At 59.7% G+C, this 56,640-nt stretch carries 55 protein-coding genes and 2 pseudogenes (1 of these 57 only partly in view); 27 read left to right on the forward strand and 30 right to left on the reverse strand.

Features of this window, described 5'->3' with window-relative positions; translation table 11 throughout:
- Window positions 1-63 precede the first annotated feature (63 nt).
- From NKH42_RS11845 to NKH42_RS11855, 3 genes are all read right to left on the reverse strand, one after another.
- Window positions 64-318 carry a DUF4917 family protein gene (locus tag NKH42_RS11845; RefSeq protein ID WP_352974188.1) on the reverse strand — a complete coding sequence of 85 codons (255 nt, stop codon included), beginning with the start codon at window positions 316-318 and terminating at the stop codon, window positions 64-66.
- Window positions 319-968: 650 nt separating this feature from the next.
- On the reverse strand, window positions 969-2,384 hold the full coding sequence (locus tag NKH42_RS11850) for a mannose-1-phosphate guanylyltransferase/mannose-6-phosphate isomerase (protein ID WP_352790442.1): 1,416 nt from the start codon (window positions 2,382-2,384) through the stop codon (window positions 969-971).
- A 242-nt stretch (window positions 2,385-2,626) separates the two neighbouring features.
- Entirely contained in the window at window positions 2,627-3,616 is a 990-nt protein-coding gene (locus tag NKH42_RS11855; protein ID WP_352691383.1) for a nodulation protein NodZ, read from the reverse strand.
- A 797-nt stretch (window positions 3,617-4,413) separates the two neighbouring features.
- Here NKH42_RS11855 and NKH42_RS11860 point away from each other — a divergent pair.
- The 3 genes and pseudogenes from NKH42_RS11860 to gmd all read left to right on the forward strand — a co-directional run bounded on the left by NKH42_RS11860 (window position 4,414) and on the right by gmd (window position 6,797).
- Complete coding sequence (locus NKH42_RS11860; protein ID WP_352974088.1) at window positions 4,414-5,001, forward strand: transposase; 588 nt, start codon at window positions 4,414-4,416, stop codon at window positions 4,999-5,001.
- Window positions 5,002-5,269: 268 nt separating this feature from the next.
- A pseudogene (locus NKH42_RS11865) lies at window positions 5,270-5,586 on the forward strand (nodulation factor ABC transporter ATP-binding protein NodI); the annotation flags it as partial.
- Window positions 5,587-5,726: 140 nt separating this feature from the next.
- On the forward strand, window positions 5,727-6,797 hold the full coding sequence (gmd, locus tag NKH42_RS11870; RefSeq protein ID WP_352691380.1) for a GDP-mannose 4,6-dehydratase: 1,071 nt from the start codon (window positions 5,727-5,729) through the stop codon (window positions 6,795-6,797).
- 142 nt (window positions 6,798-6,939) lie between these two features.
- Here the strand turns inward: gmd and NKH42_RS11875 are convergent.
- A pseudogene (locus NKH42_RS11875) lies at window positions 6,940-7,141 on the reverse strand (integrase core domain-containing protein); the annotation flags it as partial.
- Between the two features lie 915 nt (window positions 7,142-8,056).
- On the opposite strand from NKH42_RS11875, the gene NKH42_RS11880 reads away from it, so the two are divergent.
- The 4 genes from NKH42_RS11880 (at window position 8,057) to NKH42_RS11895 (ending at window position 10,972) form a co-directional block, all read left to right on the forward strand.
- On the forward strand, window positions 8,057-8,329 hold the full coding sequence (locus tag NKH42_RS11880; protein ID WP_352974090.1) for a hypothetical protein: 273 nt from the start codon (window positions 8,057-8,059) through the stop codon (window positions 8,327-8,329).
- 96 nt (window positions 8,330-8,425) lie between these two features.
- Window positions 8,426-9,151 carry a thermonuclease family protein gene (locus NKH42_RS11885; RefSeq protein WP_352974091.1) on the forward strand — a complete coding sequence of 242 codons (726 nt, stop codon included), beginning with the start codon at window positions 8,426-8,428 and terminating at the stop codon, window positions 9,149-9,151.
- A 388-nt stretch (window positions 9,152-9,539) separates the two neighbouring features.
- Window positions 9,540-10,133, forward strand: a complete 594-nt coding sequence (locus NKH42_RS11890) for a hypothetical protein (protein WP_352974094.1) — start codon at window positions 9,540-9,542, stop codon at window positions 10,131-10,133.
- Between the two features lie 8 nt (window positions 10,134-10,141).
- Window positions 10,142-10,972 carry a hypothetical protein gene (locus NKH42_RS11895; RefSeq protein WP_352974095.1) on the forward strand — a complete coding sequence of 277 codons (831 nt, stop codon included), beginning with the start codon at window positions 10,142-10,144 and terminating at the stop codon, window positions 10,970-10,972.
- A gap of 858 nt (window positions 10,973-11,830) precedes the next feature.
- Here NKH42_RS11895 and NKH42_RS11900 read toward each other — a convergent pair.
- Window positions 11,831-12,421, reverse strand: a complete 591-nt coding sequence (locus NKH42_RS11900; RefSeq protein WP_352974096.1) for a hypothetical protein — start codon at window positions 12,419-12,421, stop codon at window positions 11,831-11,833.
- Between the two features lie 592 nt (window positions 12,422-13,013).
- Here NKH42_RS11900 and NKH42_RS11905 point away from each other — a divergent pair.
- The 3 genes from NKH42_RS11905 (at window position 13,014) to NKH42_RS11915 (ending at window position 16,599) form a co-directional block, all read left to right on the forward strand.
- Window positions 13,014-14,135, forward strand: a complete 1,122-nt coding sequence (locus NKH42_RS11905) for a dsDNA nuclease domain-containing protein (protein ID WP_352691372.1) — start codon at window positions 13,014-13,016, stop codon at window positions 14,133-14,135.
- Window positions 14,132-14,692: a hypothetical protein gene (locus NKH42_RS11910; protein WP_352691371.1), complete on the forward strand. Its 561-nt coding sequence runs from the start codon at window positions 14,132-14,134 to the stop codon at window positions 14,690-14,692. The genes NKH42_RS11905 and NKH42_RS11910 overlap by 4 nt, the downstream gene beginning before the upstream one ends.
- An 80-nt stretch (window positions 14,693-14,772) precedes the next feature.
- Window positions 14,773-16,599, forward strand: coding sequence for a hypothetical protein (locus NKH42_RS11915; protein ID WP_352974098.1), 1,827 nt, complete (start codon window positions 14,773-14,775; stop codon window positions 16,597-16,599).
- 413 nt (window positions 16,600-17,012) lie between these two features.
- Here NKH42_RS11915 and NKH42_RS11920 read toward each other — a convergent pair whose 3' ends face one another.
- The 13 genes from NKH42_RS11920 to NKH42_RS11985 form a co-directional block, all read right to left on the reverse strand.
- Entirely contained in the window at window positions 17,013-17,285 is a 273-nt protein-coding gene (locus tag NKH42_RS11920) for a DUF2274 domain-containing protein (RefSeq protein WP_352691368.1), read from the reverse strand.
- Between the two features lie 11 nt (window positions 17,286-17,296).
- A complete protein-coding gene (locus NKH42_RS11925) occupies window positions 17,297-18,514 on the reverse strand; it encodes a TraB/TrbI/VirB10 family type IV secretion system protein (protein ID WP_352974189.1) in 1,218 nt (405 codons plus the stop codon).
- 10 nt (window positions 18,515-18,524) lie between these two features.
- Entirely contained in the window at window positions 18,525-19,553 is a 1,029-nt protein-coding gene (trbG, locus tag NKH42_RS11930; RefSeq protein ID WP_352974099.1) for a P-type conjugative transfer protein TrbG, read from the reverse strand.
- Entirely contained in the window at window positions 19,543-20,274 is a 732-nt protein-coding gene (gene trbF / locus NKH42_RS11935; RefSeq protein ID WP_352691362.1) for a conjugal transfer protein TrbF, read from the reverse strand. The genes trbG and trbF overlap by 11 nt, the downstream gene beginning before the upstream one ends.
- Window positions 20,275-21,597: a P-type conjugative transfer protein TrbL gene (gene trbL, locus NKH42_RS11940; protein ID WP_352691360.1), complete on the reverse strand. Its 1,323-nt coding sequence runs from the start codon at window positions 21,595-21,597 to the stop codon at window positions 20,275-20,277.
- A gap of 36 nt (window positions 21,598-21,633) precedes the next feature.
- Window positions 21,634-22,359 (reverse strand): P-type conjugative transfer protein TrbJ, encoded by a 726-nt coding sequence (gene trbJ, locus NKH42_RS11945; RefSeq protein WP_352691358.1) that lies wholly within the window; start codon window positions 22,357-22,359, stop codon window positions 21,634-21,636.
- Window positions 22,356-24,806, reverse strand: a complete 2,451-nt coding sequence (trbE, locus tag NKH42_RS11950; protein WP_352974100.1) for a conjugal transfer protein TrbE — start codon at window positions 24,804-24,806, stop codon at window positions 22,356-22,358. The genes trbJ and trbE overlap by 4 nt, the downstream gene beginning before the upstream one ends.
- The gene (locus NKH42_RS11955) at window positions 24,800-25,072 is read right to left on the reverse strand and encodes a VirB3 family type IV secretion system protein (protein WP_352571685.1); all 273 of its coding nucleotides are present in this window, start codon (window positions 25,070-25,072) and stop codon (window positions 24,800-24,802) included. The genes trbE and NKH42_RS11955 overlap by 7 nt, the downstream gene beginning before the upstream one ends.
- Window positions 25,072-25,380 (reverse strand): TrbC/VirB2 family type IV secretion system protein, encoded by a 309-nt coding sequence (locus NKH42_RS11960; RefSeq protein ID WP_352974101.1) that lies wholly within the window; start codon window positions 25,378-25,380, stop codon window positions 25,072-25,074. Before NKH42_RS11960 ends, NKH42_RS11955 begins: the two co-directional genes overlap by 1 nt.
- Window positions 25,381-25,391: 11 nt before the next feature.
- Window positions 25,392-26,360: a P-type conjugative transfer ATPase TrbB gene (gene trbB, locus NKH42_RS11965; RefSeq protein WP_352637535.1), complete on the reverse strand. Its 969-nt coding sequence runs from the start codon at window positions 26,358-26,360 to the stop codon at window positions 25,392-25,394.
- Complete coding sequence (locus tag NKH42_RS11970; RefSeq protein WP_352541492.1) at window positions 26,357-26,770, reverse strand: CopG family transcriptional regulator; 414 nt, start codon at window positions 26,768-26,770, stop codon at window positions 26,357-26,359. Before NKH42_RS11970 ends, trbB begins: the two co-directional genes overlap by 4 nt.
- Before the next feature lie 120 nt (window positions 26,771-26,890).
- Window positions 26,891-28,918 carry a conjugal transfer protein TraG gene (locus NKH42_RS11975; protein WP_352974102.1) on the reverse strand — a complete coding sequence of 676 codons (2,028 nt, stop codon included), beginning with the start codon at window positions 28,916-28,918 and terminating at the stop codon, window positions 26,891-26,893.
- A gap of 973 nt (window positions 28,919-29,891) precedes the next feature.
- Window positions 29,892-30,125 carry a hypothetical protein gene (locus NKH42_RS11985; protein WP_352637533.1) on the reverse strand — a complete coding sequence of 78 codons (234 nt, stop codon included), beginning with the start codon at window positions 30,123-30,125 and terminating at the stop codon, window positions 29,892-29,894.
- A gap of 273 nt (window positions 30,126-30,398) precedes the next feature.
- Between NKH42_RS11985 and NKH42_RS11990 the strand changes: the two genes are divergently transcribed.
- Window positions 30,399-30,617, forward strand: a complete 219-nt coding sequence (locus NKH42_RS11990) for a KTSC domain-containing protein (protein ID WP_023722567.1) — start codon at window positions 30,399-30,401, stop codon at window positions 30,615-30,617.
- A gap of 491 nt (window positions 30,618-31,108) precedes the next feature.
- On the opposite strand, the gene NKH42_RS11995 is transcribed toward NKH42_RS11990, so the two are convergent.
- Window positions 31,109-31,411, reverse strand: coding sequence for a hypothetical protein (locus NKH42_RS11995; RefSeq protein ID WP_352974103.1), 303 nt, complete (start codon window positions 31,409-31,411; stop codon window positions 31,109-31,111).
- Window positions 31,412-31,587: 176 nt separating this feature from the next.
- Between NKH42_RS11995 and NKH42_RS12000 the strand changes: the two genes are divergently transcribed.
- Window positions 31,588-31,953 carry a hypothetical protein gene (locus NKH42_RS12000; protein ID WP_352637594.1) on the forward strand — a complete coding sequence of 122 codons (366 nt, stop codon included), beginning with the start codon at window positions 31,588-31,590 and terminating at the stop codon, window positions 31,951-31,953.
- Window positions 31,954-32,619: 666 nt separating this feature from the next.
- Here NKH42_RS12000 and NKH42_RS12005 read toward each other — a convergent pair.
- Entirely contained in the window at window positions 32,620-33,477 is an 858-nt protein-coding gene (locus NKH42_RS12005) for an alpha/beta fold hydrolase (RefSeq protein WP_352974105.1), read from the reverse strand.
- Window positions 33,478-33,730: 253 nt separating this feature from the next.
- Here NKH42_RS12005 and NKH42_RS12010 point away from each other — a divergent pair, with 253 nt between their 5' ends.
- The 6 genes from NKH42_RS12010 (at window position 33,731) to NKH42_RS12035 (ending at window position 38,018) form a co-directional block, all read left to right on the forward strand.
- The gene (locus NKH42_RS12010) at window positions 33,731-34,780 is read left to right on the forward strand and encodes a YihY/virulence factor BrkB family protein (RefSeq protein ID WP_352467848.1); all 1,050 of its coding nucleotides are present in this window, start codon (window positions 33,731-33,733) and stop codon (window positions 34,778-34,780) included.
- Window positions 34,781-35,090: 310 nt separating this feature from the next.
- On the forward strand, window positions 35,091-35,390 hold the full coding sequence (locus NKH42_RS12015; RefSeq protein WP_352637597.1) for a transposase: 300 nt from the start codon (window positions 35,091-35,093) through the stop codon (window positions 35,388-35,390).
- Between the two features lie 237 nt (window positions 35,391-35,627).
- Complete coding sequence (locus NKH42_RS12020) at window positions 35,628-35,975, forward strand: hypothetical protein (RefSeq protein ID WP_352467850.1); 348 nt, start codon at window positions 35,628-35,630, stop codon at window positions 35,973-35,975.
- 4 nt (window positions 35,976-35,979) lie between these two features.
- Window positions 35,980-36,375, forward strand: coding sequence for a phage holin family protein (locus NKH42_RS12025; RefSeq protein WP_352457931.1), 396 nt, complete (start codon window positions 35,980-35,982; stop codon window positions 36,373-36,375).
- A 246-nt stretch (window positions 36,376-36,621) separates the two neighbouring features.
- On the forward strand, window positions 36,622-37,257 hold the full coding sequence (locus NKH42_RS12030; RefSeq protein WP_352974107.1) for a hypothetical protein: 636 nt from the start codon (window positions 36,622-36,624) through the stop codon (window positions 37,255-37,257).
- A complete protein-coding gene (locus tag NKH42_RS12035; protein ID WP_352467852.1) occupies window positions 37,254-38,018 on the forward strand; it encodes a hypothetical protein in 765 nt (254 codons plus the stop codon). Before NKH42_RS12030 ends, NKH42_RS12035 begins: the two co-directional genes overlap by 4 nt.
- A 737-nt stretch (window positions 38,019-38,755) precedes the next feature.
- Here the strand turns inward: NKH42_RS12035 and NKH42_RS12040 are convergent.
- Complete coding sequence (locus NKH42_RS12040; protein WP_352612666.1) at window positions 38,756-39,265, reverse strand: ferritin-like domain-containing protein; 510 nt, start codon at window positions 39,263-39,265, stop codon at window positions 38,756-38,758.
- A 143-nt stretch (window positions 39,266-39,408) separates the two neighbouring features.
- Between NKH42_RS12040 and NKH42_RS12045 the strand changes: the two genes are divergently transcribed.
- From NKH42_RS12045 to NKH42_RS12070, 6 genes are all read left to right on the forward strand, one after another.
- Window positions 39,409-39,600, forward strand: a complete 192-nt coding sequence (locus NKH42_RS12045) for a hypothetical protein (protein WP_023680339.1) — start codon at window positions 39,409-39,411, stop codon at window positions 39,598-39,600.
- A 320-nt stretch (window positions 39,601-39,920) separates the two neighbouring features.
- A complete protein-coding gene (locus NKH42_RS12050; RefSeq protein ID WP_023680319.1) occupies window positions 39,921-40,274 on the forward strand; it encodes a hypothetical protein in 354 nt (117 codons plus the stop codon).
- 998 nt (window positions 40,275-41,272) lie between these two features.
- A complete protein-coding gene (locus NKH42_RS12055) occupies window positions 41,273-41,656 on the forward strand; it encodes a hypothetical protein (RefSeq protein WP_352473695.1) in 384 nt (127 codons plus the stop codon).
- A gap of 395 nt (window positions 41,657-42,051) precedes the next feature.
- Window positions 42,052-42,417, forward strand: coding sequence for a hypothetical protein (locus tag NKH42_RS12060; protein ID WP_023677855.1), 366 nt, complete (start codon window positions 42,052-42,054; stop codon window positions 42,415-42,417).
- 1,091 nt (window positions 42,418-43,508) lie between these two features.
- Entirely contained in the window at window positions 43,509-44,033 is a 525-nt protein-coding gene (locus NKH42_RS12065) for a YciE/YciF ferroxidase family protein (RefSeq protein WP_352566851.1), read from the forward strand.
- A 206-nt stretch (window positions 44,034-44,239) separates the two neighbouring features.
- On the forward strand, window positions 44,240-45,406 hold the full coding sequence (locus NKH42_RS12070; protein ID WP_023677857.1) for a glycoside hydrolase family 1 protein: 1,167 nt from the start codon (window positions 44,240-44,242) through the stop codon (window positions 45,404-45,406).
- Window positions 45,407-45,545: 139 nt separating this feature from the next.
- Here NKH42_RS12070 and glf read toward each other — a convergent pair whose 3' ends face one another.
- Together glf and NKH42_RS12080 are read right to left on the reverse strand one after the other, a co-directional pair.
- The gene (glf, locus tag NKH42_RS12075) at window positions 45,546-46,688 is read right to left on the reverse strand and encodes a UDP-galactopyranose mutase (RefSeq protein WP_352637637.1); all 1,143 of its coding nucleotides are present in this window, start codon (window positions 46,686-46,688) and stop codon (window positions 45,546-45,548) included.
- Window positions 46,689-46,690: 2 nt separating this feature from the next.
- Window positions 46,691-47,863, reverse strand: coding sequence for a glycosyltransferase family protein (locus NKH42_RS12080; RefSeq protein WP_352467856.1), 1,173 nt, complete (start codon window positions 47,861-47,863; stop codon window positions 46,691-46,693).
- Window positions 47,864-48,262: 399 nt separating this feature from the next.
- On the opposite strand from NKH42_RS12080, the gene NKH42_RS12085 reads away from it, so the two are divergent.
- The gene (locus NKH42_RS12085; RefSeq protein ID WP_352637606.1) at window positions 48,263-49,186 is read left to right on the forward strand and encodes a glycoside hydrolase family protein; all 924 of its coding nucleotides are present in this window, start codon (window positions 48,263-48,265) and stop codon (window positions 49,184-49,186) included.
- 233 nt (window positions 49,187-49,419) lie between these two features.
- Here the strand turns inward: NKH42_RS12085 and NKH42_RS12090 are convergent, their stop codons facing one another.
- The 5 genes from NKH42_RS12090 to NKH42_RS12110 form a co-directional block, all read right to left on the reverse strand.
- A complete protein-coding gene (locus NKH42_RS12090; protein ID WP_352974108.1) occupies window positions 49,420-50,346 on the reverse strand; it encodes an ArsR/SmtB family transcription factor in 927 nt (308 codons plus the stop codon).
- 502 nt (window positions 50,347-50,848) lie between these two features.
- Window positions 50,849-51,097 (reverse strand): alpha/beta fold hydrolase, encoded by a 249-nt coding sequence (locus tag NKH42_RS12095; protein WP_352637609.1) that lies wholly within the window; start codon window positions 51,095-51,097, stop codon window positions 50,849-50,851.
- A gap of 426 nt (window positions 51,098-51,523) precedes the next feature.
- Window positions 51,524-51,991, reverse strand: a complete 468-nt coding sequence (locus NKH42_RS12100) for a TPR end-of-group domain-containing protein (protein ID WP_352637610.1) — start codon at window positions 51,989-51,991, stop codon at window positions 51,524-51,526.
- 15 nt (window positions 51,992-52,006) lie between these two features.
- Window positions 52,007-52,459 (reverse strand): YidB family protein, encoded by a 453-nt coding sequence (locus tag NKH42_RS12105; RefSeq protein WP_352503351.1) that lies wholly within the window; start codon window positions 52,457-52,459, stop codon window positions 52,007-52,009.
- 356 nt (window positions 52,460-52,815) lie between these two features.
- The gene (locus tag NKH42_RS12110) at window positions 52,816-53,685 is read right to left on the reverse strand and encodes an MBL fold metallo-hydrolase (protein ID WP_352492316.1); all 870 of its coding nucleotides are present in this window, start codon (window positions 53,683-53,685) and stop codon (window positions 52,816-52,818) included.
- Window positions 53,686-54,069: 384 nt separating this feature from the next.
- Between NKH42_RS12110 and NKH42_RS12115 the strand changes: the two genes are divergently transcribed.
- Window positions 54,070-54,255 (forward strand): hypothetical protein, encoded by a 186-nt coding sequence (locus tag NKH42_RS12115; protein ID WP_352974110.1) that lies wholly within the window; start codon window positions 54,070-54,072, stop codon window positions 54,253-54,255.
- Between the two features lie 603 nt (window positions 54,256-54,858).
- On the opposite strand, the gene NKH42_RS12120 is transcribed toward NKH42_RS12115, so the two are convergent.
- Window positions 54,859-55,173, reverse strand: coding sequence for an alpha/beta fold hydrolase (locus NKH42_RS12120; protein WP_352467863.1), 315 nt, complete (start codon window positions 55,171-55,173; stop codon window positions 54,859-54,861).
- 373 nt (window positions 55,174-55,546) lie between these two features.
- Between NKH42_RS12120 and NKH42_RS12125 the strand changes: the two genes are divergently transcribed.
- The gene (locus tag NKH42_RS12125; RefSeq protein WP_352974112.1) at window positions 55,547-56,185 is read left to right on the forward strand and encodes a hypothetical protein; all 639 of its coding nucleotides are present in this window, start codon (window positions 55,547-55,549) and stop codon (window positions 56,183-56,185) included.
- Window positions 56,186-56,206: 21 nt separating this feature from the next.
- On the opposite strand, the gene NKH42_RS12130 is transcribed toward NKH42_RS12125, so the two are convergent.
- Window positions 56,207-56,640 carry the 3' end of a DNA polymerase/3'-5' exonuclease PolX gene (locus NKH42_RS12130; protein ID WP_352974113.1) on the reverse strand. Its footprint extends 1,228 nt past the window's final position, so only the last 434 of its 1,662 coding nucleotides appear in the window; its start codon lies beyond the right edge, outside the window — the gene reads right to left on this strand; the stop codon is at window positions 56,207-56,209.

Here is a 56,640-nt window from a genome sequence, read left to right on the forward strand (position 1 = left end):
AGAGAAGCGGCTACGTTTCATGTCCTGGTCCTCTCGATGGGCCAGAACGAACTTCAAACCGGATTAGATCAGAGGGGCAAGGTCACGCTGCACCGCTAGCTCGTTCGCGTGGTTCATGATCCGCTGGTTATCCGCGGATGCTGGTTCACCATAGATGCCAACACAGAGCTTGCGAAACTTGCCACGCGCTATGCGGTTAAGGATGTGGTCGTCATTCGTAGCGAGCGAATGGCCGAAAATGAAGAAGCAATGGCTGGCGGTCTTCACATTCGCGGTGAACTGCTTGAAGCCTTGGTACAGGTAGGCATTGTGACGGATCTTCGCCTTCTTCTGGGCGCTGGTGGGCTGATGAAGGGCGGCTTAGGGTCATGATTTCCGGTTCATCGCGCTGCAATGACCCATGAGTCACAGACGCTGCATTTCGCGCTAGACCGCAGCTGCGGTATTCTCGATCATACGCTCAGCCATCCTATTCGCACCTCGTTGCCGCCGTTCGCCGCACCTATCGATCGGAGGCCTTCCAGCCTCGCGATAGCCGCCCTATGTGGCTGCACACGACGAACAGGAGCAAGATTGGACACATAGAAGCCAGCACAAGATCGCCCTCCCCCTGTCCTTGCTCGTTTTCAACGAAAACAATCAAACTGAGTGCTGCGGGAATGCGAGCTCGATTTGGCCCACTTCAGAGCGAAGTCGGCCATAAGCCATTGATATAATTTTGGTGGGCCCTGAGGGTGCTTGGAAAGTCAGAAATATCAAAGGCTATTCGACAGTGGGACTGTGTTGCGTTACTATGCTCTCCGGTCTTTTCCGGTTGATTTGTCCCACCCCTGATGCCGATTGCGGTCATTCGCCGCTGCCTTGGTCAATTCCCGATTCCACAAGCATCCGGTCCTGAGTGGGCAGACGGGCTTCCTAGTGGTAATTAGTCAGCGACACGTTGACCGTTCTCGTCACGCGGGTGAAATCTACGTTCGACCATATACGTCGTCGAAGCGAACGATATCATCCTCGCCGAGATAATCGCCGCTCTGCACTTCAATGATCACCAGGTCAATTCTGCCTGGGTTCTCCAGCCGATGCTTATGGCCGCAGGGGATGTAGGCTGATTCGTTTGTCGCCAGGAACAGCTCCTGCTCGCCATTGACGATTTTCGCGGAGCCGCTGACCACGACCCAGTGCTCCGAACGATGATAGTGCATCTGCAGGCTCAGCCGCCGACCGGGCTTCACCTCGATGCGTTTGATCTTGAAGCGCTCGCCTTCCTCGAGAACCGTGTAGGTACCCCACGGCCGGTGTACCGTGCTGTGGACCAGGTGAGCTTCATGTCCTGAAGCCTTGAGGCCCTCGAACAGCTTCTTGACGTCCTGAACGCGGTCGCGGGATGCGACGAGCAAAGCGTCCGGGGAATCGACGATCACCAGATCGCTGACACCGACCGTGCCGATGACGCGCTTGTCGGAGCTCACATAGCTGCCGGTCGTGTCGACCATATGCACATCGCCGCGTATCCTGTTCCCGCTTTGGTCGGGGGCGATCAAATCGGCCATTGCGTTCCAGGATCCGATGTCGTTCCAATCCATGTCGCAGGCAACCACGGCAAGTTTGTTCGTCTTCTCCATGACAGCGTGGTCGAGCGAGATTCGCGGGGCGGAGCCGAAATGCTCAGGCGCGAGTTCGATTTTGGCAAAGCCTTCGCCTTGACTGAAGCGGCCGTTCTCGTAGCTGTCGGAGACGGCCTGGATCACCGCGGGGCAATGCGATGCCATCTCGTCGAGCATGGTTTGTGCGCTAAAGCAGAAAATGCCGGCGTTCCAGAAGAAGCGCTTGGACGCGACATAGGCTTTGGCTGTGTCCAGATCCGGTTTTTCAACGAAACGGACGACTTTCTCACCATCCGCTTCGATATAGCCGAATGCCGTGTCCGGTCTGGTTGGGGTGATGCCCAATGTGGCGATCCGCCCGAGCTTCGCATGTTCGATGGCCCGGCACATGACGTCTAAAAATGCAGGCAGGTTGCCAACCATGTGATCGGCTGGGAAGACGCATAGAATCGCGTCAGGGCCTTGCGTTGCCTTGGCATGGATGGCGGCTGCCGCAACGGCTGCGGCCGTATCCCGGCCTTCAGGCTCGAGCAGAAAGGTGCGTGGCAGGACCACGGAATCTAGTTCGTCGAACTCGTCCTTGGTAAGGAAGAGGTGTTCCCCAGATGTCACGGCGACGAGTTCCACTACGCCCTTTATCGAACCGACGCGCAGCACAGTGTGCTGAAAGAGAGAATGTCCATCTGCTACTTTAAGGAAAGGTTTGGGGTGCGATTGCCTCGAAGCGGGCCATAGCCGCGATCCGGCTCCACCGCTGATGATGACGGGAACCACTTTCATTAAACAACCTCGATTTCGTCTCTGGAGTGATTGCCCGCGCCCTTTCGAGCGTTAGCGTCACGATCGCCGTCGCTCTGGCTTGGTCTGCGGCCTCCGAGTAACAGCGAAGTTCTGGCGCGTTGCCGAACGGCCTCAGATGACGACGCTATCGGTATCGTACGACGCTTCCATGGCTGCGATGAGAAATGGACATTCAACTATGCCTGTTGGTTGCATCCGCCGAATTGTGCAGGTGGCGGGTCTTAACTGAGACCAGAGATTCTTTGGCTGTCCTCTATCAAAATCAAACGACTTGGCTCCTTCAGATCGAACTCAATTACGCGTGGTGCGAAAAGGCGTGCATATCGTGTAAAGGCGCTCGTCGGAGGAAACCGAATTACAGTATCGCAGCGCCCGAGAAGATACATCTCAACGAGGGCGGAAATTCCGCCGTCAATCCCAAGTGCTGCAGTGTGTAAGGGGCCATCTTGATCGGATCGGAAATGCTTGGGGACGGTGAGAAGATCGGGAAACCTGGCCGACAGGTGATCCAGGATCTGCGCGCTGTCCGTGCACAAGAACAGCCGCACAGGCTTGGGGTGCGGTAACGCTTTAGCCTTATCAACCGCACTGCACACTTGTCGAACGGCGAACTCCGGATCGGCCCAGTAGGGCGCATGCTCCATGATGTCTTCACCGTTACCATGTCGAACATGAACCCCGATGATGCTGTGCCCCTCAAAACATTCTTGGTAAATGGCATCTATGCGTGTTTGAATTTCAGACCGAGGCTTGACACTCTGGAAGACCTGCCGCTCGGCATCCTCATCGCAGCGCCACATCAAGCAAGCGTCACACACTACTGTGTTCGCTTCGACATCCTGTTCGGCCTGAAAGAGCTCGCCCAACTCGTCGCGCTCTTGGAAAATCTGCTCATCTGGGCGGTAAAGGCAGTCGATCGCTGGCCTATTCCACCACTCCGGGAAGAATGGACCCGGGAAGGAAAAGTCGTTGATCCGGTCGTCGCAAATAGCCGGTACGCCAGCGATGTCATTGATCGGTTGGAAGAAAACCGGAAAGGCGTTTGTGAAGGGTTGGTCGAGATAGCAGGACCCGCGCCAGTCGACGGCTAGCGTTCGTCCCGACCGCTGAGCGTAGCGCCAAGCGGCCGCCAGCGACCACAGACAATCACCGAACCCCGTACGCCTCTGAGAGACGACGAACCTGCGCTTTACCAATCCACTGACCTGCATTTTCGGAAATCTCGTTTCAGAGACGAGGTTGCATCTGGCTTGGGATCTCTTAATCGATACTAGTCGACCGTTACGCCGGGCGATTTGGTAGAGGCTGCGCGTGGGGCAGAAGAGCTCCCTCAGCACTGCCTATCCTTATCTCTGTGACGCTCGCAAATCTTAACGCCGGGTACACTCGCATCCGGTTTAAATTCAGCGTTCTCTAATACGCCAGGCGACATGTGTAAAATTGATTGCGTGAATGTGGCCCATCCATGTGATGGATACTAAGGCGTTCCTTGACCATCAGCCTCTACTGACGTGGGGCCGCGCTTTGCTAAGCGAAACAGCCGGTCGAGGCAGTCCACAAACTCCCTTTTTCAAGTCCAATTCTTAACTGCCTCAACGTAACATGCCATTTGCGGGGCGTTTCCTGAAGGACGGATGTGCAGAACCCGCCAGCCGTCGAATGTCAGGCACAGGCCATCCACGTCATTTATGGCCATCACGCTTCCGGTCCCAGCGAAAGATGCGCCGGCGCCCTCTGACGCTTTCAAGTGCGCCAACATGGCGCAACTCGTGTCGACCGGATAGCTTTCGATCCGGCCGGACTGAGCGACTGGCACGCGATGCTGTGCGACGACGGCCGAGAGAGGAATTTTGGCGTCTGCAGCTATGTGGAGGATCGTTCCGACGGTTCTGCGGGTTCTCGGTGTCGGAGCCGACACCTGTGCGAACCCGCTTTCGTCCGTTTTCAAGGCCGTTGAGGTTCATGACCCTGTTGTTCGCCGAGATCACCCGCCAGCTCAGCGATCCAGGTGAAGACCGGCACGCCTGTCGATGCGGCGATCATCGCCTCGGCCGGCGAAGACGATGAAGAGGGCGATTGGGTCAAGCACAAGGGCCGACCAGCGTTTCAATGCTTCAAAGCCCATGTCGGTGCCTACGCCGATACGGCCCTTGTCGAGGAGATCGCCGTCACGGCGCCTACACCGAGGACGACAAGGCCGTTCCTGATGCTCTGCCCGACAATCCCGGCGAAGTGTTTGCCGACAGCGCCTACTGAGGCAATCATCTCGGCGACGCGGTGGGCGCCAAGGGTGGAAGGCCGCGCATCGTCGCAACCGGTACGTGGGGGCGCGACGAGGCCGAAAGCTCGACGCCTGGACCAACCGATCCACAGAATTTGTAGTCGGATCGAGAAGATCTTCGGTACCTGGAAACGAAGCTACGACCTTCGCCCGATGCGATGGCGAGGGCTGGCAAAGGCAGCCGTTCAAATTCGCCGCACTGCGATTGCCTATAGCGCGAAACACAGTTTGATGGTCGCCTCGTCCCGCCCATCGTTGAAGCCCAGCCACCGTTTTCGGGCTCGCCTCCCGAAATTCATACAGGTCAATACGTAATGCCCTACCCGCGCTTTTCGCCGCCGTCTCAGATGTGCGGTTCGCCCGAAGCCCCCGACTGACACGAACTTTGTCTTCGCGCGGAGCGAAAACTCGCACCCACGACTTTGTGCCGCCGATGGTGCCGCGCTGACCTGTCAAACAATCCATATTATGGATGCGCCTCATCCAAACAATCGATTTCACTGATCAAAACAATTTCCATTAGAAGACGCCGCAGGCAAAGATTACTTGGTCAGCGCAAAGAGGGATGGTGGAGTTCTAGTGTGGCTTGGACCCACATGCTCGCCATTTTATCTGGGAACGGCTGTGTGCCCTATTGGCGCAGGGCAAGACGATTCTACTGGCCACCCACTTCGTGGAAGAAGCGGAGCGGCTATGCAACCGAATGTGCGTGCTTGAGAACGGACGTAGAATCCCAGAAGGGCGTCCTCACTCGCTGATTGATGAGCAAATCGGGTGCGACGTGATTGAAATCTATGTCGCTCACCCCGTGAGCTGAGTGCGGCACTCAGGCCGCATGTGCGACTTAGGCAGGTTAGCGGCGAGACTCTGTTTTGCTACGCCTCGAAGCAGGAGCAGGTGTGCTCGCTGGCTGACACTGTCAATGACGAGCTCCGCGCCGCATCTGTCGAAATCCTACCATAGGGTATGAGGCGGGCCGCAGTTTGCTGGCGGTGTGTCGAGCCAGATTCGAAACTTAACTACAATAGAGCAGGAAGAAAATGGGCGAGAACAGGAAAGTTGCTCTGGTTACGGGCATAACGGGACAGGATGGCGCCTATCTTACCCGTCTTCTGCTGGAAAAAGGCTACATCGTTCATGGGATTAAGCGACGTTCCTCTTCCTTCAACACGGGTCGCATCGAAGACATCTACCAAGACCCGCACGATTCCGATCCGCGCCTAATTTTGCATTACGGTGACCTCACTGATGCGACTAATCTCATCCGAGTAGTTCAGGAATCCCAGCCAGACGAGATTTACAACTTGGCCGCTCAGAGCCATGTCCAGGTGTCGTTCGAAACGCCGGAATACACAGCAAACGCCGACGGTATCGGAACATTGCGACTTCTTGAGGCGATCCGCCTCCTCGGTCTGAAGGACAAGACCCGCTTCTATCAGGCCTCGACTTCAGAGCTCTACGGCCTCGTGCAATCCGTACCGCAGAACGAAACAACGCCCTTTTATCCGCGCAGCCCTTACGCCGCCGCCAAGCTCTACGCCTACTGGATCGTGGTCAACTATCGCGAGGCCTATGGTATCCATGCTTCCAACGGCATTCTCTTCAATCATGAAAGCCCACTGCGCGGCGAAACTTTTGTGACGCGCAAGATCACCCGCGCCGCCGCTGCTATCTACCTCGGCAAGCAGGACAAGCTTTATCTCGGCAATCTCGATGCTCAACGCGATTGGGGCCATGCGCATGAGTACGTGCGTGGTATGTGGATGATGATGCAGCAGGATCAACCGGATGATTACGTGCTGGCGACGGGCAAGACGACCCCTGTCCGCCAATTCGTCGAATGGGTTTTCGAAGATGTCGGCGTCGAGCTCGAATGGCGTGGTGAGGGAGTCGACGAAAAGGGCTATGATGTCGAGACCGGCAGATGCCTAGTCCAGGTAGACCCACGCTACTTCCGCCCCACGGAAGTCGATCTTCTCCTGGGCGACGCCACCAAGGCGAAGGAGAAGCTCGGCTGGGTGCATGAAACATCCGTGCGCGAGCTTGCCGCGGAAATGGTGCGGGAAGACCTCAAGGTCATGCAGACATCGGTAATCATGAAGGAAGCATAATGTACGATATGAAGGGCAAAGCCGTGTGGGTCGCGGGCCACAAGCGTATGGTGGGCAGCGCTGTTGTAGGCCGCCTCGCGTCTGATGACTGCAAAGTTATGGCCGCCCTGACGTTTCCCCCAAATTTTATCCAGTCGTGCGCGGAGCGTTTCACGTTGCGCAGCGCGAGCGACCGTCGCGGGTTGAAGGTCGATGCAAATTCGTTGGGTGTCTGCCATCCGATCTGCGAGTGTGGACGCGCGCCGTTGTAATCGGCGCGCCATTGAGTCTCGCGCGGGGCTGGGCCAGGGACGTGAACCGCGTCTCGTTGAGGAGTTCATCGCGAAGGGGCCGTTGAAGCTCTCGCGTTAGGGTCATAGCCAACCTGTGACTGTGAACTCGCGGAAGCGATTTACGGCAAGCGCACACAGCAGCTCGTCCACGGCGTTCGTACATGAAGTTTGGAAAGTTATAATACGGGTACACACCTCCATGGCGGAACATTATCTCCAATATCTCAGCGATTACCGGAAGGTATCTGCCTTCACCTACCTCGGCCTAGTGCAGAATCTTGGCCGGATGAACTCGGCACTCTTGCTGCACACCAACGGTCCGTCCCGCGCGAAGTGCGATCATACCGCCGCAGCTTACCTTCAAATCCGGCACTGGCGAGGATCTAGATCCAAGCCGACGGCGCCGGGGATCAAATAAAAAGCCGCCGACCGAAGCCAGCGGGCTTGATTGGGATGGCCAGCGCGGACGGTCAAGGCTGCGCCGCCGACCATGGCGGAGGGACCACCTTGGTCAACGGCACGGCCCGATGACGGCGTGCCGATGTACCACAACATGCGGGGAGATAGAGCCTTCCGGCGTCGCGGAAAAAAGCCCGCCGGTTTTGAGCCAGCGGGCAAGTTCTGGAGTGGCTGAGATCAACCCAGCATCAGTCAACGACCGGCGGAAGGGTTGGTTGCAGTGGATGCCAGCTAGCCGCAGCATGCTGTGAATCGTAACAATGTGAAAAACTCTGGACTTCTAGGTCGGACTCGCCCCAATATTTGTTTGGGGGAATTCACATGAAAATTGGAGCACTCATCGCAAGTGCAGCCCTGTGCGTCAGCGGCTGCTCTACGAGCACTGTCGTGTCGGACAGCGATCTCACGGCAATGAATACCGTTGCGCTATGTCACGTTCTCGCCAGCAGCACGGACGAACAGTATCGTAGTCGGGTAGCGGCCCTTCTAGTGCGCAGGGGCGCAACAGCAGAGAAGTGCACCAGGCTTGTGCAAACCGACAATGCTGTCGCGACAGGCATAGCGATCGCGGCTGTCGGCGGCGCAGCTGTGGGTGTCGCTGCCAACAACGGCTATGGAGGCGGAACATATTACCGGCCACCGCCACCACAAACCTATGGCGTCGCGTGGGACCAATTCTATGGCCAGAATTACAGCATTATCTGGCGCTGCCGCGACCGGTCCACCGGGCGGTTTCGTGACGATTACCATTGCGCCGGCCTGCCCATGGTCGACAGCGCATGGCCGGGCTGGTCGGCGTAGCGGATGAGCAGGCCATACCGCAAATATCGATCCAATCGGTGGCAGAGACCCACCGGTGCCAAGCTGTGGCGGCGCCAACTTGCGAGCGTGCCGGCAATGCTCAGTCTTACGGCAGCGGCGGCAGTGGCCGCCTTCCTGGCGCCGTCGGGCGCGCAACGTAGCGACGATGCATCAAAGGCCAGCCCACGAAGGGCGGCGCCCTCCTCGCTTACCGGTGTCGCTTCCGTCATTGACGGCGATACGATCGAAATCCACGGCCAGCGCGTCCGCTTCAACGGCATCGACGCGCCAGAGAGCCGGCAGCCGTGCCGCGATGCGAATGGCGCCGAGTATCCTTGCGGCCGGCGATCGGCCGAAGCGCTGGACACTTTCCTGGCCGCGTCGAGGCCGCTCGAATGCACATTCGTGACATGGGACCGCTACCACCGCTTTGTCGGCGATTGTCGGCGCGCTGACGGCGCGGGCGTAGCCGCCTGGATGGTCGAGCACGGCCAGGCGCTGGATTGGCCTCGCTATAGCCAGGGCGCCTATGCGGGGCAGCAGGCGCAAGCCCAAGCCTCAAAGATCGGCCTGTGGGCCGGGACGTTTCAGGCACCCTGGGAATGGCGCGCTGCGCACGCCGACGGCGCGGCGCCGTCGAGCCGCCCACTGGGCATCATCAGCCGTAAGCTGGTCGCGCAGAGCGGCTATTCTTGCGAGCCGCGGAGAACGTGCAAGCAGATCGGTTCCTGCGACGAAGCCAACTGGTACCTGCAAAACTGCTCATGGGGCGGAAAACTCGATCGCGACAAGGATGGGATCCCATGCGAAACACTCTGCTAGCTGAAATGCGCGCTACGGCCTGTTCGGCTTTCCGCTTACACCGATCTAACGAAGACCATGCATGGGCGGCGCGGTCTGCTAACCCCATTTTTTGACGAGGTATTCTATATCTGAAGGGCAGAAAAAGTTGTTGTGACAATAGAGAGAAGACGGCTTAACTAAGACTTTCAAAACCGTTAAGTGTATGCTGCCAGGCGATCAAGGCGTGATGTCGCCCTGTCGGGGGGGCGAGTAAAATGCAGACTGTGATGAGTCAAAGCTGGCAAGCTATGGCCAGTGGACCTACCGTGGTGCCTGGGCCCTAGAGATTGCGGCCGCAGCGATTGGTCTTACGACAGGTGTAGCATTAGGCGTACAAGCGTTTTCTGCAAGCGAGTCTGTCACTGCAATGGATTTGACGCTCGCCAGTGCACCCTTTCTCATGGTGGCAATCGCGGAGCTCACCAAGATACCGATAGCTACACTGCTTTTCAGCGCGTCTTGGCTCTGGAAGCCCATAATCTTGGTCTTCCTCCTGGTTCTTGCAGGCATCACTTTCGAAACTGTCTTTATGGGGATGGAGAGGGCAGGCGCATTGCGTCAGCTGCGTTATGAGGAGCTCGTAAACAAGATTGATGCCCTTGAGCAGGAAGCGACAAAGCTCGCCTCTGCTGACGAACTTGGTCGAAGAGCCGATCAGGTCGATCAAGCCCGTTCCGAAATTGAGCAGCTGACCTCTCTTGCGGAAAAATCGCGTGCGACCTTTCAGTCGCAAATTGCCGAGGCCAATGCGGAATTGGAGGGAACGAAAGCCCTTACTCCAGAGGCCTCGCGTGTTCGCGATCAAGTGGAGGAGAAAAACGCGGTTCGATCGGCGCTGATTCAACAGCGTGATCGCGAAGTTAAAGACGCTGTCGATCAGTTTGAGCGCCAACGCGACAGCTTTGTTGAACGTATCAAGATGGCGCGCGATTCAGCGACAGCGACTCGGCACGCAGGCTAGAATCGGAAGTGGCTAAACTTGCCAACCCCCGCACGAAAATTATCACCAAGTTCGACACTCAGATTGAGCCGCTCGATCAAGAGATTGCTGCGCTGCGCGAAAATTTCGATCGTTTGCGGGCAAATAGCCCTCCTATGACTACTGACCAGAGGCAGAAGCTTGTCGATAGGCGTTCGTCTCTGGAGCAAACGCGCGATAGTGATGCCGCGGCTTGGCAGCGTCGATTGGATGAAGCGGGCAAACGGCTCGCAGATGCCCAGGCGGCAGAAGCCAACAAGGCAAACACCTCGGCGCAAAACCAGGTCAGACAGGACCAGATTGCCAAAGCCCTCAGCGCCTTGGCCAAGGAGCGGATCCCCATGGCGCGGACAGATCAGGTCCGCCGTATTGCCTCACGGTGGTACGGCAGCAAACCTGAACTGGTGACTGAGGCACAGGCCGGAATAATCTCTGTGATTTGGTTCGGCTCGCTCGCGCTCATCGCCGCGCTCGCGGGACCAATTACGGCAATGGTCGCTCTAGCGCTCCAGCGCATTGCCGCCCGAGAAGAGGACAATTCAGACCGCAAGACTTCCAGGCTGCTCCGTAGAATGCTTCTGAGTTGGCGGTGGCGCCGAATTCGAACGATTAAGGTACCAGTCGAAGTTATGGTCGAGAAAGAGGTTGAGAAGCGGGTTGAGGTGCCTGTGGAAAAGGTGGTCAAAGAGATCCTCTATGTTCCGCTCTTCACCGATGATCCCGAAGTCCTTCGCAAGGCCCTCGACCAGGATTTGCCGCCTGAGGTCTCAGACCTCGTGACGGTATCAATGAAGGGTCGCAAAAGTGCTCGTCCGGCATAATACCACCCTGCTTGAGCAAGCCGTCGATCTCGCCGTCAAAAGGTCAGCGATTCCAACCTTGCAGGCTCAAGCCGCGGCCCAAGAGAAGACAGCCCGAGCGACCGCCTTTCGCCGAATGGCGACTGGCGGAGCCATTGCAGTGGCGGCGGTCGGGATTGGGCTAGGCATCAATCTTGGTCTATGGGACAAAACCTTGCCGGAGCCGGCGGCTTTGCCGACCATAGAGCAGCCAAGCGATCTCACCTCCCCAAAAGATGAGCCGCCTATTCCTGTTCCAACTCCAAAGCCAACTCAGGAGCAGGCGCCCAGGCTGACGTCCCTACCAAGCCTGACGTGGTGACCGTCGACTTCAACAAGTTCGCCACCAAGAACGTCGAGTTCCAAGGCACCACTTGGGAGTTAATCACAGGTCACCACTTCAAGGATGAGAACGACCAAACCTGGGACCGAGCGTGGTGTTACTCTCGGCGGAGTGTGAACGGCGTAGACGTAAATGTATCATTGGCAGCTCGTTCTGCCCCGACAGCGCCACCAGCCGGGCCTGGCGCTGCTGCTCAGACGCTTCAGTTGGTCGGCCCGCGAATGCCGCCGCCAATATCCGGCACTGATCCGCTTCACTCCAACGACGCCGCCGCTCCGGCCGGTCAATAACGTCATATGGCTCATGCTGTGCTGCTAACTTCGCTCGTAAGGACGACCTTAAGAGCGCAGCCTCGCCACCGTGCCGTCCTCTCGCAAGGCGGCCTTCGCCGGAGGGTATCGACTTTCCGGCTCGCCAAGATTCTGAAGGGGCCATACCAGATCGAGAGCGTACAAATGCGGTGGGCACTCCGTAAAGGAGGCTCCCGCACACAAACTCTAATCTCGCGTTTCGTTTCTAACCAATGCGAATAGACCACTCTCGACATTCTGTAATCCCTCCAGAAGCCTACCTGCCTCAGCCTTGGTAGTGGATGTAGCTTGATCTTCTGGCATCTCATATTCCATAAATTTGTTGTGCGATGCCGTAGTCTTGCAATGACGCAGCTTTTCCCGCAACGCTTCGGTTAATACGGGAGCGTGCTTGGTTAGGTAATTTTCAAGTTGCTCCTCGATTGTAGAGAAGCGGCTAGCGACATCGGCGCAAGCATCGTCCCAATCCATATCGGGATGAGAGTATCTGGGCGTTATTCGGCGATAAAGTGTACCGAACTCGGCTACAGCTTCAAGCTCGCGGTCGAAAAGAATTTCTGCTTTCCGAAGCTTGAGTTTGTGCAGTTCACTTTCTTTTGCTAGCTCATTTTTGAGGCGCTCTAGCTCTGCATTGAGCGTGGCTTTATGGCCCTCTATTGTACGATCTGTGATGAATTGAGATATAAATGCGCAGATAGCAACAAGTACAACCCCGCCGCCACCCAAAAGCGCAACCACGCTACTGCCAAAACTGACCACAACTTCTGAAGTAGGCAATCTTCATCCCCCCGGTTAATTATCCAACAGCATATAGATGTCTGCTTCAACAAACGATAGGCAGAAAGCCGACCTTCCGCAAACCACCCCGACTAGGCCGTTGGCATCTGCCCGGCCTGCTGAAGCCGAGAAATGATTTCCCACGGTTGATGAGGGGCCGACAACAGAGTGGCTGCTTTTGCCGTCAGAACATCGATTGCTGCCGTTAAGCCGGCGCGTATAAGGTTTGGGAATGGGGCCCCAAGCGAACGCGGAATGTTCGCTTGGGGGCGGTCCCCCAAGGGCGGCGGCCGAGTAGAAGGTCCTGACCTCTTGCTGTTAGTCCATACCTCGGCTCTTGGAATGAAGCCCAGATTGATCTAAGTGGATCCGGATCTGGTTCATCCGGCACTTTCGATTGAGGCAGCCTAGCACGATAAAACGCGCCTAGTCGCCAGCGCACTTGTGAGAGGTCCAAGTCTGCGATTAAAGTCCATGCAAACGATGCAGTGGGAGGGGACTGTGCACAATTATAATTTCCGGCTGACGTGTCTTGCTTGAGACTGTGGCGACAGCGCGGCAACCAAATACTTGGCCGTCGATCGACAACGCTATGCCCAAGGAGCAGGGCGGCCCCGTCGCAAGACAGGGTTTCTCTTATCAGGATGAGATCGCAGTCGGGTTTTTACTCGATATGATCGAAGATGCGGGCCTAACCAAAATCCACTTCGAGACCCACGATGATCTGATCCTCGTTCGCGCTTTGGGCACAACCCAAGGCAAGCCGACGGCCGAGTTCGTTCAGGTTAAAGCCGGCGAACCCGATAAGCTCTGGTCGGTCGCTGACATCTGCCAGCGCAAGAAGAAGGACGCCGTGGGCACGTCGATCTTCGAGACGTCACTCGGGCGCGATCAACACGATGAGGTCGCCTCGTTCCGTATGATAACCCTTCGTCCCGTCATTTCCGACTTGGCCCCGCTCGCCTACGCTTTCGGCGCGGATGGCCGGAGACCCGGTTGCGACGCTCTGACGGCGCTGGAGTCGGCCCTGAATGCCCGCTTCCCCGGATTGAGGTCGCCGAAGAATAACGACTGCAGGTATTGGCTGGAGAACTGTCTCTGGGACGTGCGTCACGATCTGAAGACAGTTCAAAAGGCCAACACCATTCGGCTTTTCTGTCTCGCGGAAACGGCGGGCCAGCCGCTGCTGCTGGAGCAGATAAATGTGCTCCTCACCGAGATGCGCGCTTGGGTCAAGGCGGCTGGCGACGCCAAATGGATCCCCGACAAGGCCCGGAAGATAGTCACGCGCGCGGAAGCCGTTGGTTGGTGGCAGCAACGGCTCGCTAAACTGGCGCAAGGCGCACGTCCTTCCGGTGGTGCGCTCGCCGAGAAGATGAAGGCGGCCGACCTTCCGGAATCGCTCATCGCCATGGCCGTGGACCTTCGCCTCGGCTATGCCGCGAAGGTCCGAACTGCGACCTACATGGAGCCGGAAACTGCAGAAGTACTGCAAGAACAGGTCAAATCCGCGGTTCAATCGCTCAGCGCCGACCTCGCCGCAGGCATCCTCGATCTGAAAGGACCCCAGTTCCATGCCCGTTGCTTGGTGGAGATGAATGCCCTCAACGCCGCGCGCCCGAGCGGGGCCAAAGATCAGGCCGCGTTCCTCAAGGGCTGCCTTTATGACATCGCGGATCGATGCTTGTTGCGTTTCGACAGGGTTGTCTTGTGAAGTCGCTCGCCCGTCTCGGAAGGCAACCGGCGAGCCTACCGCTCGCGGCCGATGATATCCTTGAGTTTCATGCCGCGAGGCTGCTGCTCCTGATGCACGTCTGTGGCACATCCGGCCGGATCGACGGCCTGACGAAAATGGCCAAGCTGGACTTTTTCACCCGGTATCCCGACTTTTTTGAAGCAGCGCGCGCCGCGGTCGACAAGGCGGTCAAGGCGCCAACCGGCGAGGCCGACGCCGTGGAATCCTCGATGGTGCGGCACCACTACGGACCTTGGGATAAACGGTACTATCAGGTGCTCGGCGTACTCGAGGCCAAGCAGTTGATCATCGTGACCAAGCAAAAGCAGTCCTACCAGATCGCTCTGTCGCCCCTGGGCAAGGAGCGGGCCAAGGCGCTTGCCGCTAGGCCGTCTTTCCAAGATCTCATCACCCGCCAACGCGAGGTGAAAAAGGTGTTCGGCTCGAAGTCCGGCACCTTCCTCAAGGATCTCATCTACCGCCTGTTCGACAAAGAAGTCGGCAAGCGCACCCTCGGTCAGGTTATCACCCCATGAGTGGCCCTCGTCTATCCGTCACATCCGTCGATCGACGCCTAGCGACCGGCAATGTCGAAACCTTGGAGTTCGAAACTGGCGTGAACGTCTTCGTTGGACCGCCCAACACAGGCAAGACCAAATGGCTCCAGACGCTCGACTTTCTGCTCGGCGATCCCGGCGCCAATCCCTACGAGAGCGCTGAAGCGGAGGGCTTGGCCGAGAAGTACGCTGCGGCCGGGGCCGTCCTTCAGATCGGAGAAGACGCCTTCCGCATAGAGCGCCGCTGGACCGAGCCAGGGGCCAAGGGAAAAGTCTTCGTAGACGGTGAAGGCATGCCCGCTCGTGAGTTCCAGCATTGGCTCATGGAGAAGCTGGCGATCCCCGTAGTGAACTTTCCCAAAGGCAATCCGATGTCCGGCCAGACTTGGCCCGAACTCGGCTTCAGAAGTCTGCTTCGCCACATCCATCGGCAACAGCGGTTCTGGGGCAGTCTCGTCGATCTCCAGCCTGACGCGGAGTTCCACGCCAGCCTGCTGTCTTTTTTAGGCCTAGCCGACCGCGTATACAGCGAGGACTACGGCGCGCTAGTGAAGCTACGCCTCGAAGCCATGAGCCTTCGGGCGAAACGCGAACAGTACGGCCAGACCCTGAATGATCTGGCGGCCGATCTCCTCGATGACGACGATGTTAGCCTTGGCGTAAGCGACACAACTATCTTCGCCGCCCAGCAGCGGCTACGCGACACCGTCCAAAAGCTTCAAGACAAGCGCATGCATGTCCTCGCCGAGGCTAGCGCACGGACCATCCCCCTTGCTCAGCGGTCTCGGGTCGAGTCTCTCAGTTACGCGCGGGCGGAAGCGCTGGAGGCTTTGACCGCTGTCAGCCGTAAGCGCCAGGCTGCTGAGGAACGCCTCAAGGACGTCTTGACATACCGGAAGGATCTCGCTGACGAGATCGACCGGATGGCTCGCGCGGCGGATGCCGGCGACATCCTTTCCGATCTGCGCGTTACCCATTGTCCAGCCTGCGACCAGGCGCTTAAGGCCGCTCATGATCCGGAAAACTGCTTCGTCTGCCACCAGCGTCTCCCCGACGCCCCCGAGATCGAGGGGCTCGGTGTCGTGCGTCTTCGGTTTGAACAGGACCGGTTAAAAGGAGAGCTGAAGGAGGCCGATGATCTCCTTGATGTCTTGCGTCGCGATGTCAAAAAGCAGGCGTCGGAGGCGTGGTCGGCGGAGCAAGCCTTGCGCGCGATAGAGGTCGAGCTCGGCCCGGCGCGTCAGGCCGTTGCCGCGCTCGCCCAGGCCGACGTCAGCGCGATCGATGTCGCCCTAGGTCAGGCCGCTGAGCGTGCCAAGCAGATGGATCGCGTGACGGCGGCGCTCGAACTGGGCAAGTCGCTGACCGCCCAGGTCGAAGCGCTTGAAGACCAGATTAGGCCGCTTGCGGACCGGGTCGACGAGTCCTTCAGGGCGATCGACTTCGACGCGGCGTCACAATGGCTTGAGGACGGAATGAACGCCTATCTCGAAGCCCTCAATCGCGAGCGGCCCCACACATGGAAGCACAGTCCGGTCGAGATCGATCTGACACGGTCTAGCGTCACCTTCCGGATCGGGCGTAAGAAGTGGCAGGGTGCCCTGGGCGGGACCGACACCCTCTATTTCCTGATGGCCTACAACTACGGCCTTTTGTCTCTCAGCCCTCGCCCAGAGACCCACTACCCGGGACTGGCTATCATCGACGTTCCCGGCGAGTTTTCCGGCGAGTCTGTCGGAGACAAAGAGAACTTTATTGTTCAGCCATTTATCGATCTTCTGAACGGCGAGGCATTAGAGGGGGCTCAGCTGATCATCACCGGCTCCGCCTTTACTGGCCTGACCGGCGTACACGTTCAAACCCAGACCCACGTTCACATCGCGTGATCCCGCCCGCGAACGCATCCAATATCCGAAAGGCCGACACCAGTGCCTGCGGGTATCCGCAGGCTCGCCGGATCCAACGTCCGCTCCACGGTAATTATCGAACGTCTGCAGTTGGCGCATCGACGACTGTCAGGGGATCGCCAGCAAGGTCTGCTATTAAGAAGCTGCGAAGTGTGCCCCTAGGCCGAGACGAGGGCGCGCAGCCGCCTTCGAATTCGCATCAGGCCTGACCGTCCGCTTTCAGCGAAGGCAAAGTTTGCTTGAACGACCGAGACTGGGCGCAGAGCCGGCATTGGTTCGGGGCAGATCAGCTCGTCTATTGTGGCCTATGTTTCGGCTTGCCGCCGGCAAATTGCTTCAATGCATTTGCCCGCCTAGAAAGGTGCCCCCTCGGATTCACTGGTCGCTGTCACTTAGTCGGACCCTGAAATTGCCTGCCGCCGCGATTTCTCTGACTTGTCGACGACAGGGAGCCCTTCCTTTCTGGCCTTGGCAAACGCTCGATCGCTCTCCAGGAACTCCGCCAGCATGAACGGGATCAGTTCCGCTACCGATTCGGACTCGCCATAGGTCTGACGATAAAGGGCCGCATAGTCCTTCAGTGCTTGGTTCAGGTCTGCACTTACGCTTATGGTGATCTTCGAAGGTGTCCGATCCGGAAGTTTGCCGAGTTTCAGATTGGTCATGATGACTCCAGTCAATTCGGGTACGGCCGTAGCACAAGATCCTTGTGCACGATGACGCGCAGTGGCCAACCAGGGCGGACGGTGATCGTGGGCTGAATATTGAGGTTCTTCTCGGTGATGCGCTGGCCAGCTTGACTAACGTTCTGCTGAGCGGATTCGCGGATTGCTTTGACCAGGTCGCTTTCGTCTTGCCCGAGGCTCAGCTCCGTGCCGACCCCCAGCAACGTGGCCAGCGCAACGCCTTTCATCAGCTGCCAGGTGTGGAAATCCACCTTGTCCTCAAGCCCGGCATAGCCGGCGGTGTCCGTCGCCGGCAGATTGTCGATTTCGATCGAAGAGCCGTCGGGCAGCAGTATCCGTTGCCAGACCAGCAGCGCGCGCCTTTGTCCAAAGGCAACAACGCTGTCATAGGTGCCAATCAGGCGAGAGCCTTGCGGAATGAGCAAGGTGCTGCCGGTGACTGTGTCGTGCACATTCTCGGTGACCTGTGCGACGACGAGGCCGGGCAAGTCGGAATTGATGCCAGTGATCAGGCTCGCTGCGATGACGCTGCCGGCCATCAGCTGATACGGCGAAGCCGGCGTCTGCAGTGCATGCAGATTGTAGATTCCACTTGTGTTCCGCTGGCTGACAAAATCGAGCTTGCGCTGTTGATTGTTTTGGTCGCCCTCGGCCGGTGCTACGGAAGCTGAAGCGCGTGCGGCATCGGATTGTGGAGCCGTTGCCTCAAAGGGTGGACGCCCGCCCTGCCCGTTGCCGGCGGCATCCGCTTGCCGGGGTCGATTTTCGATCCGGAAGAAGACTTGCGATTCGCGCGCCTCGATCGCCTGCTGTGCAAGGCGCTGCTCCTCCGCCGAAACCTCCTGGCCCGGCGCGATGCCCAGCTGGCGTTGGTGCTCAAGGATGGGGCGGCCGAGGTCGCCGGGCAGCGGTGGTCCAAGCACCGGAGGCTTGGGCTTGATCCCGGAATAGTCCTTAGGCAGCCTTTCAATTGCCTCCGCGGTTGGCTTCCGCTCAGTGTTGTAAAGCTCTTCAGCCTGCTCTTTGATGCGCAGTGCCGGTCCCTGCAGCGCCATCATGGTGACGCCTAGAACGGTGCCGGAACCAACAGCTGCAATGGCGACAATAATGCCGCGCTTGAAGCGCACAGCGCGGCGGGGCGAGGCCCGCAGCTGGAGCTGTTCTGGATCGAGTTTCGGTGGAGCATCGGAGCGGGAAGTATCCGTCATGGGCCGTCCCTCACCTGCTGGAACGCGAAAAGAGCAATATCCGCCGCGGCGCTTGCCTGCCGTCGGTCCTCGTGATGCGCACCACCTGCTGCTGCTTGGCGCCGAGGCGCAGTTCGGCCGCGGCGAAGAGGCGATCGACGATGTAATAGTTGCCCCGTATGCGGTAGTTGACGAGCTGGTTGTCCCCGTCAGCACCGACGATGAAGAGCGGCGGGGCCTCGTCCTGATCGATGCGGCGCGGGAACTCGATGTAGACCTTGCTGCCATCATCGAACGCGCGCGTGGGCCTCCAGGGCGGCATGTCGCCGGTAATCGAATAGCGGAAGCGAATATTTTCGAGAGCCACATTCGACGCCACTGGCATAGCAGCCTCGGCCTGCGCATTGCGCCGGCGTAGCGCGATGATCTGGTCCTCGCTGTAGGTCCAGGAGATTGCCGCCATGGCGGTCTTATCCGTGCTTTGAAGCTGCAGGTGATAGCTTCGCCGGTCCGTGGTGATCACCAGATTGGTGGCAAGTCCTGGCGCGAAGGGCTTCACCAGCACATGGGTGCGCTGGTCATCGCCGGAGCCACTGACGGTGTCGCCAATTACCCAGCGCACTGTATCGCCGGCCGACACGGATTGGAGTTTCTCCCCTGATTGCAGAGCGATATCGCTGACGCGCTCCGGTGCGGCATAGAGCTGGTAGAGCGCGCCTTCGGCAAAGGGGTAAACCTGCACCGCATTCACATAGCCATATTTGGTGGGTTGCTGCGTCGCCGCCTTGTTGGCATCGGCGACACGTTCTTCAGGCGAGCGCTTGTCTTCAGCAGCCTTGCCCGGCTCGGGCTGCAACTGGCCGGGCAGCGGCAGCGGTTTCGGCACTTCCACGACCTTGACGGGCTTCTCCGGCGCCTTCTCGATTGCCGCCGGTTGGAACTTGGCAGCATCATAGGAAATCTGAGGTGGCGGCACCGGCTTCGAGGCACAGGCGGAGATGACCGCAGCCGACGTCGACAGGACCAGCGCAGCGCGGAGCGACGAGAGTCTATTTATCATTGGCGGACTCCTTTGGGGGAACGGAAGTCTGCGCGGCACTGTCGAGCTCGCGCGACCAGTCGATGGCATTGATGAAGACGCCGAGCGGGTTTTTGCGCAGCTGATCGGTATTGTTCGGCGGCCGGATCACAATGGTGAGGATCCCGGTCCAACGCGTTGTGCTGGCGAGGCTGCCGCGCTCAAAGACCTGCTCGGTCCATTTGACTTGAAAGGAGCTGTCGGACGCTCGAACCACGCTCGTCACCTGCACCGAGACGCTGCGCGTGCCGATCTTGCCGAACGGATCATTGGCCTTAGCGTACTCGTTGAGAAAGAGGGCTGCACGGTCGGTGGCAAAGTCGTAGGCCGAGAGCCAATTCTGCCGCACCAGCACCGCATCGGTGGAGACGGAGCGGACATTCTGGATGAAATGGCCGAGATGCCAGGCAATCTGGGCATCGTCGGGCTCGTAGGTTTGGATTGCCGGCGCGACAGCCCGTGTTTCACCGAAGCGGTCGACCTCGACAACATAAGGCACGACGCGGCCCTGCATCGACTGCCAGAAGAGTCCACCAGAGAGCCCGATGGCCAGAGCGAGGCAGCCAAAGGCCATCAGGCGCCAGTTCCTTGCCTGCACGCGCGCAGTGCCGATGCGCTCGTCCCAAAGTTGGGCCGCCTTCTGGTATGGTGTGACGGGGTGGGGCGTCTTCCCGTAACGCTGAACAGGTCGCTTGAAGAGCATCTAATCTTCCTTATCGTTGAGAGAGGGGTTGGCCCCGCTTCCACCCCGATCGCCATCGCGGACGGCCTGCGTGGCGGCGTGGCGATGGGCGCGCGCGGTCTGTTCGGAACGCAAGCGCCTCGCCCACGCCGGCGCGGCATTGGCACCTGACGCGGCAGGGTTTCCGGTCATTGATGCGGTCGGCGTGCCGCCCGTCGAGGTCCAGGCGGCATCGCGGCCGGCATCGGCGTTGCGCCGGAATGGTTCTGTTGCAGATCGCATTCCCCGCATCGCGGCGCCGCCAGCTGCACCGGCAACGCCCTTCAGTCCAGCAGCTACGCCGGAGAGGCCGGACTCGGGCGATGTTGCACGCCCCATCTGCCAAGCTGTGGAAGCAGCCGATCCCATGGCCGTTCCGGCTCGAACGGCGGCGAGACCGCCGCCGGTTGCCATGCGCGCGCCGGCAAGCGTCGCACCTCCGGCAACGAGCGTTGATCCGGCGGCCGCCGCGGTGGTTCCGAGTGCGGCGCCGGCGCCCAGCTGCGGCGCGCCGGAAACAAGACCCGAGGCGATCCCTGGCCCGAAAATGCCGAGCCCAAGCAGCGCCAACGCGCCCAGTACCTGTGACATGGCCGCGGCCAAGTCCGGCTCCTTGCCTTGCAGCGCGGAAGCGAACTCGCCGAAGAGCGTAGAGCCGATGCCGACGATGACAGCAAGCACCATCACCTTAATGCCCGACGAGATCACATTACCGAGCACGCGCTCGGCCAGAAACGCCGAGCGGTTCCAGAGCGCGAAGGGCACCAGAACAAAACCGGCCAATGTGGTGAGTTTGAACTCCAGGATGGTGATGAAGAGCTGAATTGAAAGAATGAAGAAGGCGATGAGGACCAGAAACCAGGCGAGAAGCAGCACGAAGATGGTCAGCGCGTTGCCAAAGATCTCGGGGAAGCCGACTAGCTGGCTCGCTTGATTGAGCAGCGGCCAGGCGCCCTCGAAGCCGGCCGCGGCAATGCGGCCTGGCCGCAGGAGACTGTCGGCGGACAGATTGCCGGCCGATGCGTTGATGCCGAGCCCGGCAAAGGAATGGTAGATGATGTCGGCGAGGTTCTTAAAATTGTTCAGGATGAAGGCGAAGGCGCCGACATAGAGCACTTTTCGGACAAGCCGGCCAAGAACATTGGGCTCGCCGCCGAACGCCCAGACCAGGCCTGCCAGCGTGATGTCGATGCCGATCAGGATGGTGGTGAGAAAGGCGACGTCGCCCGAAAGCAGACCGAACCCGCTATCAATATAGCGGGTAAAAGTCTCCATGAAGCGATCAATGACGCCGAGGTCATTCATGTCGCCGCCTTCCTCGTTGTCTTGAAGAACTGCTGATCAGTTGCCGGGATAGGCCGTACCGGTGCCCAGGAAACGCTTCGTCGTCTCGCGGGCGGCTTCCTCGGACTGCGCCTTGCGGGCAGCATCTTCGGCTTCAGCCCGGAACTGGGTCGCGAGCAGCGTCTGGATCTGGATCTGCTGCTTGGTCGAAAGCGCGATCAGCTGATTGGTGGCCTGGCTTGCCTCAAGGGCACCTGCCGCGCCCTGACTGCGGTTGACGAGATCGGTAAGCAGGTCGCCGTCGGCCCGCACGTTCTCCACGATCTGCGACTGCGCGCTCATGGTTTGGCGGAACGCCTGCATGGCGTTTTGCCAGCGCTCGCGCGCGGCGCTCGCCACATCGCTGACCTTGATTGTGGCGTCGTAGCTTTCCGGATATTGCACACGCCACTGGTTCTGAAGCTTGTCGAGATCGAAGCTCAGGCCGCTGGCCTGGGTCATCAGGCCGTCGATCCGTTGGAGCGAACCTGTGAGCTGGCCGACGGAAGAAAAATCCAAGCGCTGAAGATTCCGCGCCATGTTCTGCAGCATCGTCGCCTGGTTCTGAAGCGACTGGATCTGGTTGTTTATCTGCTCCAGGGAACGTGCCGCTGTCAGCACGTTCTGCGTATAATTTGACGGATCGAACACGATCAGGGCGTGGGCCGGCTGGACGTAGTCGGCCATCGGTTTTGCGATTAGGGAAACGGTGATCAGGCTGGTGAGAAGGCGGCGCCGCATCATGACGATTGCTCCTTGTCTGGTTGAGGGAATTGCTGGAGAAGCTCGGCAGCCCAATCGAGGCCGCGCGCACTCAAGAACCGGAAGGCAAAGCTGTCCTGCCCGTGCTCTGACAGGACGTTGTCGATCAAAGCTTGCGTGGCCGGATCAGAGGCGCCGCAGAGCGCAAGAGCGATCGGGCCGAGCCCGAGCTCGAAGAGGCGGTTGCCGCGGCGCGACTGCACATAATACTGGCGCTTCGGTGTGGCACGGGCGACCAATTCGATCTGCCGCTCGTTCAGACCAAATCGCTCATAAGCCACCCGCGCCTGCGGTTCCACGGCACGGTCATTGGGGAGAAAAATGCGCTGTGGGCAGCTCTCGATGATCGCCGGCGCGATGGAAGAGCCCGCGATGTCGGCAAGCGACTGCGTGGCAAAGATCACCGACACGTTCTTCTTTCGCAGCACCTTCAGCCATTCACGGATGCGGGCGGCAAAGAGAGGGTTGTCGAGATAGACCCAGGCCTCGTCGAGCATCAGCAGCGTCGGCCGTCCGTCGAACCGCTCCTCGAGACGATGGAACAGATAGGTGAGCACCGGGAGCACAGCGCCTTGGCTGTGCATCAGCTCTTCGGTCTCGAAACACTGCACATCCGACAAAGCCAGCCGATCTTCATCGGCATCGAGCAGCCGGCCGAAGGGACCGTCGAGCGTGTAGGGCATCAACGCGGCCTTGAGCCCATTGGACTGAAGCAGAACCGACAGGCCCGTCAGCGTGCGTTCCTGCACCGGCGCAGTGGCAAGGCTGATGAGTGCCGACCAGATCGCCTCCTTTACCTCCGGCGTAACGCTGACATTCTCATGGGCAACGAGGCCGGCGATCCATTCCGCCGCCCAGCTGCGAGTAGCCTGGTCGCCGATATTGCTCAGTGGCTGGAAGGCAAGCGCACCATCCGCGCCCAGCGCGTGGTGTTCTCCGCCCATGGCCAGTGTTGCCGCACGAGCCGAATTGCCCTTGTCGAAGACATAGACCTGCGCCCCGGCATAGCGTCGAAACTGCAGAGCGACTAGCGCGAGCAGAACCGACTTGCCGGCACCGGTCGGCCCAACGACCAGCATGTGGCCGACATCGCCGACGTGGGTGGAAAGCCGAAACGGTGTCGACCCGTTGGTCTCTGCGAAGAGAAGCGGCGGGGATTCGGTCCCAGTCACGTTGGCGAGATGCTCGTTATCCACCGGACCGGCCCACGCCGACGACAGCGGCATGACATGGGCAAGATTCAGCGTGTGAACGAGCGGCTGGCGAACGTTAGCGTAGACATGACCGGGCAATGAGCCGAGCCACGCCTCGACCGCATTGATGCTTTCACGGATTGTGGTGAAGCCGAGCCCATTGACTATGCGCTCAACCGCTCGGAGCTTTTCCGCGGCGGCCTGCCGGTCCTGGTCCCATACCGTCACCGTTGTGGTGAGATAGCCGAAGCCGACATGATCGCCGCCCAACACCTGAAGTGCTTCGTCGGCATCGAGGGCCTTGTTGTCGGCGTCACTATCGACGAGAGGGACGGGTTCGTTGGTCACGACCTCGCGCAGGATGGCGGCGACCGATTTGCGCTTGGCAAACCACTGACGGCGCAACCGTGACATCGTCTTGGTGGCTTCCGTCTTGTCGAGCGGGATGAAGCGCGTCATCCAGCGATAGGCGAAATCCTGATGGTTGAGCGCGTCGAGGATCCCTGGCCGGGTGACGTTCGGGAAACCAAGGATGGTGAGGGTGCACAGATGCTGCTCACCCAGCATCGGCTCCAGGCCGCCGGTAAGCGGCGCGTCAACCAGAACACCGTCGAGATACATTGGCGTTTCCGGCATGGCGACCGGATGGCGGTAGGTCGAGATTGTGCCGTGCAGATAGGTTAGCGTCTCGGCATCATCGAGGGCGCGCACTTCCGGCATGAAGCCGGACAGCAAATCCAGGACGCGGTCGGTCTCGCCGCGAAACCACGCCAGCTCCTGGCGCCAGTCTCTAGCCCCTCCCGAGTGATGCGAGTCGACCAGTGCGCTTTCCGCCCGCGCCTGGCCATCTGGCGCCGGCATGAAGACCAAGGTCAGATGATAGCGACTCTCGAAGTGCGCGACCTTGCCCTCGAAGGCCGCGCGCCGTTCCTCATCGACCAGCCATGAGGCAGCATCGGGAAAAGCCGAGCTCGGATAGCCCAGCGCTTCCAGGCGCTCGGCCTCGAAAAACAACCCCCATCCGGAGCCCAACCTTCGTAGCGCATTGTTGGCTCGTGCGCAGATGCCAACCAACTCGGCTTCGGTCGCGCTTTCGAGGTCGGGGCCACGGAACCGGAAGGTTCGCTGGAAGCTACTGTCTTTATTGAGCACGATGCCGGGCGCGACCAAAGCGGCCCAGGGCAGATGGTCGGCAAGCCGATCGGCTTTGCCGCGATACTCCGAAAGGTTCAGCATGCAAGCCACCCCTTCAGGCGAAGATGACGGACAAGCACGCTGGCGAAGTCCGGATCGCGGCGAGCGGCAAAGACCGCGAGGGTGTGGCCGGCGATCCAGAGCGCCAGTCCGGCGATCCACTGCTGCAGGCCAAGGCCTATTGCCGCGGCCACCGTGCCGTTGAGGATCGCGACCGCTCGCGGCGCGCCGCCCAGCAGGATCGGCTCAGTCAATGCCCTGTGAACGGGGACTTCGAAACCCTCGACATGCTGCTCTCCGGTGGCCATCAGACGAGTGCCCCGCCGCCGAAGGAGAAGAAGGAGAGAAAGAAGCTCGATGCCGCGAAGGCGATCGACAGGCCGAAGACAATCTGGATCAGCCGGCGAAAACCGCCTGCCGTGTCACCGAAAGCAAGGGTCAGGCCGGTGGTGACGATGATGATCACCGCGACGATCTTGGCGACCGGTCCCTGCACCGACTCAAGGATCTGCTGCAGCGGCTGTTCCCAAGGCATGCCGGAGCCCGCTGCGTGGGCCGGGAGGGTGAGAAGAAACGCGAGCGCGGTGGACGAAAGGAAGCGAAGCTTCTTGAGCATGAGGTGACCTTTCAAAACTGCTGGAGTTGCGGAAGCGTGAGCGGGGTGACGGCGTAATCACCGCTGCTGTCGAGACCGGTGACCTCAGCGATCGCGTCAATGCGGCGCGAGGATCCGCGCCCAGCGATGAAGACGATCAGATCTACCGCATCAGCGATGAGGCGGCGGGGAACGGTGACGACGGCTTCCTGGGCGAGCTGCTCGATACGGTAGAGAGCGGAGCGCGCCGAATTGGCGTGAACCGTCGCGATGCCGCCGGGATGCCCGGTGTTCCATGCTTTCAGCATGTCCAGGGCTTCCGCGCCCCTGACTTCGCCCACGATGATGCGGTCGGGTCTGAGCCGCAGGGTCGAGCGCACGAGATCGGCGAGCGTGACCGACCCCCGCCTCGTCCTCAAGGCAACGCAATCCTTCGCCGCGCATTGCAGTTCGCGCGTGTCCTCGATCAGGATCACCCGCTCGTCGCAATTGGCGGCTTGTGCCAGCAGCGCATTGGCAAGTGTTGTCTTGCCCGACGACGTGCCGCCGGCGACCAGGATGTTGCGCCGCTCGCGGACCGCCTTCTTCAGCGCATCGGCCTGCAGCGGCAGCATGACCCGGTCGGCGACATAGTCGGCCAACGTGTAGAGTTTCGCCGCAGGCTTTCGGATGGCGAAGCATGGCCCCAGCACGACAGGCGGCAGCAGACCCTCGAAGCGCTCGCCCGATGGCAATTCGGCGCTGACAATCGGATTGTCAGCATGCGCCTCGGCGCGCACGTGGGAGGCGACCAGGCGGATGATGCGTTCGGCCTCAGAAGGATGCATGTGCACGCCGGTGTCGACCCGGCCTTCACCCAACCGGTCGAGCCGCAGCGCACCGTCGGGATTGACCATCACCTCAATGACGGTCGGATCGGCAAGGGCTTCGGTGATCGCCGGACCCATGGCGGTGCGCAGCATGACGCGACGGCGATGGTCGGCTTCCGGATGAGAACTCATCCTTCCCCTCCCCTGCGATCGTCGGTGCCAAGTGACCGTTTCCCGGAAGCGATTTGGCGGCCGACCTGTTCGACGAATTTGTCGAAGCGCTCCTGGGCAATCGCTTGCGTGGCCCTGTCCGGCACCGGCGTGTGAGCATGAAGCGTGATCGAAAAGCGGATGAAGAGCGCCAGGCTCTCCAGGATCATCTCGACATCGCGCCTGACATGTCCGAGGTCGCGGGAAAGACGGTCGAGCCTCTTGCCGTAGCGCTGGTCGAGTTCATTCTCCCCACGCCGCTCGATAAAGGTCTCGACCGCGTGCGCCACAATGGCCGATTTGGTGGTCGATGGATTGCGGCTGAGGTTCTCCAGCTTCTCGCTCAACTCGGGTTCAAGCAAAAACTGGTGACGAATGCGGTGGGGCTTCATGCTGCTCGTTCCCTCTGACCGGCGCTGATGCACCGGCGACGGGAACGAGCATCGTCGAGATCCTCGAAATCGCTTACGGCCGTTATCTACGCTGAGATGCGCCCGCGTATGGCGCGCCGTTCAGAAGCCGGGCACGATGTCCTTGTCGTCGCCCATTCCCTCGTTGAGGCCGTACGCACGTGCGGCGGTGGAAATCCGATCCATGACGCGCTTGTCGGCGAGCGTCTCGCAGTCATCGTCTGCGGGCGTGAACAGATCGCCCTGATCAGGCTCCTGGACGACGAGGGTCCGTTCTTCGCGCAGGCCCGGATGGCGCTGCTGCTGGACACCTCCGTCTTCGATTGCCGCGCCGGCACTGTCGCCGTCGCCAGCAAGACGCCGATCCACGCCGCGCACCTGTCCGCTCCAATCGTCCGGGCGCGACGTGGGCCGATCCGCGTAGGCACCGTCGCGCAGCACCGGCGAAGGCAGCACTCGCTCCGTGAAATTCGGATCCTGGTAATAACGCAACTTCTTGGCGCGAATCGGCGGCAATCCCGAAACCAGGATTAGTTCGTCAGCCTGCGGCAACTGCATCACCTCACCCGGCGTCAGCAGGGGGCGAGCAGTCTCTTGGCGGCTTACCATGACGTGGGACAACCAGGGCGCCAACCGATGGCCGGCATAGTTGCGCATCGATCTGAGTTCCGTCGCGGTACCGAGCGCGTCCGAAATGCGTTTGGCCGTGCGCTCGTCATTTGAGGAAAAGGCAATCCGCACATGGCAATTGTCGAGAATGGCGTTGTTCTCGCCATAGGCCTTGGAGATTTGGTTCAACGATTGCGCTATCAGATAAGCGCGGATGCCGTAGCCTGCCATGAAGGCGAGCGCAGTCTCGAAGAAGTCGAGCCGACCGAGCGCCGGAAATTCATCCAGCATCATCAGGAGCTGATGCTTGCGGCTCTTCTTTGGATCGCCCTCCAGGCGCTCGGTCAGCCGCCGGCCGATTTGATTGAGCACCAATCGCACCAGGGGCTTAGTGCGCGAGATATCCGACGGCGGCACGACCAGATACAGCGACATCGGTCGCTCGGCATCCACAAGGTCGGCAATGCGCCAGTCGCAGGCCGATGTTGCCGCAGCCACCGTTGGATCACGATAGAGCCCGAGAAACGACATGGCGGTCGAGAGAACGCCTGAGCGCTCGTTCTCTGACTTGTTCAGCACCTCACGAGCCGCCGAGGCCACGACCGGATGGACCTGGGGCTTGTCCACCGTGCCGAGGTGGTTTGTGGTCATCATCCGCTGCAGTGTCGCAGCGAATGAGCGTTGCGGGTCCGACAGGAAGGTGGCGACACGGGCGAGTGTCTTTTCCTCTTCGGCGTAGAGCACGTGCAAGATGGCGCCAACTAGGAGTGAATGACTGGTCTTCTCCCAATGGTTCCGCCGCTCCAGCGCGCCTTCCGGATCAACGAGAATGTCGGCGATGTTCTGAACGTCGCGGACCTCATCTGGACCTTTGCGCACTTCCAGCAGCGGGTTGTACCGCGCCGATCTCGGATCGGTCGGATTGAACAAGAGACAGTGCGAGAACTTCGACCTCCAGCCAGAGGTCAGCTGCCAGTTCTCGCCTTTGATGTCGTGAATGACGGCCGAGCCGGTCCAGGAAAGAAGGGTTGGAACAACGAGTCCGACGCCCTTGCCCGAACGTGTCGGCGCAAAGGCCATGACGTGTTCTGGTCCGTCATGGCGCAGATAGCGATAATTCAGTCCGCCAAGGAAAACGCCGGCCGGCTGAAACAGCCCCGCCTTCTCGATTTCCAGCTTCATGGCCCATCGTGAGGACCCATAGGTGGTGACCAACCCCCGCTGCCGTGCGCGCCAGAGGGACCCAGCTATCGCGGCGGCACAGCCCAGGAACCCGCTGGCTCCGGCAAGTATGCCAGCCTTGTCGAAGACTTCAGGCGCATAGGCGTCAAATTGGAACCACCATTCGAACAGTTTCCACGGCTGGTAGATCGGCCAGCCGACTGTCACAAACCATGGCGCGCCGAGTGGCGGCTGATAGGAGAGCATGTGGGCGCACCATTGGGTTGCAGTCCACACGCCAAGAATGACAATTGCGAATACGACAGCGATCTGCCCAATCAGCAACTTCGTGGGTGTCAATGGCTTGCTCCGCTCTTCTGGCCAGACGGACCAAACATCGCGCCGAGCGATGAGAATTCGAACGGCCGCTACGTGCGACTAGGTGCGATGACAAGGTTGATAGGCATTGTTCAGCTGCGAACAGCGAAAATCCGCCGCAGCAACCGATCGGCGGTGCCAGGTACGCGGTTTGGTCGCAGAAGATGTTGGGGCTTCAGGCGCGGGCACATTGAAGATGTGCTGACAGACAAACCTTTGGAGCCGACGCGTTTGTACGAGTAGCGAGCTGAAAGGCTCGGCGAGAAGTCGTCGTTCTCAATCGGGCGACGGGGGATACATCGGCGAAGACGGCATAAGGCAGGATGGGCCAGACCGAGCCGACGGCAAGGTCGTAGCCAAGGCCTTGGAGCGCATAGCGCCTGGCCGGGAGGCCGCCGCCAGTCAGGCTTACGCGGCGCGTCGTTGAGCGAGGTGGAGACCCGAACGGGCTCGACGAGGGTCCACGGCGGTCACAATGTTGTGGTGGTGATCGCAGTAGACGCGATCCGGCGAAGTTGGCCCAGCACAAAAACGATAACCGCCAGGTACAGAAGCGTCTTCGCTCACCGGGAAGCGGCACTGATAGAGGCCTAGCTGAATGAGGGGGACGTCTCTCGAAGTTGGTCTGATATTTTCAGGCATGATGGTTTCCTAGTTCGTAGCAATTACCAGCTGACGGCCGCAGTGCGACCCGTCGGGACGAGCTTCTCTCGTTTTGGAGGGCTATGGGTCACCATATGGTGTTGGTAGCACCATCAATGAAGCCCTACGCCCTGCTTCTGAAGCCAATAGTTTGCGACTTAAGGCCACACGCGCGAACGCATTAGCAATCTACCATCGTGTCCCCGAGGCACTCGCCCGCCGCGGTTTGCCGGCGGCGGGGTCGCACTGGCTTGTGGGGCCCTAGGCCCACTCGCGGCGCTCGCACTCGATTTCGGTGCGGGTTTCCCGTGTCTCATCGCCCTGTCAGCGCGTTGCAAATGAGCGAAACCAAGCTGTCGCGCGCTCGCTCGTGGAGTGCGCCTTTCGGCCGCCATGCAAGGAAATCATCAACGCTCATCCAATCAGCCGGGTTTGTGTCGGCGTCTGGCTGGCTGAATTCCACATACAAATGCAGTTCGTCCGGCACGAAGACGACCCTCCATAATCCTTTGATGTCATTGGCAAGGTTGTAGGCGAGGACGGTCATGGCGGGGCACTCCTTTCGCCGTGGAGCGTGCCTATCTCACGGGAAAATTCCATCACCAGAATTTAGTATTGACGCTCGCGCTTTCTCAGAAATCCAACGTCCGCGTGATGCCGAAAGGTGCAGCTAGCTTTTTGTGTATCTCGATTGGGAACACGGGACCGCCGCGAAAGTTCGGTGCACGCAGCAAATCCTCCCCTCCAGGTATTGCTGCAGATCGGTATCCCGATCGGCCCGCGCTCCCCGCAAGGGCGCGGGCCTCGGCCTGTGGTGCTCATGCCATCTACTTCGATCCGCAAGATGGAATATGATCTGGATAGAAGGACCCTCTCGGTGTGGTTCGTCGCCAGCGGTAAACGGTACGAGTTTGAGGGGGTACCGCCGGAAACCTTTGCCGCGTTCCGGGCCGCGTTCGCCAAGGGCCGCTATTTCAACGACCACATCCGCAACAATTTCCGCTACCGTCTGGTTGCGAGCGATAGCGACCCGGGATGACCTGACCTGCCGGCGGCTCAATCGTCCTGTCGCTCCAACCGGCGGTTGGTGGACGCGTTGCCGCTGTTGCGCTTAGGGTTGGTTACGGTCCGCGCTCACTTGGCAAGCCCACCCCCCCGCATCCCCCCGCCTGGTGCAAAGCGTTTGATCGGTCCCGCCGTTCTGGCAGTGCGGCGGGACTTTTTTGCGGTCCAGGTGGAGCATCGGCGCGCGGGGAAGGCGCGGTGCACGCAGCACCCTTTTCTCATCCAACGTACGTCGGTGGCGCGCTGAAGGGTCTCAACGTCGGTCTGCCGCCGGAGCTCAACTAGCTGGACTATTGCTCGACCGCAAGCGGCTCGTGCTGCGGCTCAGCGTGGTGGAAGACCTGTCCAAGATCGCGCGCGTCGAACGTTTGGCCGCAGACTGGGCAGTAGACCAAGTGCTTCGACTCGTCCTCTACCGGCCCGTCATGCGGCCTGCCCTCATAGCCTGTCGCGATGTTGTCGGTTCTAATCCGGGGCAACGACAAGTGCCTTTCGTCGTTTTGGCGGCCGATATTTCTCCAATAGCCGGACCTTGTCACGGTCGACCGTGACCAGCGGCCCGAGGTCGATCGTCACGGTGTCCTCGTCGATGCGCGTGACCTCGCCTTTCAGGTCGATTTGCTGGCCTCGGTTCACCTTGGTGTGGTCGATGATGGAATGTGGGAAATCGTAACCTGGGATCGAGACGCTTACGCGGTCCTCTGTTATCCGCCTTCGAACCGTGGCAGTAATCGACACCTGGTCACCAATGCCTATTCCCCGAGCCATGCCATGGATTCTGGTGCGGGCAGTGTCTTCTTCAAGAGGCTTCTAATATACGCCGGCCATCCTAAGGCTGACCTACGACCAGAGTTACAAAAGTTGAACTTCATCGGGGAACACTCCTTCTGTCTGCCTGTTCAATTTGCCAGGCGCATCCCGCGCATTCAGACAGGAGAAAGAAGATGAAACGCATCCTTTTGGCTTCGGCCGTGCTGGCGGTGTCGGCGGGGCTTTCCTTTGCCCAGACGACCAGCGGAACTTCGAGCGGAACTTCGAGCGGAACCTCGACGAGCGGAACCTCGACCACGACAACCATGCCCAGTACGACGGATCAGGGCACCGGCACGACGAGCAGCGGGACCAACATGTCCGGCGATCAGGGCACCGACACGAACACCACCAGCGGCATCACAAATCCGAACTCGGCCAGAGACTGCGCGCCCGGCCAGCAGACTGGCAGCGCTCAGCAGGCTGCGCCAGGTCAGCAGGACACGACAGCCAACACCGCCGCGCCAGGCCAGGTGAAAAAGACCGACGAAGGTTGCTGATTGGCACATCGGCACAGGTTGGAATCACCAGCGTGTGGCTGGCCAGTCTCCCCCGACCATCGCCTGAACTCAACTCGGCTGGCGAGCAAGTTCCCGCCAGCTCAACGCTCTGATGCTGAAAATACTGGACCAGATCTATGCGGTCTCACCGTTAGCGCCAGCGAAGCGATGACACCGGGGCGGGACAGGCGAGGCCGCTACAGCTCCAGGCTTGCGCACGGCGTCGACGACTTCGCGCATCGAGTCGAGGACGAGCTGCCGACGATCCGCATGCGGATCAGCAACTCAGGGTCGATCGAGGGACGGCCGATCGGGCAGGCCGCACCATAATACCCAAGCGGAAAGGCCACGCCCACGCCTGGACACTGCCAGTGTATATCGGCGGGCTGCTTGCCAATGAGCTCTAGTGATGTCGAGCGCCCGCTGCGCCGATATGAGCGTGGAGGCCATGAACAGGCGTATCAAAGGCGGGGGTCCGTCGCCTCTCCTTGCTGGCGGCGGGCTCCGCAAAGCGCGGTGTTGGTCGGAGACAATAGAACCTTATACCGCAATCCAACTTAGCTAGTTGTAATGTCCCCTCCTCTTTTGCAGCAGCCAGGAATGCCCTGCAGGCCTCCTCCGGCTCCATCTGACGCTGCCCCCAGTTTCTATCCATTTTTGAGTTCCTCAGCCCTCCAGGAACGCCAGAAGCGCCGCATTCACCGCGTTGCTCTCTTCGCGTTGAACCCAATGCGTCCCTTTCTCGAAAGTCTGCACGCGGCCATCGTCGCAAAGGGCGAGACTGCGCTTGGCCAGCCCGGATTCCAGAGCCTGGTCCTGCATCCCCCACATAACAAGAGTGGGCGTCGTGATCCGCTCCTTCAAGCTCGGGCGAAAGGGCAAGGCGCGATACCAGTTGAGCATGTTGGTCAGCGCCCCCGGCCGCTCCCAAGCCTGCCGACATTCTGCAATCTCCTCTTCTTCGAAGGCGCCTTCCCGGCTGGATGTCCTAAGTGCTCGTGCGAGCAAGGCGGAGCGCCGCGCACCCAAAACGGCTTCGGGCAGCAATGGGATCTGGAAGAAAACCACGTAACTGCTCCGCAGAAACTGCGTCGGAGATCGCAGGGCATGGGTAAACACAACGTCGGGATGGGGCGCATTCAGGATGACGAGCTTGTCCAGGCGATGAGGCAACTTTGCCCCGGCGGCCCAAGCGACGATGCCGCCCCAGTCATGTCCGACGAGGTGAAACCTTCCGATGCCGAGCGCGTCGGCCAGGGCGAATACATCGCCGAGCAGCTTGGGGAGCGTGTACTCGCTGATACCCTCTGGCTTGTCGCTGGTGTTGTAGCCCCTCTGGTCGGGAACGATGACCCGATATCCGGCGGAAGCGAGCGTACCGATCTGCCGTCTCCACCCGATCCAGAAGTCGGGGAAGCCGTGCAGGAGCATGACCGGCTTACCCAGAGCAGGCCCGGCCTGAACGACGTGAAGCCGAATGCTTCCGGCGTTGACGAATTGATGTTCAGGCGCCAGCGAGATCATGGCTGGTAACGTGGGTGTCGTTAAAGTGATCCAGCGCAATGAGGATTTAGATCAGGCTGCGTCGTCCCGACAACATGCACGCTCAGCCGTCGCATCCCCCGCCAGATGAGCATGGGAGCCGAAGGGCCAAGTGGGGATGGCGCAGGTGTTGCTGCAGGCGGCGGATGTTTATTTGTAAGCGCAGGTCTGCACCTGCATCCTTTGGCGCTATTATACGTTTGCCCCGCGAAGAAGATGCTCCGGACCGGCGGCCATGTCGAAGAAAACAACCGAGGACGCTTACGAAGGTCAAGTGCAACTTGAGCGGCGGGCCGAACGGGAGAGCCGCGGACGCAATGCCGAATGGCCGTCAGAGATTCCCAGCCGCGGCTGGAAGGACGTGCTGTGGCGGGTCTTTGCTGAGGTAACCGAGGACCGTGTTATGCTGATCGCGGCGGGGGCTGCATTCTATCTGCTTCTTGCCCTCTTTCCAGCGCTTGCCGCGTTCGTGTCCATCTATGGTTTCGTCGCCGATCCTCAGACCATCGCTGAGCACATTGCGTTCCTTGGCGGCGTACTGCCTTCGGGAGGTCTGGATATTATCAGATCTCAGCTTGCGTCCTTGGCCGCTCAGAAGGCTGGCGCGCTCAGCTTCGGCTTCATCTTCGGCCTTGCCGTCGCACTGTGGAGCGCCAGTAACGGCATAAAGACGCTATTCGAAGCCATGAACATCGCCTACGAGGAGAGTGAAAAGCGCGGCTTCATCCACCTGAATCTCCTGGCCTTGGGCTTCACACTTGGCGCCATCCTCATTGGTATCGGCTTTATCATCTCGGTGGGGATTGTGCCGGCCGTGCTTGCGCTGCTGAACCTCGGCGGCTGGACCGAAGCCCTTGTGCGGATCTTTCGGTGGCCGATGATGCTGATCATGGTGGGCGTCGGGATCACGCTGATTTACCGCTACGGACCCAGCCGGGAAAGGGCAAAGTGGCAATGGGCGACATGGGGCGCCTTCCTCGCCGCTGTGGTCTGGATCGCAGTCTCGATAGGCTTCTCCTATTATCTTGAAAACTTCGCCAACTACAACGCCACGTATGGAGCTCTTGGGGCAGTCATCGGCTTGATGATGTGGACTTGGATTTCTGTGATTATCCTGGTTGTAGGTGCGGAGCTGAATTCCGAGATGGAGCATCAGACAGCGATGGACACCACCACAGGTGCGCAGCAGCCGATGGGTGCGCGAGGTGCCACGGTTGCCGACACGCTGGGCGGATCGGCCGATGCCGCCGACCAGCAGTCGCGTTTTGACGAGCGCAACGAGTAGCGCGCAGATCACTTTGGACGCCATGGTCAAGCGGCTGTAACCAACGCCGCGGCGCGTAGCCCAGAACGGCTCAAGGCGCTGGTCGCCCGGCTTGCCCAGGTGACTGGCGATCTCACCATCCAGAAGCAACGCAAAAGCGCCGTCGCCGATGCCGAACCCCTCGCCAGCCTCGACGAGGTCATTGTTCTGCTCAAGCGTCAGAGCCGCCGACTTGAAGGGCGAGATCGCCTCGCTAGCGACGACGACCCGCTGTGGGGCCTGTCTCGATTAGGTCTTCCGTTCGGTCAACGGTGTCGCCCGCGTACTCCTGATGGCCGAGTTGCCCGAGATTGGCACCCTTTCCAATAAGGCCATCGCCAAACTCGTAGGCTTGGCGCCGATCGCCAGTGACAGCGGCAGGCGCAGCGGTCGAAGACCGGTGCGCGGCGGCCGTGAAGGTCCGCGCTCCAGCCTCTCCTCGTCGCGCTCACCGTCGCCAGATATGATCCCCTCGCGCCTTCAGACAGGAAAGGAAAAGATGACTATTCGCATTGCGCCCGCCCGCAAGCTACCCATCATTCCCAATGCAAAAGCACGCGATGCGCGCCTCGAGTTCGCAAACGCAACTTGACACCCCAGATAGTCACTCATTGGGAACCAACGGGCCTTACCTCCGTTTGCTCCTCGAATGGAGGAAACCATGAACAACCGGAATTCTGAACGGCGTCCCCCGACTGCGGTAAGAGTTGGTGACGGTACCTCGGAAGACATAGGAGCGACCGTAAGCGGCACGTTATCCAAAGCGTCCGACATAGCGCAAGGGGCAGCGGAAACCGCCAAACGGGCGGCCGTTGGTGGCGCGTCCACCGTGACCAATCAGGTGAAGGAGATGTTGGACCGTCAGGTCGGCAGCGGCGCCGAGGTGATGGGCCAACTGGCGAGTTCGACCAAGCGTGCGGCCGAGGACCTCGACGCAAACGCACCGATAGTCGCTGGGGTCGTGCGCACCTTCGCGAATAGGCTTGATGGATACGCAGACGACCTGCGAGACAGGTCCGTCGATCAGCTGGTTCTTGCAGCGTCCGATTTCGCGAGGCGCAAGCCGGGTTTGGTGTTTGGGCTGGCCGCCGTAGCGGGCTTTTTGACGTTCCGCACACTGAAGAGCGCGCCTCCCGCACCAGAGTCCATCAAGGGAAGGCGGCAGGGAGCGAACTGATCTGATGGCACAGGAACAACTGAAGAATTCGCCTCTCCCTCAAGCACTGTCGGCAGTGTTGGCGGACGTCGCGGACCTCTTTCAAAAAGAGTTGCGCCTGGCGCATGCGGAGCTGTCCGCCAACGTCTCAACGAAGCTCCAAGCAGGTGTGTGGATGTCTGCTGCTGGCGTGCTGGGAGTGGTCGCCGCTCTGCTTCTAGTGCAAGCCCTCGTACTTGGAATAGCCAGCTTAGGGATGGCCCTGCACTGGTCGTGTCTGATCGTCGCGGCCGCAACGGCCCTCGCCGCTGCTTTCGCCTACTATCGGGGCCGCGCTGATGCGCAAAAAGAACTTCTGCCGACACACTCCATAAGCCAAATAAAGCAGGATATTGCGACAACCAAGGAGCAATTAACATGAGCCGCAATTCACAGGTCCAGGATTTTGGAACGAAAGAATGGCTTCTCAGCTCCGCTAGGAACAATCCCGAAGGCCTTCTGCTCGTCGCAGCAGGGTGCGCGCTGCTAATGCGCAGCCGCAGTTCAAGTTGCCGGGCATCGCGAGCAATCCCGTGCAACCGACGGGCGCCAAAATGCTCCGCACGTACGCACCGCCAGCGGCGGGGCGTCCAAAGCGCAGGAAGAGGCTAGCGAGACAGCAGAGGCCATGCGCGACAATTTAGCCGGCATTGGGGAGAAGGTGAGTGAAACCGCAAGTCAGTACGCATCATCCGCCGCGTCATACGCAGAACGGGCCGGTCGCTCCGTATCCGAGAAGTCAGGGCGCGTGGTGCAGCAAGCCCAATCATCGTTCCAAGACACGATTGGCCGCATGGTGGAAGAACAGCCATTGGCTTTTGTTCTGGCCGGCTTCGCAGCCGGTGCCGCTATAGCTGCTGCTTTGCCGGCCAGCGATGTCGAGAGGCGCACGCTCGGCCCAGCAGGAGAGCGATTGACGGATGCTGCTGAAAAAGCTGGGGACCGCTTGAAGTCCTCGACAGCAAAGGCGGGCGAACGGCTCAAAAGCGCCGCCGAGGAACATGGGCTGAATTCGGACGGCCTCAAGGAGGTCGCAAGGGACGTTGCGGGCGCCTTTGGAAGCGCCTTGTCAGAAGAGCAATCAAGTGAACCCGTGCAGCCGCTTTCGCCAAGCCCAAGTGGATGGAGCGGTTCATCCACTCCGGCCGCCAAGCTGCAACCGGGCAGCGCCACCCCTTCGGAAGGAATAACGGCCAAATCGCAGCGGTCGGGCAACGCTCGGTCGAGCAAACCTGCCCGCCCCGGTGGCAAGAGAGATTTATGATGGCCGATCCACAACTTGAGCATCTTGAATACGAAGTTGAGGCTGCCCGGGCTAAGCTCGCCGAGGACTTGTCGACACTTCGGTCGCCAAACACGCTCTCCGAATTTACCGATGATTTGAAACACGAAGCGCTTGAGGCAAAGGATGCCCTGGTGGAGAAAGCAAGAGCCTCAATGCAATCGGTGGCGCAGGCGATTATTGACGATCTCAAGGCCAAGGCGGCTGCCAATCCGAGCGCTGCTTTGGCGATTGGGGCCGGTTTGGGGTGGCGTTTCCTCCGCCATCCGCCGATCGCAACCGCACTCGTCGGAGCGGGATTGATCAGCTTGTTGCGGACCAATTCAGCCCGGCCACCCGGCGAGCAGCAGGTTGATCACCTATCGTACGCCAAGGAGCGCCTGAAGGAGCAATCTAGCGATTTGGCGGAAAGCGTCAGTGATTTCGCTCTTGAAACGGCTGGCAAAATAAAACGGGAAGCTGCCGAGTTGACCGGCGTGGCCAAGGAAACTGTTAAAGAGAAGACAGAACGTCTGGCTGCGGGTATCCGCCATAGCGGCGTTGGGCCGCACCAGGGCGAGACTGTCGCAAAAGCATCCGCACCCTTCGATGAAGCTTCGTTAGCTGTTCAAGACGCATCGGGCAATGAGCATACCGAGGACAAACTCCTTCTGGCGGCGGCGGGTTTGGCAGTCGCCGCGGCTGTCGGCTTTGCCTATCAACGACGTCTGAATGAGCAGATGGACACCGACCGAACTGGATGAGCGTAGACAGAGGTCATTGCAGAGAAACAGTCGTCCTGAAGGCAAAGTATGATGCCGCGCTGACATTTATCGAGTCCCGACGAGTTCAGCCATCGGATTGCATATTCTGGAACCACGGACGGCGCGATGACGATGCGCACGGCGGAGAAGATCGGACAAAGCGGTCAACCCGAGCATGATGATCGTCGGCCGGTCGGTCACGGCCTTCAGCGAAACCGCCAGCGACCGGCTGAAGCGGAATTCACCCCGAAAACCGTGCAAGTGCTGCCGACCCCATAACGTGAGCGCAACGGCGCGCTCTGTCCGCTGTCAGGACGAACTTTCTCCGATCCGGCTTGGCGCTGCCGGTGCCCGCGCACGCAACTGCTCAGTCATCTGGGGCGTTCTCGGGCATTCCGCCATCGCGACCTCGTTTCGAACGTTTTAACACGCCCACTCGAGCTTGATCTCGCCGAGCGCTGCGCTAGCCCTTCCGATCTGGCTATTGCCAATGCGTATTTGACCAGGCTTGCGCAGGCGAACGCTTCGACTCGACCAGGCTTCCGCAGGCGAACGCTTCGACTCTCTAAGTGACGACGCCGCAATATCAGCATCGCTCGTCGTTGCAATTTCTCGAAATGCGCAACTCGACAACCGCCTGCTACAGCCAGGCGTGTTCGTCGTCCAGCCTTTACGAAGGGGACGCGCTGGCGGACGAATCCCCATCACCCAGTTCACGATGACTGCGTCCCACCCGCTCACCGCTTGGCGCTGTCACTGTCGGCTTCGGCCCGCACAAGGAACTGCTCGGTCGTGGAGGGAAGACGGGATTTCAGCCAATCCGCCATCGCGACTTCCTCTTGCAGATTCTCTTCGCAAGCCCGAAGAACCTCGGTTTCGCCGAGCGATCGAGCGGCGGCAATCAGGATCGTGTAGGAGGCGATTTCCATGTGCTCGAACGTGTAGCTCGCGAGCGATCCTTTCATCACCTCGTCTCCAGCGAAGACGCCGCTCAGCGATTGCGCCATCGCCGTCAGCTTACCGCCAGCATCCTTCATCATGGATGAACCCTCGTCCATCTGATCGAGACAAGTCTTCAGCCGGGCAGCCTGCTGCTTGGTCTCGTCGAGGTGCTGTCGGATCCGGTCGCTCAGTTCGGGATAATTCTCGATACGGCTCAACTGCCCGTTCAACATCGTTTCTGCCTGCTCTTCCATGGCATGAGCGTCTCTAAGCCATTGGACAAACCATTCCCGGCTTTCTGACATTTCGAATCTCCTTTGCAATCTAAGGAAACTTTCAGAAGAGGACATTGTTCCGGAGTAGAGCCCGCCGAACGGGCCTTGACCGTCGCAGAGATCAGCGTCGTGGCGGGTCTCAATTCACCTCGCGAAAAATCCTGCAGCGATGCGTGGAAAAGGCCAAGATCGCGGAAGATCGGCGCAAGGAAAACGGCCCGTGGACGCTCGCCGCTGCGCCGCTCCATCACAAAGTCCAACTGGCACTGGCCGCTTCCTGGCCATCCGACGCGGCGACATACGGCGACATATTGAAGGTCCCGCATGGCATACTGCGACCGCTGCATGTCGTTCCTGGCAAGTAAGAACGGCAAGCAGATGAAGCTACCAGCGCTCGGCGAAGCTGAAGTGGATTCTCGACGAGGCGCTGATCGCGGCCGCTGGCGCTCCGCATTGAGCCTTGTGCCTCACCGCGCCACCGCAGTCACAAGGAACGCGACGGCCTCTCCGCTCGTTGATTGCTTTTCGACTCGAGCCGCCGTCATGAGGTTCTAATATACGCCGGCCATCCTAAGGCTGACCTACGACCAGAGTTACAAAAGTTGAACTTCATCGGGGAACACTCCTTCTGTCTGCCTGTTCAATTTGTCAGGCGCATCCGGCGCATTCAGACAGGAGAAAGAAGATGAAACGCATCCTTTTGGCTTCGGCCGTGCTGGCGGTGTCGGCCGGGCTTTCCTTTGCCCAGACGACCAGCGGAACTTCGAGCGGAACCTCGACGAGCGGAACCTCGACCACGACGACCATGCCCAGCACGACGGATCAGGGCACCGGCACGACGAGCAGCGGGACCAACATGTCCGGCGATCAAGGCACCGACACGACCACCACCAGCGGCACCACAAATCCGAACTCGGCCAGGGACTGTGCGCCCGGCCAGCAGACTGGCAGCGCTCAGCAGGCGGCGCCAGGTCAGCAGGACACGGCAGCCAACACCGCCGCGCCAGGCCAGGTCAAAAAGACCGACGAAGGTTGCTGATTGGCACATCGGCTCAGGTTGGAATCACCAGCGTGTGGCTGGCCAGTCTCCCCCGACCATCGCCTGAACTCAACTCGGCTGGCGAGCAAGTTCCCGCCAGCCGAGCATCAGTTCAGGAACCTTTGCGCTTGCTTGTGCTTTCAGTGGGGCACGCGTGGTTTCTTTTGCTTTCGGTCAGATAGATATCCGTCTGCTCGCGCATCTTGCCTGAAGGGAGCTGCGGTCGCGCTCAGAGGAGAGCCGCGCTGTATTGCCGATAGCGCTAAAGCGAAGAAGCCCTACGGCAACCGGCAGTTGGACTGACACCAAGTTGGCTCCGAGAGCGTTGGGAACAGCCTGGCACGGCACGTTGCTCAGTTTGGACCTTCGCAAAGGATGCATGGAATGGCGAAAGACGTTTCTCGCGAGGAAGAGCAACGCGGCACCGGAAAGGTCCTCATCTGGGGCGCCGCGATCGCCCTTGTTCTCTTTGTTGCCCTGCTGGCCATATTCGTTCTGGGGTAGTCCTGACTGCTGCAGCAGGATCTAACTTGGGTGCACGACGTTCTGAGCCTAGAGAGCTGCAGAGCCTACTTGGATCTTGAGCACCGTGGGGTTGAATGCAAGCTCCCGTGTGGTGCAAGTGACTGCTAGGCTTTCGCGGTTTTGGTGTCCTCTTCGGTTTAGATGCCGCGGGCCGACGTCACAGCAAGTGCGGCCTTCAGGCGCTGCTCCCGAAGCCGCGGTCTTTGCGTCTCGTGCCGCACGCTCAATGTCGGTCAATCCTCGTGCAGCATCCGAGGCGCGCTCGTCTCTGGCTTGTCTTTCTTTCTCGGTAGGCAACTTCCTACACTCCGATGTGCCAGCGCAGTCGGCTGTCGGCACCCAACCACGGTCGCCATATCGTATTCCACGCCAACAGAAAAAACCCGCCTCGACTGCCGCTGAGCGCGCGCATCCCCGCCTCTGGAACGCTTCAAACACTTTGCCGTTGTTAAAGGCACCTGCAGGAGCCAGGCATGAGAGTATTCCAACGAATTTTGCCGCTCGCCGTGTTCGCGTTGCAACTCTTTGCCGTGCAGTCATTTGCTCAGACCGAGCAGCAAGATCTTCCGGGGCAAGGCGCATCATCGACAACCGAAGATGCCGAGGATGTCGGCGTCGACGTTTCGCTTGGCAGGCACGAAGTGAAACAGCAGATCGCACGGGAGCTTGGAATCTCCGAGGTGGAAGTGCCTCTGGCAGTTCATGTGCCTATCGAGCTCGCCAAGCGGGTCTGCGAGAAAGAGGTATTCGACGCACGCGCCAATGTGAACCGAAGCTGCACCGCGACGAAATACATCCCGGAAATTGCCGAAGCAGCACGAAATCGTCCGCAAACCTCTGCCGTTCCGGAGCAATAGGCGAAGACGAATACTCTGGGATAAAGAAGGGGTGCTTGGCTACTCTGGGCCATCGACAAAGCGCCGCCCCGAAAGTGTGGAGCGCTTGCGCGTAAGTTTTCAGGCAGCGTCGATACCGCTTGGCTTCCCCAGAGGATGAATCAGTTTGGGGCCGTATGCTTCGACAAAAGGCGCACACCAGATTGCGAAGGCAACCTTCGACCGGTAGAGGCGGACACTGCTTGTTAGCAGCATCTTGATGATCGCCAGACTGACGAGCTTCTCTGGTCAGCATAGTAGCTTTTTGAGACTCCCCGCCCTTTTAGGTATACTTTCCCCTGACTGTCGACAATTGTTAGGGCATCGTCAGTTGTGAGCGACCATCGCCCTTCCGCCCCGATCGGGAGACAGCGCAGATGGAAACCTCGTTCAAGAACGAACTGTTGCGGCGCCTGAGCGCACCGGATCTGACGTTGCTGCAGCCTCACCTCGAAGCCCGTCACTTGGGACTGAGGACGCACCTGGAGCAGACCTCGGTCCCGATTGACACCGTCGATTTCTTCGAGAGCGGTCTCGGGTTAATGGTGGCGAAGCTTCGGGCTGAGGTCGAGGCCGAGGTTGGCCTTATTGGCTTTGACGGTATGACCGGGGCAGCCCTGGTCATGGGTGAGGACCGGTCCCCACACGATTGCTTTGTTCAATTGAAGGCTGAAGCTATTGCTATAGACGCGCGTTGGCGGATCGTTCTTATGGGCAGCCCGAGGCGGAATACATCCGACTGATCGGGACGCCCCCGTTGCTCATGATGTCACCCGTGCTGCCCTCTCTCCCGTCGCTGACCACATTCGGGAGGTGGCGATTGGCACCTGTCAGGACGTTCTGGCAAGGGTTGTCCAACGGTATGAAACCGCAGTGTCGATCCAGGACAGGATCGTTGAACATTGCAAGGAGGTCGGATTAACACCGCAAGCAGATGAAGCTTTTTTGCAGGCCCTGTGGTTGTCGCTGGCGAAGGCCAGGACGGCCTTGGAGCGTGAGGTCCCCCCGGCACCGCTGCACCTGGCCGGCCGCTCTAGTCCTGGACAATTGCCGACCTCGTCGCTGGTCAGCATGCCAGAATGTCGATGGCGGAAGCCATGAGGACCCCGATTGAATGTTCTCATTCGTTTGTGATCGGGGGTGCAAGTCAATCCGGCTCCAGCGCATGTTGGCCTCACGAACAAACCGCCGTCGCATCCGTTCAGCATCGCGAAGGACGACACGGCTGTCCACGGCCTTTCCGGTACTGCAAAGGAGACATGACATGCTCGGTCCGCAGAGGGGGTTTTCGAAGACCATCTGAGGCTTCGCGCCGCTGGCGACATCGAGGAGGATCTTAGGTGCAACTATGCTGTGGACGTGGTCCTCTTGACCTCGAATTCGAATTTAGAGGCCATGATGCCGTCCGCCTGTCGTCCAAACGCCTGCGCGAGCAGCTGCCTCAAGGTGAGTTCAACTACATCACAAAACAGGCCCGCGGCCCCTATACACTGCTGATCTGGTCGGCAACTTCGTCCAGGTTCGACGCCATTGGGGGCCCGAGAAGAGATCGGGAACCTTGATCAGGTGCGGGCAAAGGTCCGTTGCGAAAAATGCGGCCGCAAGGACTCGATGACAGCGGAAACCCTTCAGGCAGACGATCCTCATTCCGGAACTTCCGCAATGGAGCGCAGCCGAGATGCTCAAGCCGCTGCTGGCGCGGCGGACTGAAATCAGCGGTCAACCCGACCGTCGCTCGCTGTTGGCTGCCGGTGTGCCGTCGCCGAAGGAACAACAAGAGACTGGTCCAGTTAGAGCCATGCATGCGTCGATAGAAATGAAAGAGGAGATGACAATGGCGACGAAAAAAAGCTCTCAGGGCAGCTCCAAGGGCTTGGAAGACCTTTTCTATGATGGTCTGAAAGACATCTACTACGCCGAACGCAAGATTCTGACGGCGCTCCGGAAAATGGCAAAGGGCGCGGAGTCCGAAGAGTTGAAGGCGGCGTTCGAAAAACATCGTGACGAGACGGAAGGTCAGATCGAGCGTCTGCAGCAAGTTTTCGACGCCTTTGGCAGGAGAGCCCAAGGGAAAACGTGCCCGGCGATCGACGGCATCATCGAAGAAGGACAGGAGATTTTGGAGGAATTCGAGGAGGCTCCGGCATTGGACGCGGGTCTCGTGGCTGCAGCCCAGTCCGTCGAACATTATGAAATAGCGCGCTACGGGACTCTTGTCACATGGGCCGGGTTACTTGGCTTGAAAGACGCCGTCCCGCTACTCGAACAGACGCTCAAGGAAGAAAAAGCAACCGATGAGGCGCTCACCCGACTAGGCGAAACAGGCGTCAACGAACGGGCGATGCAACAGGCCGCATAACTTCGGATCGAATCGACGCGACCGCGGCCCCCGGCAGACGGGATTGGAGCTTGGTTGTATTCGCCAATCCAGGCACACGTGTACACCGCAGCCGCCGAGCCGTCGACGTGGTGGTGGCCGACCGGTTTCGACTAGGCCACCGGAACTGACAATGGGGGACTGCGAATGCGATTACTTGCCCACGCCTTGGGCGACAGGATGTTGGTATGAACGAGGATACCGCTCGTCGGCCCACGGCAGGCTCTTCCGGGTTCGACAGCTTTTTCATGGCTGGTTTCGAGTGTTCCTCCCACAGGCGCGCCGACGGGGCCCGTCTTGATCTGATCCGCGCGACCTCACATGACATCCATGCACATGCCGACTATCGCCGTTGTGCCGAGCTTGGGCTTCGCACGATCCGCGACGGCTTGCGCTGGCACCTGATTGAAACAGCGCCCGGAGTCTTCGACTGGTCGAGTTGGACGTCCGCGATCGAAGCAGCCCAGGCGGCCGGGGTGCAGATTATCTGGGATATCTTCCACTATGGCTCGCCAGACCATATCGACCAAGGTGGCCCGGGGTTTATCAAGGCCTACGTCCGTTTCGCCGCGGAAGCTGTTCGGGTTCATCGCTCCGCTACCGGGGTGGCTCCCCTGGTGTGCCCGATCAACGAGATTTCGTTTTTTGCATGGGCTGTGGAGGTCGGCTATTTCCCCCGAGTCGGGCCGAACAAGCGTGGATGGTTCAAACGACACCTTGTCAGGGCAGCGGTCGCCGGCGTGAGGGCCATGCGGGAGGCCGAACCCGGCTGCAGGTTCATCTGGGCTGAACCGCTGATCCATATTGCTCCTCGTGACCGTACTCACCCCGAGCGGCGGCGCGCCGAAAATGCTCGCCAGGGCCAATTCGAGGCGTATGACATGCTGATCGGGCGCGTGGAACCGGAGTTGGGCGGCAGCGAGGACGTTGTGGACGTCATCGGCCTCAACTTCTATCCGCACAACCAATGGTACTTGAATGGCCCAACGATACCGATGGGGCACCACGAATACCGTGCACTTTCGGAATTGCTGGTCGAGGTCGCCGAACGATACAAGAAGCCGATGTTCATCGCCGAGACCGGCGCCGAAGGTTCAGGCCGGCCAGCCTGGCTTCACTACGTTTGCGACGAAGTGCGCGATGCGACGAGCCTCGGTGCACCTGTTCAGGGTATATGCCTGTACCCGGTCACGGCCTACCCAGGTTGGGACAATTCGCGCCACGCCGAAGTCGGCTTGTTCTCCACCATTCATGCGGACGGCTCGCGCACTGTTCGCAAGCCACTTGCGGACGAGTTGGAGCGCCAGCGCCAATCGTTCTTGGCGTTTGAGGAACAACAAGCAAGCGCGCTATAGCCTCGCTGATACGAACAGTGCGCGCTTTTCAGCTGCATCAACAGCACAGCATATCTAGAGCTGTTCGCCGAGAAGCCGAGAAACATCGTTGGTCTCTTTGGCCGTGGGTCGCCCGACGCCGGTCAGGCCGGCGCATCATTCACTCGGCCGCCTCGCGCTGCGTCGGCGTGACGAGCATCCCGTTTGCTGGCAGGCGTGTCTGAATGCGCCCGAACGTAGCCAATGCCTGGCCGACCACCTGATCCATATTGTAATAGCGATATGTTGCAAGACGTCCGACGAACCAGACCTCCGGGCACGCCGCGGCCAAAGCTTCGTATCGTTTGTACAAAGCCTCGTTTTCAGCCCGCGGCACCGGGTAATAAGGATCTCCGACGTCGGTGGGGTATTCGTAGGTGAGGCTGGTCTTCGGACTCTGCTGACCGGTCATATGCTTGTACTCGGTGATCCGTGTGTATTTTTCCGTCTGCGGATAGTTGACGACGGCGACCGGTTGAAACTGCTCGCAATCAAGCGTCGTGTGCTCAAAGCGCAGCGAACGGTAGGGCAAGCGACCAAGCTTCCAGTCGAAATACTCGTCGATCGGACCGGTATAGATCATCTGCTGGAAGGGGATCTTGTCGCGAATTTCGCGGTAGTCGGTCTGCAGCATGATCTTGATCTTGGGACTATCCAGCATGCGCTGAAACATGCGCGTATACCCGCCTGCCGGCATGTTCTGGAAGCTGTCGCCAAAATACCGATCGTCGCGATCGGTCCGGGTCGGGACTCGCGCAGTCACTGACTTGCTCAACTGGGAAGGGTCGACACCCCACTGCTTCCTCGTGTAGCCGCGGAAGAATTTCTCGTAGAGCTCTCTGCCTACTGTGCTCACCACGACGTCCTCGGCGGTGCGGACTTCTTTGACCGTTTCGCGTCGGAAAGCGAAGAAGTCCTGCAGCTGCTCGGACGTCAATTCAAGGCCGTAGAGGCGGTTTATGGTGTCGAGATTAATCGGTATCGGCAGCAGCTTTCCATCGACCAGCGACAGCACGCGATGTTCGTAAGGCCGCCATTGCGTGAATTGCGACAGATAGTCGACGATCGATTGGGCGTTGGTGTGAAAGATGTGAGGCCCGTAACGGTGAATTAGTATTCCCGCCTCGTCGTAGCAGTCATAGGCATTGCCGCCGACGTGATTTCGTCTGTCTATGATCAGGACGCTTTCCTGCCGTTGCGATGCGATACGCTCGGCCAGCACACTGCCGGCGAAACCGGCCCCTACGATCAACCAGTCGAACACGCTCACGCCCTCCTCAGGAATGGGACGACGCTCTTCATCGCATGGGCGCGCTCGATGTGGGCAGCCATCGCGCTCCAGGTCTTCTCCCAGGACATGTCGGCGAGGTAGGCGTCGGCCTTCTTCACCAGGAAATCGCGGGGGTGGGCCAGGATCGAGCGAAGCTTGGCCTCGATGTCCTCCGCCTCGACAATCTCGACAAGGCCTTCGACGCCGTAGGTACGCACAACGTCGACGATCGCCGTGGACAACACCGGCAGTCCTGCCGCAAGAAACTCGGGAGTCTTGGTCGGGCTGATGTAGCGGGTCGCTTCGTTGAGCGCGAACGGCATCCAGCCGGCACTCCAATGCCTGAGATAGTTCGGCAGGTCTGCATAGGACTTGCCGCCCAGCCAATGCAGGTTGCCTGCCGTGGGAAGGCTCGCCCGATCGATCTTGACGACAGGGCCGAGCATGACAAAATGCACGTCTGGCATTGCCGCAGCCGCATGCGCGATAAGTTCAAGGTCGAGCCGTTCGTCGATGACCCCGAAGTACCCCACCCTCGGGTGAGGTATGTCGGCCTGATCGAACGGGTCTTCACCTGGCGCCCTAGCCTGATGGAAATGGGTAACGTCGATGCTGCTCGGGAAGGGAAAGATCGCCCGATGCAAGCTGCGCTTGGCCTCGTAGAGGCTCTGCCCGCCCGTGAAGACGACATCGGCACGTTGCAACAGCGCCTTTTCCAACTGCGTCAACTCTGCGGGAGCGTCTTTGAACGCGGAGAGTTCATCCATGCAGTCGTAGACGCAGACGTCACAGGCGAGATGATCGCTGAAGCGTAGCGCCATGGGCGTGTAATACCAGGTCGTCAATCGGTCATGCGGCGTGGAGGCGAGGATCTGATCGACGAACCTGCGCTGGATTGCGTCCGCCCTGGTCGCGGAAGTACCAACTGGGATCAGCGGCGTCACTATTCTGATCTTGGGGGTAATATTGTGCACCCGCATCGAAGGGTGGCGCCTCTCATCGAAGATCGGCTCTTCGAAGTAAATTAGCTGTTGCTGTTTTGACGCCAGGGTCAGAATGTGTTGTGGTCTCTGATATACGAAGTTCCATCGGAGGTGTGAAAAGCAAATTAAAATAGACGGTTGTACAGGGTTTTTTGGTGTTTTGGCCCGGCCCGCCGCCATTTCCATGTAGATTATCCTTCGATATAGTTACAAAATGCCTCGACTAACAAAAGTCAATCGAGGCAGCTTTGACATGAAGTTCGCAGCCTTCTATATAACTTCCATCCCGATAAGTTGTTCCATAGCTCCAAACTGTCTCGGGCGAGACCAGCCGTCCGCTCCACTTGCGACGGCTCGACAGAGAAGGGGCGAGCCGACCGCCCCCATTCGATCCACATGATGAAGCCCCTCGCGTCAGGTCGGGCTCCCCAAATGTGGCCCTTTGCCACAGAGCGGTTCAAATCCTTCAATCGTTCAACAACCGTTCATCAGCGGAGCTATAAATACGCTTGGAATCGATTCATCTGAGTCGCGCCGGTGGTTCATTTGAATGGAGACCGAGACGAATCGAGGGATGGCTGGCGAATGAAGATCGACTTTGAAACCAACGTCTTTCCATTGTTTCACCCGCAGGTTGTGGATGATCTGAAGGACCCTTGTCCGGTGTTCGACGGCACGCTCTGGCACGTCTTCGGCTCCAGCGGCACCGTCACAACCGAGAGCTGGAAAATCCTCCACGCCACAGCGCCGGATCTTTATGGACCCTGGACAGAGCACGAGGCGATCGTTTTGCCGGTAACCGGATCGGGCATTGCGGCGCCCGGCGTCATTCATGAGTGCGGCGTCTTCCATATGTTCATCCAGACCGAATTCATGAAGTCCGGCGGACGTTGCGAGCACGCGGTCTCCAATGACGGCTTTCATTGGGTGGTGCTCAATCCGGCGATATTGTCGCTGCCCGACACCGATGAGGACGGCATCTACGATCCCCATCCGGCAATCGTCGACGGCAAGCGCTACATCGTCTATTCAGGCATGCCCAAATTCACCAGGGTGCCCCAGCCTGATGTCTATCTGGCGCGCAGCCAATCCGATTCCTGGTTCGGGCCATGGAAACGTCTCGGCAAGATACTCGATCATCTCGACGTGCCGCATCACAATGCGCGCGAGCACCCCGATTACGAATGGGGGATCGAAGGCGCGCAGCTCGTCGAGCTCCCGGACGGTCGTGTGCTTCTCAACGCCACCTGCTTCCTCCCCGAAGGTCCGCGCGGCAGCCGGCAGCGCGTCTTCTTCGCCATCGCCGATGACGTCAAGGGTCCCTACGTTTCCGTTGGCCCCGTTCTCGACCCTGGTGAGCCCGGCGAGAATGGCCATTCGACGGTGATGATCGACGGCCGGCAACTGACCTTGTTCTACCAGAGCAGGCGTGAGGCGACCAACCATCGCTGGCGGTTCGGGTTGGCTAAGTGTGACCTGGATCGGCATATACTTTCGAGAGTTGCCTAGATGGTAAGTTCCGGCATTTGCCGGAACGGAGGATGCTCTGGCTGTTGGTTGGTGGGACGGATCCCTTTGTACTGGTGATTGAGGGTAGCAGGGGATTCGCAGCCAGTGGGCAAAGCTTGCGACGAGGGATCTATACACGTCAGGCAAGCCGGTCGCCTCATGGACGGCGGTGCCAGCTGCAAGCCTAGCCTAGCAATGAACTGTAACTGAGCGCAGCAACGCGGCCAGTCGATTCACGCGGTTTTGATCCTGAGCACAATGTCCTGATCGTAATTTCCAAAGCCCTTGCCGAAAATATTGATCCCGCCGGGGCGCTTGGCATCGTCCTTGACGCCGATACGGACGCGGATTGAATGATGGCTCTTCAGATCGAGTGCGGCGAGGCCGGTTTCGGAAATCCTGACGCCGTCGACATAGGTGCCGTCCCTGGCAATTCGCCAGGTCTTCAGCTTGCCGTATTGCGAACCCTTGAGTTTCCACCAGGAGGGCGTGAAGACGCCGCGCTTGTCGCCGAAATCTCCCGGCGACGTCCATGTGCCGACATCGACGCCATTGATCGTCAGCGTGATGTCCGAGGGCCAATCGGCGCTGGTGCCCGGCACTTCCGAAGACAGCTCTATCGCAACTTCGAGTCCGGTGATCTCGGCATTGGCGAGCTTGGCATTGTTGGGGAACTGGTATTCGACAAAACCGCGCGTGAACCATAGCAGACCAGCTTTCATGCGGTCCGGATCAAGGAAAGTGTTCGGCACATCGAGCAGACCGATGATGCCGTCCGGCGAACAAAGGCCGCAGGGCGCGGTAACCTCGAAGCCGGTGTAAAGCCCGATCGGCATCGACACTTCGATCGCGTCGTTCTTGACCGCACGATACTCACCCTTGAACACGATGAGCACTTTTTCGGCGGTCGGATAGCAGATTTTCTGGTTGCCTTTCTTCGCTTTCAGGCTCTCGGTGCGGATCAGCCCCGCATCCTCCAGCACCTGGATATTGGTCGAGACGGTTGACTGCGGCAGCGACAGCTCGGCGGCGATTTCGTTGACATTCATCGGCCCCTTCTCATGCAGCAGTTTCAGCATCGAGATCCGCGCCGAGGAGGCAAGCCCCTTGAGCACGGCAATGCCTTCCTCAGGTTCGATCACCAGAAAATTGCGACTCATGAAATCGCCAGTCTATGCTCGTGACAGAGGTTATGGCTTCGCTCATTGCAACGGCGCTGACCGAAACGCCGAGCCGTTGATTTGGTTACATTAAGCCCTCGACCGTCAGTATGCATCGCAAGCCGTACCGCAAGGATGGTGCGACATGTCTACATTTGTTCTCCGACCGCCAGCTCCTTGTAGTGCGGGGGTGCTTGTCAGTCCGTGGCCTCGATTTGCAGACGACTAGATGCTGGCAGCCACAAAGAGAGGCAGAAGCCGAACACGGAATTGGGGCCGTTCCCCTGGCCAAATCCCAAGATACGGGACCTCGACGTCGATGTTAGCCGAACCGGCGCGGATGGATGCACAGGATGCGGTTCGCTGAAGTGCGTGCCGCCGTGAAGTAAATCATCGGATTCGCCACCCGATAGAGTCGGGACGGGGTTCTACCTATTGCTTTTGAGCATGATCTTTTCCGAAAATCGCGATTCCACTTCTTCGGGATCGCGCCAGTGCCGGCCTACTTCATGCTGGCCGCGGCAGCGACCCTGTCCACCATGGCGAGAACAGCTAGCGGTGCGGTGTGGTGGACCATGTGGCCGGCCTGCGGGATGATATCGACAAAGGAACCAGGAATCTCCGATTGTAGTCTAAGAGCCTCGGCTTTCGCATCGAACAACCGGTCGCCGGCCCCGGCAATAATGCCGGCAGGCATCAACAGATCATTGTAGCGGGTGAAGCGGCCGCCGGCCAGCGCGTCGGCCAGCATAATCCCGATTCGGCCGCGATCGACCGCAGCTGTGAGGCCAGCTGGCGATGTCCTTTGCCGACGAAGCAAACCCCGCAGAGACGATGCCGGGGCGAAATACTTGCCCATGGCGAGCGGCCAGGTGAGCAGCACAAGCAGCGGCAGCAAAATGTGGGGGAAAACACCACCGGCGACAGGCAAGGCCGGCAGCCCGCCAGTGCAAGGCCCAGGCGCGGCGGCAAGAACGGACCGATGAAGACTCCCGATCGAATCGTCGTCCGATCGAGCTCATCGACTCGCCCGCCTGCCATCGAACCCAAATCTCAGGCGCTGAGCGGCCGAGTAGTAGATGCGACTTCGCTGCTTCATGGCTCACACTCCATCTTTCAGAAAAGAGCGTGTGTTGCTGCGATTAGTTGAATCCGCCACCCAAACCGAACGCGGCTGCTAGGCAGGCCGAAGCTTGTGCAAGTACAGCTGTGCGTCACAAGCCAAGTGAACTAAGAAGCTGCACGAACCGCGGGTGATCGCGAATGGCGTCGAAATGACTTCGTGACGGATTCGTTCCAATACGTTCTGACTCACGCTTCCTCCGACGGCTCTTTCCAGGTACCGCACCGCTTCCTCCACTTCCCCGAGCACGGAATACATGCAAGCGGCGTTGTACTGCGTCACGAAGTCGTCCGGATCGATCGCCAGCGCTCTGGCCAGCCAGGAACGCGCCTTCTTCCGCTCACCGATATACGCGAGCGAGGGCGCCGCGTTGCAGCGGTGCCGCATTTTCAGGATGGCGGCCAGTTGCGCGTTCGGCGCGCTCGAAACAGATCCTTCGTTCGCGAGCGGATGAAGGCGATCGCGCAGGAGCGTCCCCCCGTGTAGAGTTGCCACCCTGGATCTCGCCTTGGCCGGCTGCATTCCTGGCTGTGTCCCCTAGGATACATTGTCGAGCAGGGTCGACTTATCCAAGCCATGTGTCGGCTCAGGCGGCCATTCACCATTCGGCGTCATCTCGTTGACTGTCTCGGGTAGATCCCGCGCAATCCTTCTGATTAGCTCCTCGCGCGAAAGACCCGTCTGCATCGAAATGGACGTGAGTGTACCTTCGTCCATTGCCGCTTGGACGTCCCTTGGCTCAATCGGTTGGTTTGGCCCGCTGCCAACCCACGAGTCGACCTTCGATCCTGCCCCCACCTCCCTGAACCGGTCGAGGATCTCACCAAGGTCAGCCCTCGACACGCCATTCGTTATCTGAGCCAGAATTCTGCGTTGCGGGTCGTTTGGGTTAAGATACCCCGCTCCCGGAATCAATTCACAGAGCTTGTCGCGATTTTGGTATGCCAGAACGCCAAGCATCGCGATCGCCAATCTTCCCAGATTTGCCATTTGATCTCCTCCACGGTTTTGGCCGATGAGCGAATCGAAGCCAAGTCTTGGCGGATGACGACCCGTGTGGGCTCGAACAACTTCTTGCCGGTCGGCTCGCCGGCGGAGAGGACGCGTCCTTCGGGTTACTCGTTTTCATCTGACGTCTTCTCCTGACGCAGAATTTCGGGGCGCTTGGCCCGCAGTCGCCCTACGCCGATCGAACGCCCTAACCCGGCGCCTTCCGGGTTTGTTCCGCTTGTCAGAGTTTGTCGGCGACGATGGAGAGCGCGACCCGACGGGGTAACTCTACCGGGTCGAGAGACAGAGTCTGCCCAATTTGACCATATTTCAGAACGACGGCGGCTCGGTTAGCCTCAGCTACCTTGGACTGCCGCCGGCTCGCGCACGAATTTCAATTTCGGCGGGACGGCGAACACCCTGAACCGCTCAGCCAGGCTGTCAAGAGCTTGACGCATGCCCACTCCCGCGGCAGCCGCACCGTGTCCACTGATGACCATGTGCGGGTTCAGGGCAGCCAAGTGCTTCACGGATCTTTCCGCCGCATCCCAGTCCGGCGTGAAGTAGCGCGGCGGACCGTGCATCTCAAGATCCTGAACGGCGACCTCATAGACTGACTCCTGACCGGTGGTGATGAAAGCGTCCCCTACGATCAGCGAGCGGTCCTCCTCGCGCCAGAGCGAGATATGCCCAGGAGCGTGCCCGGGTGTGTGTAGCCATCGCCATCCGGGCATTCCGGGGATCGATCCGTCGGCAGGTAGGAGTTCCAAACGGTTGCCAAGATCAATTGGCCCCCGTGGAAAAAGCGGCGAAAGCAGCGCCATCAGTCCACCCCCGACCCAGGGATCCGGTGGCGGATAGGACGCGGTTCCGTCCAAATAGGGGCGCTCGAGTGGATGCGCGAAGACAGGCACGTCCCACCTATTCGCGAGGTCTAGAACCGTTCCCACATGGTCGAAATGGCCGTGGGTCAGGATGATCGCGGCCGGCCGTGCGTTCGTGCCAAACCGCTTTTCCGCGACCGCAAGAATGCTGCCGCGGGACGTCGGCAACCCGGTATCGATCAGCATCCAGTTCCGATCTCCGCTGCCCGGTGCGCCGAAGAACACGACATTGACGATTGCTAGGCGCAAATAGCCCAAGTCCGGTGCGATGCTCCAAGCGCCGTCGCCACGATCCTCGCGCCTGGCGTGGTCGATCTCGGAAAGTCGAATCTGAACGGTCATGTGATCCCGTGCCTCTCTTGTTGCTGAGCAGCCGCTCGAGTCGATCGGCGGCGGTGGTATATCGCCCCGAACTTGGCACGGCCCTCCTTGTTCCTCCTTCGCCACCCAGCTCCGGACAGTCCACCACAGGAACAAAGGCTCGACCAAATCGGCTCGGCATTACCCGGTCACGCCAGGACGAGCTGGACTGAGCAACGAAGATGGCGCGCGCCCCATTGGATGCGGTATTTCGCCAACGCGGTTCCCGGTCCTAACGAGGCGGCCGAGTTCGAAGCCGACTGCTGAAAGAAGACTTCGAATGAGCGAAGTGGGGCGTATGGACGAGCACCAGGTGGAGGCTCCGGTTCCGCAAGCTTCGCCTATGACTGGTCAAGTTGGGCGCCAATGGTCGAGGCGGCCCGATCGGCAGGTGTCCAGGTTATCTGGGACATCTTCCATTACGGATCTCCAGACCATGTCGATCAGGGATCGCTGCATTTCATCGATGCCTATGCCTCGTTCGCGGCAGAAGCCGTGAGCGTACAGCGTTCGATCGCCGGAACACCGCCTCTGTTGTGTCCCATCAACTAGATCTCCTTTTTCGCATGGGCTGTTGAGGTCGGCTATTTCCCGCGTGGGGCCGAACAAACGTGGATGGTTCAAGCGGCATCTCGTGAAGGCTGCCATCGCGGGTGTTCGTGCAATGCGGGAGATCGACCCCGCCTGCAGATTTGTCTGGGCCGAGCCCCTTATCCAAATCGCTCCTCGTGACCGGACCCGCAGCGAACGGGGTCGGGCCGAAAACGCCCGTCAGGGGCAGTTCGAAGCTTACGACATGTTGCTGGGCCGCGTCGAACCTGAGTTGGGCGGGAGCGAAGATGTTGTCGATTGTCGTGGGCCTGAATTTCTAGCCGCACAATCAATGGTAAATAAACGGGCCGACGATATCGATGGGACACCATGAGTACCGCGCTTTGTCGGAAATGTTGCTCGAGGTTGCTCATCGGTACGGTAAGCCGATGTTCATTGCCGAGACCGGCTCAGAGGGATCCGGCGGGCCGGCTTGGCTCCACTATGTATTCCGCGACGAGGTGCGTGCCGCTATGGGTGTCGGAGCATCGATTCGAGGGTATTTGCCTGTACCCGATAACGGCCTACCCGGGCTGGGACAATTCGCGTCATGCAGAGGTGGGGTTATTTTCGGCCATCCACCCGAATGGCACACGCCGCCTCCGTCAGCCCGTCGCGGACGAACTGGTGCATCAGCAAGATCTGTTCACGGCAAACCGGACGCGCTGATTGTGTTGCGACACACCGCAAGGGCGAGCACCGAAGACCAGGGCAAATTACGGTGTATTCCTCAGCCAAAATCGGCGCCACGCGATGCCAAGTGGCATGGGTGCGAGGATGACCGTGCAGCATCAGGAAGCGGTGGCCCCTTCCACCAACCCGCACTCTGAGCGTCGCTTCCGGAAGTTTGATCTGCTCCAGCGAGAAACCTTCAAACATGCAACTCCCTCCATTCGCAACATTTGCCAAACGTGTAAACGGAGAGGCAGTTCAATGTCGGCTTCCGCGGGATCTGAACTTGCCTTGTATTCCGCGAAGAGGTCGTGAGCCGAACGGCGGCTTTAACTGGTCCCTCGGCAATAACCGGACGGACAGCAAACGGCCCCCAAAAAGCCGCCAGGCGGCGACGCGCCTGATATCGCACTTCGAGATCAACTCTGCCGTTTCCTGTTAGCCGAAGTTGCAAACGGCCCCGCTCACAATCGTGGTTGCGCCTTTGGGCATCGTGGTTCAGACCGCTGGCGGATTAGAACTTTGTTGGCTTTGCGATCGGCTCATCGCTGCCGACAATCGGTGACCTATATAAAGGGGCATGTCCACGCGCCGAAAAACCAATGCAACAGCGAAGCTGATTGGAGAGTGGCCTTTAACCCCGGCTGCAACGTTTGGATCGTCCGTCAGAGCGAGGGGTATTTTTCTCGAAATACGCGCCCGCCTTCCAACGGAGTTCAGGAAATTGCTCCATATCGAGTCCCGCGTGCTTACCCTGCGCCTGTCTGAGGGCGCCGAGAATGATGTGCAGGTGGTATTCGGGATCATATCCAAAGCACTGCAGAATATCGAAGACCTGCCCGTAATCCCCCGTGAAATCGAGGACATTCTGACGATCTCGACGGCCGAACGGCGCCGCTGGCTGAAAGATGGTCGCTTGCAGAGCGCCGGGACGAAAACGGTGAAACTCCGCGGGCGGGCAAGGAACATCACCTTTCACGTGTTCGACCCGCAGCACGTGGAGGATGTGCTTGACCGCGACCTGGTTACGGTCTGGCGCGAACAGGACGCAGCGACAGCTGCAGAGAATAGGCGGCGAGCCGCGGGGAAGGCCGCTATGAAACGCGCTCAAAGAAGCGGTCGCGGAACTGCAGCTTCAGCTGGCTATGGCCCCGATGAGAACTCGCACTCCAGTTTGCGCGGCTGGGAAGATTTTGAGAAGGACGGACTCCTGCGCTGATAGGCCGGGCGCACAAGCAGTTTAGGACGTTTGCCTGCGCCGTGCGAGATGCGCAAGGAGGGCCGTCAAACGCATCGCGTTCAGGACCCGCTTCGCAGGGACACCGCCCTTGCGCGCCATCTCGACACCCCAATGCATGTGGTCGAGCTCGCGGATCGAATGAGCGTCCGGATTGATGCTGAAGATGCAGCCCTGATCGAGTGCCTTTTGATGCCAGCGCCAGTCGAGGTCGAGTCGCCACGGATGTGCGTTGATTTCGACAGCGACGCCGTGTTTCGCACACGCTTTGAGGACTTTGTCGACGTCGAGATCATAACCGGGCCGGCGCAACAGCTGGCGACCGGTCATGTGCCCGATGATTGTCGTCCGAGGATTTCCGATCGCCTCAATGATACGCCCCGTCTGTTCCTTCTTGGGCAACTTGAAGCGGCTGTGCACGCTCGCGACGACGAAAT

The sequence above is a fragment of the Mesorhizobium sp. M1142 genome, from assembly GCF_040318565.1.
Classification (GTDB): domain Bacteria; phylum Pseudomonadota; class Alphaproteobacteria; order Rhizobiales; family Rhizobiaceae; genus Mesorhizobium.

Coding starts and splice junctions, on each gene's coding strand:
- NKH42_RS12015 (WP_352637597.1), top strand. CDS start 35,091: ATGGCCGAGTTGCCCGAGATTGGCACCCTTTCCAATAAGGCCATCGCC.
- NKH42_RS11990 (WP_023722567.1), top strand. CDS start 30,399: ATGCCATCTACTTCGATCCGCAAGATGGAATATGATCTGGATAGAAGG.
- NKH42_RS12110 (WP_352492316.1), bottom strand. CDS start 53,685: ATGACCGTTCAGATTCGACTTTCCGAGATCGACCACGCCAGGCGCGAG.
- NKH42_RS12040 (WP_352612666.1), bottom strand. CDS start 39,265: ATGTCAGAAAGCCGGGAATGGTTTGTCCAATGGCTTAGAGACGCTCAT.
- NKH42_RS11850 (WP_352790442.1), bottom strand. CDS start 2,384: ATGAAAGTGGTTCCCGTCATCATCAGCGGTGGAGCCGGATCGCGGCTA.
- NKH42_RS12090 (WP_352974108.1), bottom strand. CDS start 50,346: ATGAGTCGCAATTTTCTGGTGATCGAACCTGAGGAAGGCATTGCCGTG.
- NKH42_RS12010 (WP_352467848.1), top strand. CDS start 33,731: ATGTCGAAGAAAACAACCGAGGACGCTTACGAAGGTCAAGTGCAACTT.
- trbG (WP_352974099.1), bottom strand. CDS start 19,553: ATGATAAATAGACTCTCGTCGCTCCGCGCTGCGCTGGTCCTGTCGACG.
- NKH42_RS11890 (WP_352974094.1), top strand. CDS start 9,540: ATGGATTTGACGCTCGCCAGTGCACCCTTTCTCATGGTGGCAATCGCG.
- NKH42_RS12055 (WP_352473695.1), top strand. CDS start 41,273: ATGAGAGTATTCCAACGAATTTTGCCGCTCGCCGTGTTCGCGTTGCAA.
- NKH42_RS11995 (WP_352974103.1), bottom strand. CDS start 31,411: ATGGCTCGGGGAATAGGCATTGGTGACCAGGTGTCGATTACTGCCACG.
- NKH42_RS11885 (WP_352974091.1), top strand. CDS start 8,426: ATGCTCAGTCTTACGGCAGCGGCGGCAGTGGCCGCCTTCCTGGCGCCG.
- NKH42_RS12025 (WP_352457931.1), top strand. CDS start 35,980: ATGGCACAGGAACAACTGAAGAATTCGCCTCTCCCTCAAGCACTGTCG.
- trbE (WP_352974100.1), bottom strand. CDS start 24,806: ATGCTGAACCTTTCGGAGTATCGCGGCAAAGCCGATCGGCTTGCCGAC.
- NKH42_RS12080 (WP_352467856.1), bottom strand. CDS start 47,863: ATGGAAATGGCGGCGGGCCGGGCCAAAACACCAAAAAACCCTGTACAA.
- trbJ (WP_352691358.1), bottom strand. CDS start 22,359: ATGATGCGGCGCCGCCTTCTCACCAGCCTGATCACCGTTTCCCTAATC.
- NKH42_RS11970 (WP_352541492.1), bottom strand. CDS start 26,770: ATGAAGCCCCACCGCATTCGTCACCAGTTTTTGCTTGAACCCGAGTTG.
- NKH42_RS11985 (WP_352637533.1), bottom strand. CDS start 30,125: ATGACCGTCCTCGCCTACAACCTTGCCAATGACATCAAAGGATTATGG.
- NKH42_RS12085 (WP_352637606.1), top strand. CDS start 48,263: ATGAAGATCGACTTTGAAACCAACGTCTTTCCATTGTTTCACCCGCAG.
- NKH42_RS12105 (WP_352503351.1), bottom strand. CDS start 52,459: ATGGCAAATCTGGGAAGATTGGCGATCGCGATGCTTGGCGTTCTGGCA.
- NKH42_RS12065 (WP_352566851.1), top strand. CDS start 43,509: ATGGCGACGAAAAAAAGCTCTCAGGGCAGCTCCAAGGGCTTGGAAGAC.
- trbF (WP_352691362.1), bottom strand. CDS start 20,274: ATGCTCTTCAAGCGACCTGTTCAGCGTTACGGGAAGACGCCCCACCCC.
- NKH42_RS12125 (WP_352974112.1), top strand. CDS start 55,547: ATGTCCACGCGCCGAAAAACCAATGCAACAGCGAAGCTGATTGGAGAG.
- NKH42_RS12030 (WP_352974107.1), top strand. CDS start 36,622: ATGCGCGACAATTTAGCCGGCATTGGGGAGAAGGTGAGTGAAACCGCA.
- trbB (WP_352637535.1), bottom strand. CDS start 26,360: ATGAGTTCTCATCCGGAAGCCGACCATCGCCGTCGCGTCATGCTGCGC.
- NKH42_RS12000 (WP_352637594.1), top strand. CDS start 31,588: ATGAAACGCATCCTTTTGGCTTCGGCCGTGCTGGCGGTGTCGGCGGGG.
- gmd (WP_352691380.1), top strand. CDS start 5,727: ATGGGCGAGAACAGGAAAGTTGCTCTGGTTACGGGCATAACGGGACAG.
- trbL (WP_352691360.1), bottom strand. CDS start 21,597: ATGAATGACCTCGGCGTCATTGATCGCTTCATGGAGACTTTTACCCGC.
- NKH42_RS11855 (WP_352691383.1), bottom strand. CDS start 3,616: ATGCAGGTCAGTGGATTGGTAAAGCGCAGGTTCGTCGTCTCTCAGAGG.
- NKH42_RS12060 (WP_023677855.1), top strand. CDS start 42,052: ATGGAAACCTCGTTCAAGAACGAACTGTTGCGGCGCCTGAGCGCACCG.
- NKH42_RS12115 (WP_352974110.1), top strand. CDS start 54,070: ATGGTCGAGGCGGCCCGATCGGCAGGTGTCCAGGTTATCTGGGACATC.
- NKH42_RS12005 (WP_352974105.1), bottom strand. CDS start 33,477: ATGATCTCGCTGGCGCCTGAACATCAATTCGTCAACGCCGGAAGCATT.
- NKH42_RS11955 (WP_352571685.1), bottom strand. CDS start 25,072: ATGGCCACCGGAGAGCAGCATGTCGAGGGTTTCGAAGTCCCCGTTCAC.
- NKH42_RS12035 (WP_352467852.1), top strand. CDS start 37,254: ATGATGGCCGATCCACAACTTGAGCATCTTGAATACGAAGTTGAGGCT.
- NKH42_RS11920 (WP_352691368.1), bottom strand. CDS start 17,285: ATGACCAATCTGAAACTCGGCAAACTTCCGGATCGGACACCTTCGAAG.
- NKH42_RS12120 (WP_352467863.1), bottom strand. CDS start 55,173: ATGTTTGAAGGTTTCTCGCTGGAGCAGATCAAACTTCCGGAAGCGACG.
- NKH42_RS11925 (WP_352974189.1), bottom strand. CDS start 18,514: ATGACGGATACTTCCCGCTCCGATGCTCCACCGAAACTCGATCCAGAA.
- NKH42_RS11960 (WP_352974101.1), bottom strand. CDS start 25,380: ATGCTCAAGAAGCTTCGCTTCCTTTCGTCCACCGCGCTCGCGTTTCTT.
- NKH42_RS12095 (WP_352637609.1), bottom strand. CDS start 51,097: ATGCTGGCCGACGCGCTGGCCGGCGGCCGCTTCACCCGCTACAATGAT.
- NKH42_RS12050 (WP_023680319.1), top strand. CDS start 39,921: ATGAAACGCATCCTTTTGGCTTCGGCCGTGCTGGCGGTGTCGGCCGGG.
- NKH42_RS12070 (WP_023677857.1), top strand. CDS start 44,240: ATGAACGAGGATACCGCTCGTCGGCCCACGGCAGGCTCTTCCGGGTTC.
- NKH42_RS12100 (WP_352637610.1), bottom strand. CDS start 51,991: ATGCAGCCGGCCAAGGCGAGATCCAGGGTGGCAACTCTACACGGGGGG.
- NKH42_RS11905 (WP_352691372.1), top strand. CDS start 13,014: ATGCCCAAGGAGCAGGGCGGCCCCGTCGCAAGACAGGGTTTCTCTTAT.